A 57671-nucleotide genomic window follows, 5' to 3' on the forward strand; every position below is an offset into this window, starting at 1 on the left:
AATTGGGCTATTAATAAGGAAAAAACTGCCGAATTTAATCTCGGCAGTTTTTTTACTTGCTCATTCACTTATACTGTTTCAAACCCTTCTTTTTTCCATGCAGTTGTTCCGCCTTCGATAAAAGCAACATCAGTAAATCCCATTTGTTTTAATAAATATGCACCAAGTGATGCTTGTCCACCAAGACCGCATGTAACAAGAACTGGACGATTACGATCAGCTAATTCTGGATCTCTTAATTCTTCCGGCAATTCCAAATCAGCACGAATTGGAAGCATTCCTAAAGAGATATTAACAGAGCTTGGAATTAAGCCACATGCTCCTGCATCTGCTGCATCTTGCACATCAATTATGTAAGTGTTTGGGTTTTCCTCCATTTTCTTTTTTGCTTCTACAGATGAAATTCCAGGTACATTCTTTCTTGCTTCTTCGACTAGTTGACCAAAAGTTAATGGCATTTACATCACTCCTTATATTATCTAACATTTACATAGTAACAAAATTTCCCTCCATTTACTAATAAATCGCTTCCTTTGTTTACTCAGACAAGAACCGTGACATTATAATGGTAGAATAGTATTCTCCGTCTTCAAGTAGTTTATCCTTTTTTAATATTCCTTCTACTTCAAATCCAAATCGTTTATATAATTTTATTGCTTTCTCATTCGTTTCGATTACAGATAGTGTCATTTTCGCCAGTTTATTTTCCGTTGCCCATGTTAAGGATGCTTGTAATAATTTCGGTCCAACTTTATAGCCCCAATAGTCCTTTAATACTCCAATGCCAAATTCTACTTTATGCATAAGACGTTTCAAGCTAGAGCCTTCGCATCGTGAAAAAGCAATAATTTGACCTGTTTCTGTTTCAGCTAGTAAAAACAATCGATTGAATCCTTGTAAATCTGTATGAATCAATTGTTTAAAATCATTTGGAGTTAGCATCCCTTCACCAGGATTTCGATCAAAGAAAGATGTTTCTCCATCTATTTTTAGCCTTATTTGCGAAAGTTGATCTGCGTCTTTTTCTTCTGCACATCTTATCGTATAACGTAATCCATTTTGATGATAAGAAATGGGAATTATTTTCATGAAATAGTATTCTCCTTCATTTACGATTGTAAATATATACTAATATTATAAAAAATTACGCTAAGGTATGTAGAGGAACTATTAAGTCAATAGAATGAATCAATAAAAATCCTACTAAGATAATAATTCCTAATGAAAAAAACTCTCTCTAGAATGAGACATTTTGTCTAACTATTGAGCATTAACTTACCCAAAAAGCTAGAAAAAACTTGTCAACCTTCCATAGAGAGAGCTTCTCTTAATCTATTAGTTTTTTAATTTCTCACGTAATACCATTGGCAAAATACCACCATGGCGATAGTAATCAATTTCTACTTCAGAGTCAAAACGCACTAACGCTTCGAATGTAATCTTCTTTCCATCTTCTGTAGTAGCTGTTACTTCTAAGAAATCACGTGGTTTAACCGTTTCGTCTACATATACGTTAAATGTTTCTTTTCCCGTTAAACCTAAGCTTTCAGCATTCTCGCCCTCTTTAAATTGTAATGGAAGTACTCCCATTAACACTAAGTTAGAACGGTGAATTCTCTCAAAGCTTTCTGCGATAACTGTTTTAATACCTAATAGGTTTGTTCCTTTTGCAGCCCAGTCACGAGATGAACCCATTCCGTAATCTTTTCCTGCAATAACCATTAAGCCAGTTCCTTCTTCTTTGTACTTCATACATGCATCATAAATGGAGGTTACTTCACCTGTTGGCCAGTGCGTTGTGAATCCACCTTCTGTTCCTGGTGCAATTTGGTTACGAATACGTATATTCGCAAATGTTCCTCTCATCATAACTTCATGGTTACCACGACGAGAACCGTATGAGTTGAAATCACGTGGCGCTACACCATTATCTTTTAAGTATTTACCAGCTGGAGTATTTACTCCGATTGCACCTGCAGGAGAGATATGGTCAGTCGTTACCGAATCGCCGAACTTCCCTACAACTCGCAAGCTTTTTAATGGTAATACTTGTTCAGGATCAGGCTTTAATCCTTCAAAGAACGGTGGGTTTTGAATATAAGTAGAAGTATCATCAAAACTATATAACGAATCACTGCTTGTTTGAATTTCGTTCCAACGCTCATTATCATCAAATACTCTGTCATATTCTTTATTAAATAGATCAGGCGTAACTGTTCGATGAACTAGTTCGTTTACTTCTTCTGTAGATGGCCAAATATCCTTAAAGAATACATCGTTACCATCTTTATCTTTTCCAATAGGTTCTTTTTGTAGGTCAATATCCACTGTTCCAGCAAGTGCATAAGCAACAACCAATGGTGGTGAAGCTAAATAGTTTGCTTTTACTAGCGGATGAATGCGGCCTTCAAAGTTACGGTTACCAGATAATACACTTGTTACAAGTAAATCGGAATCTGAAATAGCTTTCTCAATTTCTTCTTTAAGCGGACCTGAGTTACCGATACATGTCGTACATCCATAACCTACAAGGTTGAATCCAATTTGCTCTAAATATGGTAGTAGTCCAGAATCTCTTAAATAACCAGTAACTACTTTAGAACCTGGTGCTAAAGATGTTTTCACAAACTTAGGTACTTCCATACCTTTTTCTACTGCTTTTTTCGCAACTAATCCTGCACCAACTAATACATATGGATTGGATGTATTTGTACAGCTTGTAATCGCCGCAATTGCAACAGAGCCAGTCTTCATTGTAGTGGAATCTCCATTTGCAAAATCAACTACTACTTCTTTATCAAATTCGTCTGCTTTTAAGCCAAAACCTTGGTTTCCTTCTGGTGCTGTTACAGACGCATTAAATACCTCTTTCAATTTAGAAAGTGGAATTAAATCTTGCGGTCTTTTTGGACCAGAAAGATTTGGCTCAATTTCTGCTAGGTTTATCTCTACAACATCTGTATATACCGGTTCTAAATTCGGATCGAAGAATAAACCGTTTTCTTTACAGTAAGCCTCAACAACATTGATTTGCTCTTCGGAACGCCCAGTTAAGCGCATGTAGGATAAAGATTCCTTATCGACTGGGAAGAATCCACAAGTTGCTCCATATTCTGGTGCCATATTCGCAATGGTTGCACGGTCTGCAAGTGGTAATTGCGGGACACCAGGTCCATAGAATTCAACAAACTTTCCGACTACACCTTTTGAACGAAGTACTTGTGTTACTTTTAAGGCTAGGTCTGTTGCAGTAGAACCGTTTGGCATTTCACCAACAAGTTTTACCCCTACTACTTCTGGTACTGGAAAATAAGAAGGTTGTCCCAACATACCTGCTTCTGCTTCAATTCCACCAACACCCCAGCCAAGCACACCGATACCGTTAATCATTGTTGTATGAGAATCAGTACCAACTAATGTATCTGGGAATGTTTCGTATTCGCCCTCTGGCGTTTCATTAACATGTACTACATTTGCTAAATATTCTAAATTTACTTGGTGAACGATACCGGTTGCTGGCGGTACGGCACGATAATTATCAAATGCCTTTTGCGCCCAGCTTAAGAATTGATATCTTTCTGCATTTCTTTCGAATTCTAATTCCATATTTGCTTTTAATGCATCTGGAGTTCCGTATTTATCTACCTGGACACTGTGGTCGATAACTAGGTCTACTGGTTTCTCAGGATTAATTTTACTAGGATCTCCGCCTAAGTCAGCCATTGCTTTTCGTAGAGAAGCAAGGTCAACAACTGCAGGAACGCCTGTAAAGTCTTGGAGGATTACCCTCGAAGGTTTAAATGGAACATCAATTTCCTTTACCTCATCCGTTCCCCATTTTGCAAGATTTTCTACATGCTCTTGTTTAATAACAAAATCGTCCATTTGTCGTAAAACTGATTCTAGTAACACCTTGATAGAATAAGGCAATTTCGATACTTTACCGATTCCCTTCTTTTCCAAAGCTGCTAATTGATAGTAATGATAGCGCTTCCCACCTACTTCAAATGATTGGCGGGCATTATAAAAATCCTTTGCCATATGTATTACCCCCTCATTGTAATCATATACCAAAAATAGAAAAATAGTCGAACAATTTGATCACTCTATTATCTATTTACCATCTATAATTTTAATACAAGGAGCATGATAAGTAAATAACAAGTAAGTTATCAAATACGATAAGTTTTTCTTATTGACTTTCATTTTCTTGCTGAAAAAATAGACCATCGAAAAAGACTGGCTTTTCAGATGGTCTCCTATTTTAGATTTCGTTTACTTCGTCAACAATACTTTTTAAATCTTTTTGAAAGCTTTCTAATTGCTCCTTTTGATGCTCAGAAGCTACTTCCAAAGCATTTTCAATTTGTTGATATGTTTCATTTATTTCTTGTTTTAAATGCTTAAGCTGATGTCCATAATTAGCTGAGTCTTTTACTATATCCTGATAAAGATTCTGCGTTTCATACAAATTTCGTTGGGCATCTTGAAAAGCTTCTTGTTTATTACTATGATAAGGCATGTTCATATCCTCCTGCTTTATATATTCATGTTGCTTACCAATAAGTTGTGCAGAGAATCATAAAAATATGCGGTATAAATGTCGGCTTGAAAAACCATTCTATAAAGGTAGTGAAGCAAAACCTCTTCATGAAAAAACGAAAGGAGAGAATACAAATGAACAAAAATGATAGCAAAGATATGAGAAGAAACGCGCCTAAAGGGAATCAATCAGGACAGCCCGAGCCACTTAGCGGTAGCAAAAAGGTTAAAAATCGTAACCATTCAAGACAAAAGCATAACAACCACCATGATATGTAAGCCACACTAATTTATTTTTAATATATTATACTTGTCACACATTTACATGATCATATATGTGGTAAAAAGAGCCTTCTCAAAGTTGAGTTGGGCTCTTTTTACATCTGATAAAAAGCAACAAAGAATTTTGTCAATCCATAAGCAAGCATTGAAATAATAACATCTATTAAAAAAATATGAAAATTATTTAGTCCTTTTACAAGGGCAATAAAACCAATTTGCTTTTCAATTGGAACAAATAGGAAGGCAATTACAGCTGCCAATACAATGGACCATAATAGAAAATTCTTATCCTGTTATATAAAATACTGATATAACAGCATAAAAGAAACGGGAAGAAAGGAAGATGTTATTCCAATGGCTTGTGGTAAGAACGGAAGAAGAAAATAATGATGATCCATAAGCCCCAATCTGATCAAAATTATTTCTGTATAAGTCCATAGCATATGTACAGTGTATCCAAAGAATAGAATTTGAAGTGCTTTCCCTTTATCCAGTTTTATTAAAAGAACAATAAGTGGGAGAATTAAACAGGTTAGAATAATCCAAAATTGCCAGCTAGTCCAATCAGAATGCTCATGCCAATAGGAACTAATTAAAGAGGATACTTTCGCGCTTGCGTGGTTAATTTTACTCCAATACTCTTCAACTGACATAGTATTTCCTCCCATTAAAATTATTTATCTATTCTTCTGTAATTTGTCCTAGATACGTCATTTTATACTTTGGTGAAATGACTCTTTTTTAGTTATAAACCTATCTATCATGCCGTTATTTTAAAGTTTTGCTATAAAATCTTAAGAAAAAATAAAGAAATCTTTCTTATAATTAATTATTATTAAATAGGAAGGGAAAGAGAAAGCATGATACAATCTATTTCAAATACCAGCACAGGAATTACTAGCACAAGCACCCGTTCCTCTGATGTGACCAATCAAATTAAAACATTAGAAGCCCAAAAGCAACAATTACAATCACAGCAAACTCAAATTGAGCAAAATGAAAGCATTCAAGAAGAAGAAAGAGAAAAACAGATTGAACAGCTTAAAAAGCAAATTTCTGAAATAGAAGAACAGATTCAAGCACTGCAGAATCAGAAATCAGAAGGAAGTAGTAGTTCCAATACAGCTTCAAAAATACAAGAAGATAATATACTTATCAGTAGGGAAGCATACACTTTGTACAAGGATTCAAAAAAAGAAACGGAGAATAATCCAAAATAGTCCATATATCAAAAGTGAATATCCTATTCTTCACTTGATAAATATTGTTCAAAGCTTTGCTAAGATAGTGAGACCGATTTCAAGAGGAAACCGGTCTCCGTTATCTTTTATACTGAATAAATCTTAGCCAATGCTTTCAATAGTATTTTTTCAAACTTGTATGGTAACACAAGCCAATTGTTTTTTTAGTTATGAAATGATTCATGCCTTCAGTAAGCTGTCATTGTGAATAATTCATGTAATCTCGTCTCCACGAACTTCTCCTATTTTTTCATTACAATATAGGCAAATTTAAGGCTGTATCAATATTTTGCAAATTAAGATTGATTTGTTCCTTTGGCTCAAAAGCGTGATACCAGCCTTTTTCAGCCATATAACTTGATAATCTTTCATGCATATCAAGTGCTTCATCTAAATGACGTCCGAGTATCTCTTTTATTTCAGGATGAACAGTTTCCGTTATTGCCATAGAATAATTTCTGATTCCGCTTTTTACTGAAATTAATAAATCAGTCGCAATAATTTGATCGGTTAAAGCATCCATGCCTGTCAAATATTCAATAATAGAATTCATTGCATTTTCACTCCTAAGCCTTCCATCTCTTTCGCTTTTGATAAGATAGAGGAAAATTCTTGTAGCTGTCTAGTTGAAAGGTCTACATCCTCCATCATCATATCTTTTAGCAGAGGGTCTGATACTAACGCACGCATTGTTTTGGATTTTGTCAAACAAATCGTTTTAAAAGTAGCTAATTCTTGAACCTCTAGCACCTCATGTAAACAATAGTTCATTTTATTCCCTTCTTTCCTTATGGTTTGAGAACAACTTTTATACAATTGTCTGTTTTCGTATCAAAAATTTCATAGCCGTGCTTTGCTTCACTAAGAGGTATAACGTGGCTAACTACATCACTTGGATCAATTTTGCCACTAGAGACTAATTCAAACATATATGGCATATAATGAATAACCGGTGCTTGTCCAGAACGAATATTAACATTGCGCTGCATAATATCCCCTAATGGAAAACCATTATATCTACCACCATAAACCCCTGTTAGTTGAATGGTTCCACATTTGCGAACTGCTTGGGCTGCCATGACTAGGGCACTCATTGTTCCGCCTTGTAGCTTCATGCCACTTGCTAGAAATTCTAGGTCATTCATCTTCCCATCCATTCCAACCGCATCTATTACAACATCTGCTCCACCTTTTGTGATTTCCTTTAAATAGTTTCCTACGTTTTCATGCTGTTCAAAATTAACTATTTCTACCTTATTCGTCCGTTTAGCATGTTGAAGCCGATAATCAATGTAATCTACAGCTATCACACGCTTTGCTCCTTTTAGCCAAGCAAACTTTTGTGAAAAAAGCCCAACAGGTCCACAACCAAATACAATGACCGTATCACCTTCCTTAACACCTGCATTATCAACACTCCAAAAACCTGTTGTCATTGCATCGGAAATTACACTTAGCTTTTCATCGGGCTCCTCACAAGTTTCTGGAATTTTAAAATGGGTAAAATTAGCAAAAGGCACCCGTAGATACTCTGCTTGGCCGCCTGGATAGCCACCTGTATTTCCTGAATAGCCAAAATAGGCACCCATATCTCCATGATCATTGGAATTATCACATTGACTCTCCAAATTATTTTTACAATACTGGCATTCTCCACAAGCAATATTAAAAGGAATAATGACTCGATCCCCTTTTTTTAGTTTCGTTACACCGGGTCCAATTTCTTCCACAATTCCCATCGGTTCATGGCCAATTATATAGTTTTCCTCTAAATTTGGAATCATTCCATGAATTAAATGCAAATCAGATCCACAAATAGCAGTGCTCGTTACCTTTATAATCATGTCATCTGCCTTTAAAATCTTCGGATCCTCTACTTCTTTCACTTCCACATTTTTAATTCCTTGATATGTTACTGCTTTCATTCCATATACCCTCCAAGTTTAATGCGCATCAGGTGTCCGATCAAACATTCCTTTGCGATTTGTTTCACCAGTAAATAAGTTCATATTTCCAATCATTATTGTATTCTTTGCAGAAAGCTGGTCCAATTGATATTGCTCACTTAAATCATGGGGATGAAACCACTTTTTTTCCAACATCAATTCGGTAATTTCTTGATGCATTTGAATTGCCTGCTTAAGCTGTTTGCGCAAGAGAATTCTTAAATCAGGTGATGCTGTTTCAGTTAGTGCTACTGCTAAATTTCTTACTCCTTCTTTAGCGCGAATAAGAAAATCGGTTGCTAAGGTTGTATCAGCAAGCTCTGGCATATTTAATGCATTAATGGGATCAAGATAGTCATTGTTCAACTTTTATACCTTCCTCTCCATCTAAAATTGGTGTTGGACGCATTTCTGGGATTACCGTTTCAAATGGGCCATTCTTATACATTTCTTGTAGTTCTGACAGTGCCAGAATAGACTGTTCAACATCTTTTTTCATTAAATTTTTTAAGTCTTGGTCAAAAACAAGACCTTGCATTAACTTTGATTTTGCTATGCATAGTGTTTTAAAATTGATAACTTCATGTAAATCCAATGATTCATGTGGAGTCAAGCTTTTGCTTTCCATGACCAATTACCTCCTGTCTTAATAAGAATTACTTAGCTATTTTCTCCTTCTTTCGTTGTCATCTCACTAACAATATTTAACAATTAATTCCCTTTATAATAAATCCTCTCTATTTCAGTAAAAGAGAAAATAAAATTATGTACATTTTCCCTTTAATGTTCTTGTTTCTTTTGCTCATACTAATAAAGCAAATGACTTCTTGAAAGGATTAGGTTCTTATGCTAAATAAACAACAAATGTCCCATTTTCAAAAAGTATTAGATGAACAGAAAAGAGATTTAGAAGTAAGATTTGATCAAAATGATAATTTAGGATTGAAAGATGGGCATTACCATGAATCTGTTGGAGAGTTATCAAGTTATGATAATCATCCAGGTGATGAAGGAACAGAGCTTTATGAGCGTGAGAAGGATATCGCCCTTGCTGAACATTATCATCATGAATATATGGGAGTTTTAAATGCTTTAAAAGCAATAGACGAAGGAACATACGGAAAATGCGCAACCTGTTCTCAAGATATACCGATTGAAAGATTGGAGGTTATTCCTACTACACTTTATTGTAGGGAACATTCTCCTGATCAGAAAATTTCTGAAAAGCGACCTGTGGAAGAAGAAATTTTAATGCCTCCTTTCGGCAAGTTTGATATGGATAATAAAGATGAATCTGTCGTATTTGATGCAGAGGATTCTTGGCAGGAGGTTTCTAGCTGGGGAACATCCGAGACGCCATCTGATTTTGCCCATCCAGACTTTGATCATTATAATGACGTATACACAGAGAGCAATGAGAATATTGGCTATGTGGAAGATTACGAAAATTTCATCGGTGTAGATATAGAAGGGAAAAATATAACTGTCTATCCGAATGAGCAGCATAAACGATATGAACAAAGCTTAGACGAAGAAGGCATTATGACAACATTTGGTGACTTGCCTGCATATGAGCATGAACCTTATGTTGAAAATGAGGATTAAAATTATTTGTCTTTCTTAGGGGAGAGTATTCTCCCCTATACTTTGTAGATTCTCCGTCACTCTTTCCCCCTCTTTAGAATATGCTACATATACTAAGGAGGACTTAATATGAATGATGATAACTGGATTCATTTAATGGATGAATGGTTTAAAAATCATTTTCTTGATCCACTTACTTCCGTATTAGATGAAGCAGAATTTCGCATTGATGTATATGAAACAGAGAAGGAGTATATTGTCGAAGCATTTTTACCAAATTGCCGGGCAGGCGATATTCATATTTCAGTTGAAAAAAATCTCCTAATTATTAAGGCATTCCTTCAAGATTCGATTTCTTCTGAGGAAAAGAGGAGAACAATTGATTTTCCGATTGCTATAACTCAAAATCCAATACATGCTGTATACACAAATCAAATTCTTGAAATTTTCATTCAGAAAGAAAAGCAACAGAACTATTTGCAATCATCTTCTGTCCCAATTCAAAATCTATAAAGATAATTCCCTTTCATATGTTTTTAACAATGTATAATATTGGATGCCTTTTGTATGCTTTAAAGCACTTTTAGCATGCCTTTTCGCAATGTCCTCTTCCCCATTTTTTAACGCAATTTCTGCTAATAGTGCTTCTTTCATCCATTTTTTCTTTATCGCTTTCATCGACTTATTAGCTTCTGCTAATTTATTTTCTTTAATAAAAATCAATGTTCGATAGTACAGCTTTTGTTCTGATTTCTTTATTTTCTCTACCTCTTCCCCAAGATATAACGTCTTATCAAAATAAAGAGAAAATATAATCGTGAAAAGAGCATACTGAGACTGATACTTTTTCTGTTTTATCAGTTTCCGATAGCTCGTAATCACCCTTTTATCGTCTTTATTGCTTATCGCATAAACAAAGCTGTAATAGGGATGCTTTCTATTTTTTTTAAATAGCTTTTCCAATTTATTTATATTTCTCGTTGCGTTAACACTAATCAATGTTGTTAAGTACATGATGATTAGGACTATAATATAACAAATTAATATATTCAGAGTGACAGGAAATGAAAAATAGTTGTCCAATAGAAAGAAAGTAAAAAAAGCAACTATTATCCCAATAATAAACGTTATTACGGAAACCAAAACTATTCCTCCCTTATGTAAATAAAGCACGTGCTAATCGTTGTATTCCTTCTTTTATTTCCTTTTCTTCCAATCCCCCAAAACCTAGTAAAAAAGGATATCTGTCTTTTTTCTCTGTATAATAAGATTCCGTTGTATAAATTTTAATCCCTATTCTTTCTGCTTCTTCAAGAAATCTATCTTCTTTATTTGGAATACGGATAAGTAAATGTAAACCAGCCTTCTCCCCAATTACTTGCACTTGCTCTCCCATATATTCCTTTATGCATTGGACTAAGAACACATATTTTCTTTCATATACCTTGCGCATTCGCTTAATATGGCGTTCAAAATCTCCGTTATGAATAAAGCTTGCCAATGCCTGCTGTAAAAGTGGAGAGCTTGCTTGTGAATCAGGCCTCCTTTTTTCTTTCCATTTTTCAAGCAACACGTCTGGTAAAATCATATAGCTTATTCGTAGAGATGGCAAAAAAGCCTTTGAAAATGTCCCTAAATAAATGACTCGATCCTGTTGATCAATGGCTTTCATGCTTGGAATTGGCGCTCCTTGAAAACGGAACTCACTGTCATAATCATCTTCTAAAATATAGCCATCTCTTCTTTCTGCCCATTTTAATAGCTCTATACGTTTTCCAATAGGCATAATCTTCCCTATCGGAAATTGATGAGAAGGGGTAACATATGTAAGGTTACATGCACTGTTTAGAAGTGCCGACAAGTCATGCCCGTCCTCTTCTAAAACAGGTATTGATTGAATCGGGATTCCCCTTTCCATAAATACATTTCGTACTCCATCATATCCTGGCTCTTCCATCCCAATAAATAAGGACTTATCTTCCATAAGAGATAGCACTAGATGAATTAAATGTTCTGTCCCTGCCGTAATGACAAGATTGTCAGCAGTAGTTTGAATGCCCCGAGATCTATATAAATACCCAACCAATTCTTCTCTTAATGCTAATTCTCCTTGTTTATTGCCATACTTCATCCAGTGGGTCTGATTGTCCTCCATGACGGCTTTAATCGTCTTCTTCCAACCGTTTAGAGGGAAATTAACCCCATCAATATCTCCATAATGAAAGTCTATACAAGCATTTGTACCCGTCTCTGGACTTTTTGCAACTACTTTTTTCTGTTGCTGTGCTGTATATTCATAGCTAGGTAATGCAACAACCGTATAGCCACTTTTCTCCTTGCTCTCCACATATCCTTCCATCCATAATTGTTGGTATGCATCAATCACTGTATTTTTGCTAATATGCAAGAAACTCGCTAAATAGCGAATCGACGGTAGCTTTGTCCCAGCTTCTATTTTCCCTGTCAAAATCTCCTGTTTAAAATAGTGATACAACTGTATGTATACAGGCTCCTTCTTATCTTTATGCAAATGAATCGCAATATTCACGTTCTTCCCCCTATTTTTCGATGCTATTTAAATTTGTACCTATAAAATTATCTTAAACTGTTCCTATTGAAATGACTATTTATATTTTAAAATATAGAAACAATACAAGGAAGGGATGGAATAAATAATGAATGCGATGCGACAATCAACGATGGAAGTGACAGACAAGGAAAAAATTAATGATTTTTTACATAAAACAAATATAGGGCATCTTGGATTAGTGGATGAAAATGTTCCATATGTTATTCCATTAAATTATGTTTGGTTCCATGAATGTTTATACTTTCACGGTGCCAGTGAAGGCAGAAAAACGCGGATTATCCTTAAAAATAACCATGCTTGCTTTACTGTCAGTGAAGCAAGAGGCGTGATGAGCAATCCCATACCAGCTAAAGTAGATACTGCCTATATGAGTGTTATAGTCTTCGGAGAAGTTACACTGCTTGAGAATATCAATGAAAGCCGTGATGTCATGCAGGCAATGCTAAATAAGTATGTACCTGGATATTATGAGAAACCGCTCGCTAAATCTCATTTAGAAAGATATGTCTCGGCATTGGGGAGTAAAACAGCTATTTATAAAATTACTCCAAGCCATATTTCAGCAAAAGAAAATAAGTTAGATGAAGTAGCAAAATTCACCCCTGGTAGAACGATTAAAATGGATTCGTAAAGATGATTGGAATGGATGGATAGCCTAATTATTATCGAGTTAAGTTTTTGTCTTTTATCCTCTAACTCTAACGCTCCCATTTTTGGATGTTTTAGGCTATCCTTCTGTTGCCTTTAGAATGCTGTGCTCTCGCTTTGGGCACTGACGACCGGACAATACATCTTCTATCATGCTTTGAAACATATATTACTTTTTCCAATCATACCCCCACTGCTCATCAGCCCTATCCTCCACTTCCTCCCAAAATAAATTTTCCTATTCACGTATTATTTTCATAAAATGACAAACACTACCAATAGAATTATGGAGGTGACTTGTCTTAATGAAAAAAATTCTTCCTTCTCTTATTCTTTTCTTAGGAGTATGCATGCAAGCAACACCTGCATTCGCTTCTCCAAGTGAAAAAGAAATAGAGACTTTAGCTAGTAAACTCGGTTGGACTACAGATGATTTAGAAGAATATTTAACATTTAAAGGATTAAACGTTAATGATTTTGATAATATACATTTATTAGAAAAACAGCTGGGCACCCCTATCACTCCTACAAATCTGGAAGAACTGCTTATTCAAAATTCGATGACAAAAGAAGAATTAGATATCTTATTGGCAGGCTATCATGAAACAGTAGAGAATTTTTGGTTTTTAGAAGATTTAGAGGTTGCCATTGATTTTTATAAAAATCATGAAGAGAAAATGCTGCAATTAGAAGAGTTTCTTGAGAATATCGGGTTTGACGACACAGAAAAACAGCAATTTTACGGGCACTTAAATAAACAAAGCCCTACCTTACTCGCAGCAAAAGTCGTGGAATGGAAAGAAAATTTAAATCGATTCCAAGAAATAGACCAAGAAAGCGAGATTAGTGATAAAGAAAATGCAGCGTTAACTCATTTTTGGCAAGATTTTTTTACCACAACAGCTATGAAGCCTGTACTAATAAGTATTGATGATAATGGGAAAAGAAAAGAGCTTGCACTAAGTGATCTTTTTAATAAACAAATGGATACAACCGTTGCAATTGAATTATATGATACCAACAATACGTTAATTGGAGATGCCATTGTGTCACCAGACATGGTTTCCTCTGTCGATGCAGTAGATAAAATGGTAGAATTGACCGAAGTAACAAAAGGTTTAGCTACTCTCTATGCAGCACAGCTTCCAAATACAGCATCACCGCTCCCTGTCATCCTATGTATTGGATACATGCTTGTACTAATAGGCGTGTTATTAACCTTTAGGAAACCATCTTATGAATAAGCCCAATAAAATTGGAGTTTTCTTCCTATCGATAGGATTGATAATGGTTTTCTATTCTCTTTCTAGCTATTGGAAGATTAATGCCATTATAGAGCAACCAGTTTTTCAGCCCAGCAGACAAATGGCCTTATCCAATTTAAGACAGGTACAACCAGGTGAAAAAATTGGAGCAATCATTGTCCCAAATACGAAGAAGTCTATTCCCATCTATGAAGGGACAAGTGCAAAAATTTTAGAAAAAGGTGCGGGTCACTATCGAAAAAGTGCTCTACCTGGCGAAAACAATAATATTGTACTGTCTGGACATCGTGATACTTTTTTCAGATTCCTTAAGGATTTAGAAAAGAATGATTCATTAATTCTCGAAACAAGAGAAAATGATTATGAATATAAAGTTACAAAATTCTCCATTGTAGATTCAAATGATTCAACCATTCTAACCCCTAAATCCAGACCAATTCTTACCTTAACCACATGTTATCCTTTTGCCTTTATTGGAAATGCACCGAAGAGATATATTGTTACCGCTGAATTAATAAATACAATTGCTCTAGTAAACAAATAGGCCTGAACTTTTAACCGTCCAGGCCATTATATTATTTCCATGTTTTTAAAAATAGCAGTAATCTATTTTTCCAATCAAGGAGCTTTGTAATAGCTAAAGGCTGCTTCCCTTGTTTTAGCATTTCGTAAATACTTGCAATCGCAATGAGAATGGACCCAGCAATTAATAAATACACCCACCATGGGAAATTCCCCCAATATGGTCTTGTTTGTAACAAAACATTGAGAACAAGTACACCAATACCAACAAAGAAATAGGATTTATACCGGAAGTAAAAACCAGAGAGAATGGACAAAATAGCAAGACCACCTAAGATTATCGCATCATAGATAGTATGGGAAATATATCCATCTATAGCTAATATAAGAGCTACAATAACGATCACTCCCCATTCAATATAGTGTAATGTCATTAGCTTACTTATTATTTTCTTTGTAGCAATTACCATGATTATCCAAGGCAATACAACTAACTCTGTCACAATATATTCTTTGATAGTAATAATCATTAGAAACGAATAATACGGAACGAGCAACAAATATATGCTTACAAGTTTAGGTATCCATTCGATTTCTTTTTTAACTCGTTTAATTTGCAAATAAGCTAGAAAAGAAAGGAACAATCCTGGTATTATAATATCCCAATTAAAGGTTGTTTCCACTCCAAATAACGATATTGTAGAAAGGATACTACCAATTAGATAAAAATCAATCCATTTTTCCCCATCTTCCTTCCACTTCAATATGGACGAGTAGACTGTCGTACTTATAAACAAAAACATTACTCCCCAAACACAAGTAAATACATAACGATCAAATGGGATAAACTCCTTTGCATACATCAATATTTCATTATTGATAAGCAGGAAGACAACTCCTCCAATGGAGAATAAATGCAGTTTCTCCAAATGAATTACAAGCAGCACAATCATAATATATAGTAGGATTACAAAATAACTGACCGTCGAAAATGGGTAAGCAAACAGCCAAGAAATAATCCCTAATACACTAAATGGTAGAAAAAAGTAAAGAAGCCCTACCTTATTCTGTGTTAGAAAGTACAAACCAAATAAAACAATTGACAGTACCATAAATGCAAGTTGATACGAATTTCCTCCTGCAAAATCAAATGAGATAATTGTCGCTAGAAAGAGATAACTAGATAGATAGCTACCATATCGAAAAGCCATTTTCACATATTTATTCGCAACTAAATAGATACTTATGCTATAAACAATGAACAAATAGATAAACGGAAGGAAGGAATCACTTCCTATAAATAAACGATCAATGACCATACTTCCAATAATATACACATGGGAAATCGTTAGGAATGGAAGCTTAAATGATGTATGTTTTAGCCCTAACGCAATAATAAACAGGCCAATCCATCCATACTTCATAAGCGTTTCAAAAAGAAATGTATCACTGTTCCAAATAGAACCAACAAGGGTTAAATAGCTAATCAAACTAACAATACCAATTAGCCATGCGATAAGATTGTTTTTTATTTTTCGATATAAATCGTAAAAAACAAGGATTGCTACTAAATACATTCCAGTTGTGACCCATTTGTTTAATGTGAAATATTCAAGAATTAGAAGCAATCCAAAGCCGTACAAGATTTGACCAATATAATAACCAATCCTTCCCATGTTCTTATCCAGTCTTTCATACAAACTTCCAGTTATGACGGTGAATATACTTCCTATCGCAATCGATAACGATAGTCCTTGTTCTTGTATAAAGCTGAATGTCTCTGCAGTCGTAAAATAAACACCAAAAACAGTAATCGGAATGAGATAGGAAAGGAGTTGGTTATGCGTTTTATTTCTTATCAAGCGCCTTCCTAAATATAGACTTAATGCTATTCCTCCTATCATGACAGGAATATACCACTTTCCAATAAAAATTGCTGTTGATAAAAAGGCTATTAACACCATCCAGGATACATTATAGATGGTAGATTCCTTTCTAATATCTTGTAAATAATGCCACTTATTAAATATGCCTAACAGAAATAATAGCACTATATTTATTCCATAGATTACAAGGAATAAGCTATCAACATCGTTTATTAACGAAAACAATACAGCTATATTCCATAAAGCTAGGTTCAAAAAAAGAACTGGCAAATAACGAATAAACGAATATGTTAGTTTTTTCGTTAAAAGAAGAAATTCAACGGCCAGTAAGAGATAAGCAAACACTAAATACATACTGCCTTCGAGAAAAAGTTCCCCATAAAATACAATAGTTACGAAAAAAGTGGCAAGTGCAATGACAAAGCTTGTAAACTCCCAAACTTTTCCCCATTCCAGCTTCTCTTTTAAGATAAACACAAAAAAGAGAAGGAGAATACTAAAGCAAGCAAAAGCTACTGGTAATAAGTCTTGAAGAATTGGATTGGTGAAAATTCGATAAAGACCAAACGCAATTGCAATGGTAATAAAAAAATGATCATGCTTTCGTTTCGTTAACGCAACGGTCATCATGAAAAGACTGCTGATTACTAAATAATAAAAACCATTTATCATACTGCTATCAAATAGAAATGTCATAAATAATGCAGTTAAAATTAACTGTAGTTGAACAATTGGTGTCAGTTCCTTCTGAAAGTATTGTATCCATTTTAAATGCTGACACTTCAATAAAACATATATCAATATAAATTGATAGATTATCATAAAAAAGAAGAATCCATCTTGAGCTAACGGGAGGAAAGCAAAGAGAAAAGCAAGCGTTCCAGTTATTGTCCCAATGGTCAGGATTTTATATAGACCAGACTTTAAATAAACAGCTAGAGCAGTATAGATTGGGAATAATACCAATCCAGCTATTACCCCTAATAAAAATCGACCTTCACCATGCATAGAAAGATAGTCCCCTGCTAGCTGAAAAAAGCTGACGGAAACAAATCCTATTGGCAAAAAAAGACTCCCAAGGAGAAAGAAAGCAAATGCAGTATGATCAATTTTGATAATTTTTTTCGATAATAAACCAACCCCAAAAAATAAAATCGAAACAAAAAAGATCGATACTGCTTTCATCCATCCTGGCATAGAGTCCCAATTACTAGTCGCAACGACTAACCCGCCTATTAGCAGTAGTGCTACTCCTAAATAAAGCATCACCCCTATATTTCGTTCACGGAGCTGTTCAGCAGTATACTTTTTCTTTTCCTTTACAGGCTGCTTTTTCACAATTACTTTTTTTACAGGTTTTTTTTCTAATCCTTCCTTTTCTAGCTCCTTCTTTTTCTCTTCATCTGTTATATACCGTTCAAAGCCAGCAGTTATGTCCATATAACTTTCGTTTGATATGTATTGCTTTGTATATAAAATTTCCAAAATGCGATTAAAAATGGCAATCGTATTCTTCTGCATTCCATGCATCCTTTCTTCTTAACAAGCCTTAATTCTTACAATTTCATCTAATGGTGTAATTTTACATCATCATTTATGATTTTTCAATATATTTTATTTTCTAAAAAAGAGGATATTCTTTTTATATAACGAATTTATTTTTCATATCGAAATAATTGGAGGAATACAGAAATGAAAATGATTGAAGATTATTTAAAAGAGAAGCGAAATGTCCACTTGGAAGAATTATTTTCTTTCTTATCATTGGAAAGTATCAGTGCCCTCCCCGAGCATAAAGAAGATATACAGAAAACAGCTGAATGGTTAGTACAGGCACTTACGAATGCAGGCTTAGAAAATGCTTCCATCTATCAAACAAAAGGCAATCCAGTTGTTTATGCAGATTGGCTTCATGCAGAAGGAAAACCTACTGTATTAGTATATGGGCACTATGATGTACAGCCAGTCGACCCACTAGAACTATGGGATACTCCCCCTTTCTCACCTGAAATACGAGATGAGAAACTCTATGCAAGAGGTGCAAGTGATGATAAGGGACAGGTTTTTATGCATATTAAAGCTATTGAAGGGATTCTTCAAACAAATGGTTCTCTTCCAGTAAATATAAAATTTTGCATAGAAGGAGAAGAGGAAGTTGGCAGTCCTACCCTTCCTCTCTTTGTAGAAGAAAACAAGGAGTTATTAGGTGCTGATGTGATTGTTATTTCCGATACGGGGATGATAGAACAAGGGAAACCAACCATTTGCTATGGTCTTCGTGGTTTATGTGGCATGGAAATTCATGTTAAAGGTCCAAGAAGTGATCTTCATTCTGGATTATTTGGAGGAGCGATTCAAAATCCAATTGCTGCCATAAGCGGGCTATTAGCAAGCTTTCACGATCAAAATGGAGTAATTGCTGTAGAAGGATTTTATGATCGTGTAACACCTTTAACACCAGATGAAAAGGAAGCCTTTAAAGCATTGCAAATTTCAGATGACACTTTCATCGAGCAAACTGGCTCCCCTACTCTATTCGGTGAAGAAGGATTTTCTACTTTAGAAAGGCTTTGGGTGCGTCCTACTCTTGAAATCAATGGAATAAAAGGTGGCTTTCAAGGAACTGGCGTAAAAACCGTTATCCCTTCAGAAGCTAGTGCAAAAATTACCTGTAGACTTGTGCCTGCTCAGGATCCTGAAGAAATAGTTGCATTATTAGAGAAACATATTGAGGCTCATAAACCAAAGGGTGTAGATGTAACAGTTCAATTATTTGATAAAGGTACTCCTTTTGTTACGCCATTTGATCATAAAGCGATACAAGCAGCTGGCAAAGCTTATGAAACAGTGTATAAGGTGCCAACTTCCTATACGCGTGGTGGTGGATCTATTCCAATTGTTGCAGCATTTGACCAAATTTTAAATCTGCCTGTTGTGTTAATGGGATTTGGATTACCAGATGAAAATTTCCACGCCCCAAATGAACATTTCCATTTAGAAAATTATGATAAAGGCTTACAAACTATTTGCAATTATTGGTTTGAACTTGCAGAAGTCTGGTAAGAAAACCAAAAAAATTACTTACTAATAAAGCAGCAGCCAAAATACACTTTGTCACAGGGGCTCTCCCCTGTTTCGCGAAACATCGAGTTCGTGTATTTCGGCTGCTCCGTTTTACTTATTACTTCCAACCACTTTTAAATTCATCTATCTTTTTTTAGAAAAATATTATCTTCCATCAATTAACTCATAAGTATCTTCCTTTATCCACTCAAAATATGGATTCAGAATTCCATCTTCTATATACATAGCTAATCCATGCATGGCTCTTGTGCAGGCTGTGTAAAACAATTCCTTTTCTAAATCGCCCTTATAGCTTGATGCATTATAAAGAATCACTCCATCAAACTCGATTCCTTTAGCTAAATAAGCAGGGATAACGGAAATGCCTTTTTCATAGGATGTGGTGCCCTTTTGAATAAATCTTGCTTCTACTTTCTCTTTAAGCATTTCGTATACTTTACTGCTTTCTTTAATCGTTTTACAAATAACTGCAATTGTTTTATAGCCATTACCCTTCCAGTCTTCGATTCGCTTTAATAAATCATCTATTTGCTTAGCCGAATCTCCTACACTTACTACATGTGGTTTTTCACCATGACGATTAAAAGGTTCGATTTTGTCTCCATTTACAGCAAGGCCTCTTGTAAACTCCACAATTTCCTTGGTCGAACGATAGCTTTTCATTAAAACGATGCTTTCGACATCTTCCTTTTTTCCATTAGCAACAATCTCATTATGCTGGTGGGCATATATTGCTTGATTAATGTCGCCAAGTAGCGTCATTTTGCTATAAGGAAATAGCTCTTTTAAGTAATTAATTTGAAAATCAGAATAATCTTGTGCTTCATCAATAAATACTTGACGAATTCCCGAAGTGGATTTTTTTCCTTCCAATTTATCCTTTAAATACGCAAAAGGTGTAGCATCTTCGTACGACAGTGTTCTATTTTGCAGGTTTAAGATGGTTTGCTCGCCAATCCTTCTCCATTCGTCCATTGTTAATTGTGCAGGACAGCTTAAATCGAAAATCCCTTTATACATAGCAGAAACATCAATAAATCGCAATTTTTTAATAGCCGCATAGATAGACTTAAAGTGCTTATTAACAATAATTTTCCGCAAGAATTTTTCCTCTTGATCGAAATAGTCGAAGTCTTCTTCTTTTTGAGCTGCATGAAATGCTTCCAAATACTCCTCTTTATCCAACAGCTCCATTTCGTTATCAACCCAACCTTGTTTTCTTTCGGTTCTTGCATGCTTTTTCATTTCTTTTTGGGCCCATTCAATTAATAATTGCATTCGGTTTGGTATGGATATATGGCTCTCCATTTCATAAAATTTTCTCATCAATTCTTCACTTGATATAAATACTTTGTTTTGAAATACGATATCCTTAAATACGACACCATCTTTATGTAAATTATCTAAATACTCATCGATAAGCTTTTTAAACGCTTTACTACTTTTAAACTGAATACTTTTTAATCTATTTTCTTTTTTTAGTGAGTCCGTTTCCGTTAACAAATATTCTAATTGGGAAAAGGAATCCTCTACTTGAAAAGATTTTCCAATTCGTGATTGTAAATACTCATAAAAAGTAGACTGGCGCATATTTTCTTCCCCAAGCTCCGGCAAGACTGTAGACACGTAGCTATTAAATAATGGGTTAGGTGAAAACAGCATAATATTATCTGATTTCAATGTATCACGATGCTTGTATAACAAATAAGCTACACGTTGCAATGCAGCAGATGTTTTTCCGCTTCCTGCCACGCCCTGCACAAGTAAGTATTTGCTTTTTTCATTGCGTATAATTTGATTCTGTTCCTTTTGAATCGTCGCAACGATTGATTTCATCATGGAATTAGCATTATTGCCAAGTACTTCAAGCAATAGCTCATCTCCAATCGTTACTCCTGTATCAAATAAACTGATAAGCTTCCCGTCTCGGATGATAAATTGTCTTTTTAATAGTAAATCACCCTCAATTTTCCCACCAGGCGTTTCATAAGATGCTGGTCCTGGCGAATAATCATAATAAACACTTGAAATAGGAGCTCGCCAATCATAGATATAAAATGTCTCATTTTTTTTATCCATAAAAGAAGCAATGCCAATATATATTTCTTCTGTGCCTTCCCCTTCCTCATCGAAATCAATTCTGCCAAAGTAAGGAGTATCCTTCAATTTTTGAAGAACCTTTTGTTGCTGATGAATTTGCCCATAAGTTCGTTCCCGTTCTCCAAGGAGCTCTGCTTGTTGTTTTATACTCGTAAAGGTTTCAATAACATCATCTGGTTCATCAAGGTTTACCGTAACATCCTCCCAAAAGGTTGAACGTAATTGACCAACATCACCGCCAATATTGTGAATGTCTTTTTCTATCACATTCAACTTATCGTCGATTTCCTTGCGAACAAAATCTATCCTCTTTTGTTCCTGGACCTTTTCTTTCGCTTCTTTATTACTCATATTGCATACACCCCTAATCAATTATCTTGACAAGCAGAACAATTATGTGATATCATTATAATAGATAAATTATATGAATTTTACTGAAGATAAATTGATATCACTAAAAGATTCATTTATTTTAACATATTCCGAATTAATTTTCCACTTTAATAAGCATAGACATCCCATAGCCTTTACGGATATGGGATTTATTATGTGTATTTATATTTTTGCCATCTTGCGTTTGAATGAAACTCCTTCTCTCCTCTTTAAATATATATAGAGGAAAAAGAAAAATATCCCACTAAAAGCTCGTAAAAATCCAGAAATATTCATCGCTGTATAAATATTCGTTGTTTCCAAAATAAATACACCAAATTGTGGGGCAATAAAAGCAACAAACGCAAGTAAAATATTATAATTAGAAATACATAAACTGCGATTATCCTCATTTGTCACATCCAATAATTGATTAAATAGCATTAAGACAGTACCTGACACAAATAATCCAGCAAATATATTCGTTATCACAAGAAAAACAAGATTGGTTGAAAAGATCGTGATGAATGGGGCGATTGCCATTCCAAGCGATACTAAGATAAGCATCTTTGCATTGGAATGTTTATCTGCCATTCTTGCCCACCATTTAAAACTAATAATTTGACCAATTGAATTAGCAACGGCAAATAAACTGATCCATAATCCTGTAGCTCCAGCGTATTTTATTTGATAGATACTAAACAAGGTCCAACACATTTGCCATGCAAAATTAAAAAACAAGGCGCTAATGATAAAATATAAAAAAGCTTTATTTCTAAACACAGAAATCCCAAAATGCGTAGTCCTTTTTTTAGGCAATTCTTTCTTTTTCGGCTCCACATGCTTCTTCAAATAATTTATTTCAAGCAAACCTAATACAAAAGCTAATAAATATAATCCAACAAAAGGAATTGGATCTGTTTTATCAAAAAATTGAAGAAATATGCCAATAAAAAAAGTAGAGATCATCCCGATTAAAGTCATCATTTTATTTCTTGTGCTAAAAAAATCACTTCGTCTATCTTCTTGAATAATGTCCCCTATAAATGCCTGCCAGCTTAAATTCGCAAAGGAAAAAGGAAAATTCATGATCCCAACCAAAACAATAAAGACGATTACTTGATATTTATCAGGTATAAAAACGACTAATGCAATACCAACTAAAAAAAGCCTTGCAGCTAAAAAAGAATACACGGTAAACATCTTCTTCTCCTGAAGCCTATTAATGATCAATGAACCAATGATCATCGCAAACATTCCAATAAATGGAGGAAGCGAGCTAATTAAACCAACTTGATAATTGGTTGCTCCTAAAACACTTATTGCAAAGAGTGGAAAATAGTTATTAGAGATGTTCAAAATTATCGTTGTGTAAACTCCATTCTTGATGCTTAGCCTTTCATTTTCTGAATTCGTCTGTTCTGATTCCATCATTCCTATATCATCCTTTTTCTTATCAAAATTATTTCAATTTCTGAAATATTCATTGTTATCATACTCTCATCCTTCTTAACCTGCAAGCCTTTTTTAAAAGAATTTGATGAAATATTTTTGAACATTTAGAGCCTTTTTATAAGCCAAAAAAACAGCTTCAAACATCCGTATTTCAGCCAAAGAATTATAGATTCTTTGGCTTTATAGATTATCTATTATAGTATTTTTCTGCCTTTCTTTTTAAAGACAAAAAGAGGCTGGGACAAAACTAAATAACTAGTCTTTAAAGACGAACAATCTTTAATTTAGCTCTTAAATAAAGCTACTTTCTCATGATGGTTATCTATGTTTTTTAATATAGTTAAGTGTAAAAACTCAGTCGTTCCATTGCGCTACAGACGCACGATGCGCCGGGGAGGAAGCTGAGCCTCGCATGCGAGGGCACTGAAAAAGTCTAGTTCTCCAAATAAAATGAGGTTTTATTTATTTGAAAGCGAATAATAAGTTGGTTTGGAGAGGCGTCCGCTCGACTCCTACGGGAGATGCGAGAAAGTCCGAGACCCTGCAGGAGCGTAGCGACGAAGCGGCTCGGCGCTCGCCCCGTGGAAAGCGAGCGGTAAGCCTCGGAAAACAAAAATCTACACTAAGTTAGAATGGTTTGGTAACTACCGATTCACCAGGTAATTCACTTTTTCAGTGGCCTCCTCTCATGCGCTGCGGGGTCTTAGCCTTTCCTCTATTTCCCGCAGGAGTCGAGCGTCCTCCGCTTCATTTCACTTCGTTTTTAAACCTTTTTCTAAAAAAACAAACACGAACTTTTATGTAATATAATTACATTTTAGTCCGTGTTTGTTGTTGGTTGAAATACTTATGTCCCAGCCTTTTTTATTTCACATTATTCTTCTACTGATTCCTCAGTTTCAGTTGTTGTTGTAGAACCTTTTATATAATTATAATCATCACGATTAATTGGCGTGAATCCATCCGGCTGATGGAATCTTAATAAATCTTTCATGACAATGTTGTCTGATGCTTGTAATTCTGCAGCAGCTGCTTCTGCTTGTTCAGCACCTTGTTCTGCATCAACTAACTCGCCATCAGCATTATAATAGTTATCACCAATTTTTGTTAGGGTTGGAGACACATAGTCACCATTTCTAAATGGAACTGTTTCACGATGCTGTTCAGATAGTAAATCAGAACCTACTTGTAAATAATCCTTTGTATCAATACCTAGAAGATGCATTAATGTTGGCATAACATCTACTTCGCCACCAAATTCACTTACTACATTTCCTTCTACACCTGGTACATGGATAAATAACGGTACTCGCTGTAGCTGTGCGTTCATAAATGGTGTTACTTCATCGACGCCAAGCACTTGAGCCATTGCTTTATTATGATTTTCAGAAATACCATAATGGTCACCGTACATAACAATAACTGTATTATCATATAAGCCAGATTCTTTTAATTCTTCAAAGAATAAGCGAATCGATTCATCTAAATAATGAGCTGATTGGAAATAATGGTTTACGGCATTATCACCAAAGTCCCCTGCTGGGAAGTCCGTATCGCCTTCATCCATTTCGAATGGATGGTGGTTGGATAACGTAATAAACTTCGTATAAAAAGGCTGCTTTAATCCTTTAAGTAAAGGCATACTTTGTTCGAAGAACGGGATATCCTTCATTCCATAATTTTTCGTATTTTCCTCTGACATATCATAATACTCAGCATCAAAGAAATAATCGTACCCTATCGTTTTATACATTTCATTACGATTCCAGAAAGTTTTATAGTTACCATGGAACGCAGCAGAAGTATATCCTTCCCCTTTAAGAATGGCGGGTGCTGATTGTAAGGTATTTTGTGCTTTATTTACAAAAACAGCTCCTTGAGACATTCCATATAAGGAATTCTCCATCATGAATTCAGCATCAGAGGTTTTTCCCTGCCCTGTTTGATGGAAAAAGTTATCAAAATAGAAAGTATTATCATCTTTAATTAAAGAGTTTAAAAACGGCGTTACTTCTTCTCCGTTTAATTCATAATTAATAATAAAGCTTTGCAGTGATTCCAATGAAACGTAAATAACGTTTTTACCTTCAGCCGCACCAAAATATTTATCATTTGGCTCAGCATAATTAGCACTTATAAAGTTTTGCACTTCAGTAATATCACTGCTATCGGCTAAAGCTCTTTGACTTTCAGATCTAGCGTTTTGCACGATATCATAAATGGTAAAGTTGTATGCGCCTAAATATTTTACTAAATAATTTCTATCAAATGAACGACTTAATAATTGCGGGCGATCTGCCTCTGCTAATCCTAAATTGATAACAAATGTCAAAATAGCTAGTGCAAAAACAGATTTTGCTGCTCTTCTATTTTTTTGTATCGTAGGTTTATACGCTTTTGTTGCTAGTAAGACGATTAAAATAATAACATCTAGGAAATAAAGAATATCATAGGGTTTAAGTAATGATAAAATACTGTCACTTAACTGTCCACCATTAACTTTTACCTGCATTACAACTGGAACTGTTATAAAGTCTGTAAAGAATCGATAATACACAATGTTTGCATACAATAAAGCAGACATTAACGCTGTATTAATCGTAATATAAACAGGCTGTGCTTTCCCTTTAACAAATAAAGCAAGTCCAATAAAGAGAAGTGCAGAGCTTAATGGATTAATAAATAATAGAAATTCCTGCATAGGTCCTTGTACACCAATGCTGAACTCTACCTTATATCCAATATACGTTTTCATCCAAAATAAAAATATGGCGATTAAAAAGAAAGAAGAATGTTTAGATAACATTTTACGAAATAATTCTGCTGTACCTTTCAATCCCGTTCACCTCAATTCAAAATTTACAATTTCTAAAGTAATTTGTTTATTTTCCCTTAATTAGTGCTACCTTATCTACATATGTTACTGCCCTTCCTTTTGTTCATCCTAGTTAAGAAGTAGCAGCTAATGAAAATGCCGTTATCCATTATAACATATCATTTTCAAAATGGTTATTCCTTTTACTTCCTATTAATAGAAATTTACTTAAAGTAGATTTCAAATTAATCACATCTTACATTAAATTAATGAATATTTCCAGCAATATCTATATTTATACGAAAAATAGGGCTAAAAGAACAGAATTTGTGTTTTTTCGACAAGAATGAATAATAGCAGATATTTTCTAAAATGAAAATGGTAAATACTCACAGCCCTCTCTTTCTTCCCCAATCATAAGTATGATAAACAGCGAACAAGCATATTTAATATTCATTTTTTTAATAGTATAATGGTGTAGATAGTAAAAGGAGGAATTTCATTTGATACATATTGATCAAAAAGAATATTTAGCTCTATTAGAGCAATTGCTTAATGTCACTAGTCCATCAGGGAATACAGAAACAATTATTCAATTTATAGAGAAATATTTAAAAGAGGCCAATATTTCTACTTATCAAAATAATAAAGGAGGATTGATTGCGACACTTCCTGGAAAAATTACAGACAAACAGCGCATGCTTACTGCACATGTTGATACACTTGGGGCGATGGTAAAGGAAATCAAACCGAATGGCAGACTGCGCTTAGATTTAATTGGCGGTTTCACATACAATAGCATTGAAGGAGAAAATTGTATAATCGAAACTTCTTCTGGTATGACATATACAGGAACAATCCTTCTTCATCAAGCATCTGTCCATGTATATAAAGAAGCCAGAACGCTTGAGCGTAATCAAGCCAATATGGAAGTTCGCATTGACGAAATGGTTAAGAATCAAGAAGAAGTGAATAACCTTGGCATTGCTGTGGGTGACTTTGTATCTTTTTACCCACGTGTAGAGGTTACTCCTTCTGGCTTTATTAAATCAAGACATTTAGATGATAAAGCGAGTGCAGCGATTCTTTTACTATTAATAAAAAAATTGAAAGAAAATAACATTGAATTACCGTATACAACAAACTTTCTTCTTTCGAATAACGAGGAAATTGGCTATGGCGGAAATTCCAATATTCCTGTAGAAACTGTTGAATATATGGCTGTTGACATGGGAGCAATGGGAGATGGTCAATCAACAGACGAGTACACTGTATCCATTTGTGTGAAGGATTCAAGCGGACCTTATCATTATGCTTTAAGAAAGCATCTTATTCAATTAGCAGACAAGCATGAAGTACCATACCAACTAGATATTTATCCATATTATGGATCTGATGCTTCTGCTGCCATTCGATCTGGTCACGATATCAAACATGCGTTGATTGGGCCAGGAATTGATTCCTCACATGCCTATGAACGTACACATTTTTCTTCTGTTGAAGCAACAGGAAAATTAATTTATCATTATTTACTTAGTGAATTAGTCTAAATTGTTAACAAAAAGAGGATGACATTATCATGTCATCCTCTTTTTGTTATTCTGGTCTTTTGCCCTTTTGCAAATCTTTCATTGTTAATCCAAAATCCATTTGAAAATGGGGATAATCCTTAAAATTAGCCCAGTCTCCTCCCCACTGAAAACCTAATTCTTTTGCTATTTCCACCACTTCCATCCAATCACTTTTGCCATTTCCATTCCCATCATAGTCCATATCCCAGATGACTACACCGTTAATATCTAAAAGAGCGAAGTCTATTGCTAGTCCATAATTATGATAAGACTCCCCGCCCTTTGCATTGGTTACAATTGAGCCATCTGTCGTTCTTCCTTGCTCATATAAACGATCTTGCTCTTCTATACTTCTAAAGTCCTCTGTAATGACAGTCCGAATTCCAATATCACCTGCCTTTTGAACAAGGATATCTTTCTTTTCCTTTACAATAGGATTCAATTCAGTAGGCATTGGCACATCACTATAGTCTCTTTCAGGCACATTTAATTTCCAATATATTAGAAGAATAAAGATAAAAATTAATAATATAAAAATGCTTCTGCCATGCTTCTTTCTTTTTTTTCGCAAAATTACGCTCCCATACTTCTGATGTTGTTTTCATTCATTAAGCCGATGATTTTGGACGGATAGTTAATTTTTTGGGGACATGAAATAGATGCCAGATCATGGACAGAAGGATTCCCCTTTTCTAGATTTGACATGCCAATACAGCCACTGACTTATCCATCCCGTCTCTACCATATTTTAATGTAAATATTCAAAGCGAGTAGTGCTTCCAGTCTGTCCAGCAATAACCTCTAATCTAACTTCCATTCGATCCTTTAATTCAGGAACGTGGGAAATGACCCCGACTAATCGTCCTGCGTTTTGGATATCCATCAGTGTTTCAATTGCTTGATCTAGCGACTCTGGATCTAGCGTTCCAAAGCCCTCATCAATGAACATCGTTTCCAGTGAGATTCCACCAGCAAAATTTTGTACGACATCACTTAAACCTAATGCTAAGGATAATGCTGCCTTAAAACTTTCTCCTCCTGATAATGTTTTAACATGCCTTTCTTGTCCAGTATATTGATCAAATACGAGTAATTCTAATCCACTTTGCACATTTCCCTTTGATCGATCACTCTTTCGGACAAGCTTATATCGCCCACTAGTCATTTTTTTAAGTCTACTGTTCGCTTGAAGTAATATTTCATCTAAAAAGGATGCAAGAACATAGCGCTCAAATGTAATTCTTTGTGCATTTTGACCTCTTGAAATATCATATAAATGCCCAACAAGATTAAATTGATTTTCTAATTCTTTTACTTTCCGGTTTATTTCAAGTACTTGTGCTTGGATTTCTTTATTATCTTTTTGTTTTATTATCATATTTGTATGCTCTTGCTGGAATCTATTTGCTTCTTCCACTATTCTTGTTAGCTTCGTTTCGAGCTCTTCTATATTTGGAACCGCAATATCTTTAAGTGCAACTTCTAAATCCTTTAAGCGATCAGAAGCAGAACGACACTCTTCTCGATATGCTTGAACCGCTGCTTTTAGCTTTTCTACTTCTTGTTCCTGCAATTTACTTTCTGCATAGGATCGATAGGTTGGAAACCCTTGCTTTGCCATTTTTTCTAAGAATATATCCCTTTCTGTCTGTAAGCTTTCGGATAGCTGCCTAATTTGTTTTTCTAGGCTTTCTAAACGAACTAACTCCTTTTGTGATTTTTCTTTCGTATTCTGCAACTTTTCTTGAGCTAAAGCAAATTGAGCTTCCAATTTTTCTAACCGCAGCATACTTTCTTGCGATACTTTTTTATATTTGGGTAATTCTCTCAAGTCGGCCGGAATCGTATCCTGCATTTTTTTTAAGGTTGTATTTTGTTCCGTATATTCAATAGTTGTTTCTCTTATTACTTCTGTTGTTTGTTCAAGTAGTGCTTGCACTTCTTGAAATTGCACTTCAACATCAGATAGAGACAACTTCATTTTTTCCATCTCTATTGTTTGCGCCTCTAATTTCTTTTGCTCAAGACTCAATTCCTGCAATTGATTTTTAATTGTATTTGCTGTTATCGCGCTATCCCCATCACTAAATAAAGGATAGATATCGACAACCTTTTTTAGCTTATTCTTTGCATCTTCTGTATACCATTTCCATTGTGTATTGGCCTCAAGCCAAGCAGTTTCTGCTTTTGTTTTTTCTTTTTCTATGCTTTCAAGATCCTTTTTTGCACTTTTTCGATCCTCCTCAGAGAAATCTTCGGTATGAAGATGATTTGTTGCTGGACTTGGATGATGTACACTTCCACAAACCGGACATGCTTCATCCACTTTTAAACTTGCTGCTAAAATAAGCGATTGGTTGGCAATCCACTTATTTTCAAGTTCTTCTACTAATGCTTTTGCATCATCATATCTATTTAATACTTGATCTAGCAATTGTTTTTTTGAATTGGCATCAGACTTTCGTTTCATGCTAGTATGTTCTACTTCCATATATTCATTTATTCTTTCTAATATAGTTTGCAGATTCCGAATTTTATCTTTATTATCTAGAAGTAATTCCTTCATACCGTCTAGCTGTTTTATCCGCTCTTTATACTTTTGAATAGTAATCTCTTTTTCTTTTCGTTGTTTTTGAAGGATTTCTTGTTTAGAAGCATGGCTTTTCATCGCTTTTGTTAATTGATGGAGCTTTCCTTCTACTTCCGCATACTGCAGAACATCCTTTTCCATATTTTTCAATTCAACAAGGTAATTAGCTAATTGTTTACGCTCTTCTTCTTTCGTTATCTCTTCCTTATATAGTTGATCTGCTTCCATTAGTTGTGCTTTAAGCGCTTCTATAGATGTTCGAATTGCCTTTTCTTCTTCTTTTCTATCATCAATTTGTCTTTTTAAGTGATGACAAATTTCCTCTTGCTGTGCAAGGACGGCAGCTTTTTGGGCTAAATCGATTTTCTTTTCTATTTCTGTATATTCCGTTTTCTGACTTTCCAATTCCTTTAAACGTGTGGAAAGATCTTCTTTTAACTTCATTTGCTTAATTATCGATTCTGCTTCAAATAAATGCTGTTTAATGACATCTCGTTCTTTATTTTTCTCGTCGACCTTCGTTTGTAATCTTCCTACCTCTTTTTCCATCGACTCTATTTCTCGCTCTAATAGCGGGAGAATGGCGACATCGTTCTCACTATCTTGTGCCATTTGTGCAATTAAATCTTTATTAAATACTGCAGCTATTTTAGATAGTGAATTTGTACGTAATATTACCTTTTGCTCAACTTCCTTTTTTAGTCCTTGTGCCTGCTCCTTTAGTTTATCTTCAATACGCTTATACATTTCTGTATGGAATAAACGTTGCAAGATATTCTCTTTTTCTTTACTGTCTGATGTAAGTAATTTGCGAAATTCCCCTTGTGGAATCATCAGTATTTGGCGAAATTGATTGCTATCAATTTGCATAATTTCCTTCACTTTTTCATCTACATCACGAACAGAGGAAGCAACAAGCAATTCCTTTCCTTCTTCATCGAATGTAAAGAGTTCAGCTTTCGCACCAATTGTCGTAAATCCATCTCCTCTTTCTTTTTTCTTCTCTTGCTGAGGAGATCGAGTGATGAGATAACGTTTTTCCTTTAATTTAAATTCAAAACTGACTTCTGTTAATAAGGAATCATCGGCAAATTGACTTCTTAATTCTTGCCCATTGCGATCTTCCCCGCTGGCTTTGCCGTAAATAGCATAGCTAATCCCATCAAAAATAGTAGTTTTACCTGATCCTGTTTTTCCAGAGATGACAAACATTGTACGATTGCCTAAAACAGTAAAATCAATAACCTCTTTGTGAGCATATGGACCAAATGCCTGCATGGTTAGTTTTAATGGTCTCATTTTCGTCCCTCCTCTCTTAGAACTTGATTAATAACACTCGCCATCCAATCCTTTTTCTCTTCTGAAAAGGTTACAGTAGTCATTTCTTCGTAAAAAGATGCAAATAATTCCAGTTCATTTTGCTGTATTTCCTTTTGCACTTGCAAAACAGACTTATCTTTTCGATCTTTGTTTTCTATTTTTCTTTCTAAGTGCAGAACATTTGGGTAGACTTGTCTTAGCTTTTGGATTGGATCAAGTATCGCTCCTTCATCAAGCAAAGTTATTTTCAAATAATCATCTACTTTTTGTTGCTGATAAAAATTTATATCTAGCAGTTCTTCTATATGACCTTCTAGCTCTCTCATATCTTTCTCCGGTGTTAGCGCATGATATTTTTGCGTAAAATTCCCTTTTTCATCCATTTCAATAATGGACACAGATTTCTTTTGCTTCGCTTCGGAAAATGAATATTTCATTAAGGAGCCTGAATATTTAACCGTTTGATGATTAATAGCCTCCGGGCTATGCAAATGACCTAAAGCACTATAAGCAAAGGGGGCAAACAATTCAACTCCGACACAGCCTGATCCACCGACAGATAAAATCCGCTCCGAATCAGATGTTTTCCCCCCCAGTACAAAGCTATGTCCAATCAACACATTTGGTTCATTAATCTGCAAATTATTTTCCATTTTACCAATAATGGCTTTCATTGCGTCATGATGATTTAGAATCGAATCATCCTCTAGCATTTTTCTGACTACTACTGGCTCGCAATATGGTACTAAGTAGAAATTAACCCCAGCTAAAGACACCGGTGAAAAGCTATTTTCGATTTTTCCATTTAAATAAAATTGATTTTTCTGGTACCAAGAACTTCCGAAAGATAATCTTTCTGCACTATCATGGTTTCCAGATATAGCAAGTATTGGTGTATTTAGCTCAACATTAATAAAATATAAAACCTCATCCAGTAAATTAACGGCATCTGTAGGCGGAATGGAGCGATCATATAAGTCGCCTGCAATAATGACAGCATCTGGCTTTTCTTTCTCTACCAGCTCCATAAATTGTTTCAGCATAAAGCGTTGATCTTCTGTCATGTATAATCCATGAACTAATTTCCCCAAATGCCAATCGGCAGTATGAATAAATTTCACTATTTTCACCTCTAAAATTTTTTATGAAAAAGCATTTTTGGCTGTTTTCGTAAAGTTTGTTGCTATATCTGCACCCTGTATACACTTCGTTTACAATCGGGCGCTACATTCTAATCTCATCAGATTGTACGTATATGCAGAGTGCTTCTTATTACTAATAATTTTTGTAACCCTTTGAAAATGCAACTATTTATAAGCTGCATTTACGCTTATTATTTACTTCAATTTATTCCATGCAGTAAAGTCATAATGCATTTACATGGAGATAAAAGCATATATTCTATCATTATAGCAAACATTTTGTAAGAGAAGGAATGAGAGAAAAAGTAAACCAATTATTTCTATTTACATAAATCTAATAGAGCTGGTTATATATAATGAGGGATATGGTATAGAAAAAGGTCAGACCTTTTAAGAGATCTGACCTTTTTTATATGAGGAATGCTATTATTATATTTTAGTAACGTTAGCAGCTTGAGGTCCACGAGCACCTTCTACTACTTCAAATGAAACGTCTTGGCCTTCTTCTAAAGATTTAAAACCTTCCACTTGAATCGCTGAATAGTGAACGAATACATCATTTCCGTCTTCTGCTTCAATAAAACCAAATCCTTTTTCTGCATTAAACCATTTAACTTTACCGTTTTTCATGTGAAAAAATCCTCCTAAAAAGCTTTGCTAGCTTCATCTTTTAATTACCATTTTCATCGCATAAGCATTAAACTATTAATCTCTTAAAATATAAGTTCGATCAATAAATAACATACTAAATACGTTAATAACGGTTAATGTAAATTTAACATTTTTAACTATTATTGTCAATAGAAAACCCTTTCATTTTTCAAACAATTATAATTAATAGAGAAGCTCTTTCATTCTATCCTTTTATTAATTCGGGTAAACTTTGAATTGATTTGATCATAATATCCAGTTTCGTTTCAATTCTATTCAGCAAATAGAAACTGATTACAATTGGAAATCCAACTTGGCTTATAAATGAAATCAAGTCTTCCATTATAAGTTCCTCCTCATAGTATCTCTTTATTACCTTAGGGCTACTGGCATGGAAACCATTAGCCCTTAAGCAATTTGTTCAAAAACCGTTACTAATCGTTAAATCTCATAATCAGTTACATTTCTTTCAACAAGGCGTATTCCTTTCACTGCAATTAATTCTCCGTTCGCACTGCTTAATGCATTAGCTGAAATAATACTTTGCATGACTGTTGATACTTGTTCCGCATCTACTGGTTCAACAGGACTTTCAAGGGAAATTTTTGTTGACTTCCCATTACTCGTTTCAAAAGTTAACTCTAATGATTTCGCCATTTAAGATTCTCCTTTCATTCCTATTTAGGTGTTACTACGGCTGAATAATTTCTGAGACATCATTTCTTTCAATAGAAAATAAAGTATAAGTAACTAGCGATGATAAACTTGCTGCGATCTCAGCTAGCTGTTCAGGGGATGCCGTTTGCTTAACATTCCTAAACGTCTTTGTTACATAATTAGGATCCCCGTTTTCCTTCATACCATTTTGAAACGTTAGCTTAATACTTGATTCATTCCAAATTGCTTCTGCCATCTCCATCACCTCCTTTCACTCCCTAAATAGAGGAAAGGAAAGAAAAAGGACAGTGTATGAATAAATAAGATGATTTTTTCTTAGAGTGTTTTCTGTCATAGGTTATGTAACAATCATTTTTCTTCCTTAGTACATATGCTAGTAATATAGAATAAAAGGAGGGAAAATACTGTGGAATGGTTACAATCTTTTTTACTTGACCATTATTATATATTAGTACCGGTTCTATGGATCATCGGCTATGCTCTTAAGCAAACGCCAATAATACCTGATTGGTCTATCATTTGGATTCTTCTCCTAGCATCTATTGTATTAGCCACTTTTGCATATGGATTTAGCTTTGAAGCAGTTACTAACGGCATTATAGCTGCAGGAGTATCTGTATTCGGACACCAGCTTGTCAAACAGACAGTTAAGGATAGAACGAAATAGTTCTATTCTATAGATACATGGTAAAGGGATGATTACATGTTTTTGCTAAAAAAGAGCCGATCTTCCTTTTGTTTATACAAAAAGATCGACTCTTTCTATTTATAGCTAATTATAATGTAAAATGGGACACAGTTTTTTGAAGCCTTGATGCAATTTCCGATAACCTTTTAGCTGAATCTGTCATCTCGGTCATAGATGCTAACTGCTCCTCTGTTGCTGCAGACGTTTCTTGTGTAAAGGAAATACTTTCTGCCGAAATTTTATAAACACTTTCCATAATCCGCTTCATTTCATTGCTATTTTTTGATAGCTCTTCTATTTCATTCGTTACTTCTTGTACATTTTCTGATACATCGGAAACAGATTGAAAAATTTCTTTAAAGGCGATACTTGTTTTTTCCGTTTCTAAGAGACCTTTACTTACAATCGAGTTAGTATTATTCATGCCATCAACTGCCAGGCTTATTTCCTTTTGAATCGTATCCGTTACATGTTGAATTAAATGGGCAGAATTACTGCTCTCTTCAGCAAGTTTTCTAACCTCGTCTGCCACAACAGAAAATCCTTTACCATGTTCTCCTGCTCTTGCAGCTTCGATGGCTGCATTTAATGCCAATAGATTTGTTTGCTCTGCGACATTCGTTATTAATTCAGCAATTTTTTTAATTTCTACAGACTTTTCTTCCAGCATTTTGATGGTCAGGGAGGAATCTTCAACAGAATAACTTATGTCCTTCATTTTATGAACCACATCATCAATGGAGCGATTACCGTCTTTTGCCTTCTGCATGGAGCCAGTCATTTTTTCTTTCATACTGAAACTACGTACGGTTATTTCTTCCATGCTTTTATTCATAAGACTGTAATTCTCAACTGCAATTTGAAATTGGTTTAATTGGCTCTCCACTTGTTCTACCGTTTTTTCTGAAATACTAGAAACCTGTTCCGCCACAATCGCCGTTTCTTTTGCACTATTTTCCATTTCCGTACTACTGGCAGTAACGATATTAGCTGTCTCTCTTACCTCCTGGATAATTAAGCCTAATTCATCGTTCATTATACTTAATGATTGGACCATTTCTCCAAATTCATCATTTCGCTTTCCTTTCACTTCTTGCTTTGTAAGATTCCCTTCACTAACCTTTTTGATAATACGAGAAGAATCTCTCATGCCTCTTGCTATCGTTCTACTAATCCACACAGCAAGTATGACTGCTGAAATCATCGCAAAGGCACTTATTGCAAGGACTATATAAATATAAATCTTTGTTTCACTTTCTACTTTGCCTCTTATTTCACTCATTCTTGTTTCTTCATATTTAATTAACTGATCTGTTTGATTACTAAATTCAGTACGAATGTCATTAGACTGATTAATAAGGGAAAGATAATTTTCTTCATTTTCTAAAATTTTTTCCTGGACTGCCTTGTCACCTAGAACTAAAAAATCAGCTTGAAGCTTTTGGATGCTTTCAAATAAGTCTTTACTAGTAGCATCGTTTTCCATACTATTTAATGTATCAAAATCATTCACCAGTCTTTTCGAACTACTATCATAATTTGTCAGATAGGAGGTTTCTCCTGTAAGTAAATATCCATTTATACCATCTGATTGGAGCAACATGTCTATTTTCATGTTTTTTAAGATGATTACCTTATTTACTTGCTGATCAATCACATTTGTGTAGTTTTTATCAACCTTTGCAATTTGTGTTATAGAGAGAGTCGCAATTAATAAAATACATATAATAACTAAGAGAAAACCTAGCCCCAACTTTTTTGTAATTGTAAATCTCATAACCTTCTCCCTTCTATATTAACCAATTAAGACTTTTAAGAAATTAATGACTTTTTCTATTATTCTATGATGATTATTCTATTATACTAGCAATTAAGACTTTTTTACTAGATAGTTTTTTAGTAAAAAAATTTTTTCCATCGTTACAGATTTACTCCAACATAAAAAACTAGCAGGAATTCACACATGAATTCCTGCTAGTTTAGCGATATTTACCTTAATGGACAGTGCTTAATTTTTTTGCCAGCTTCTTGTAATTGAAATACATAGAAATTCGCCAAGGTACTATCATACAGAAAGCTAGCATCCAGAACATGCCTCCTAATGGTCCCACATCAATTGAACTGCTTAAAATAAATTTAGCAACAATTCTAATGGCTAATAGTCCAAATAAAATATAGACAAATGCTTTCGAATTAATTAAATATATATCCTGATCCTTAATTTCAAACTTTGTTGTTTTAATTAAAAGAAATGAGAATAATATTCCCGCAATGGCTGCTTCCAAAATTTCCTGTCCAGTAATCCGAAAATAAGGAAAAACAAACATAAGTGCACCTGTACTCATAAAAAATGGAGGAAGAATAATCTTTTTTGGTGAAACTGGCTTCGTAGCCGCTTTCATTCTTAACACCATAAAAAAGACACCCATAAACACTGCGATACATGTTGAAATTATGACAGAAGCCATAGAAAAAACCCCTTTACTTACCTTTTATCTCATAATAATATTTTTAATCTTACCATCAAGATTAGTCCTCTGTCCATTTTTTATAGAACAACAGTGTCTAATTAACGGCAAAAAAAAACGGATACGATAAACATATCCTTTAATACTACACAATCGTTATTTTAAAACTCTATTTATTGCATCTAGTACACGTGTATCATCAAAAGGCTTTACAATAAAATCCTTTGCACCTGCTTCAATTGCTTCAACGACCATTTTTTGTTGCCCCATTGCAGAACACATAATTATTTTTGCCTGCGGAAATTCTTGTTTTATTTCTTTAACAGCGTCCAATCCGCTCATCTCTGGCATTGTAATATCCATTGTGACCAAATCCGGATCTAATTCACGATACAATCTTACTGCTTCTTTCCCGTTTTCTCCTTCACCAACTACTTCATGATTTGATTTAGTTAAAATATTTGAGAGAGTAATTCTCATAAACTTTGCATCATCCACAATCAATATTCTAGCCATCTTGCTTCCTCCTCAACACCCAAAAACAAAAAATCTATTAATATAAATTTATTTACTATCCCTTATTTCAATATAGCGAATCTTTATGATAATTTCAATCTATTTTGTCATAATATATGACAAACCATGGCATGTATGTGTCTAACTTTTTGAGATTTTAAACGAATTTTCTATCCTACTTTTTAACTATCATTATACAGGAACATAAGACTATTAAAAGCCTTGAAAATCGCCAAATATTGGTGAAATGACGCGTGTTAACCATTTCATTCCATCCATATATAACAATATACCCATTAAAATCATACAATAACCACCAATTTTCATCCAATAATGACTATACTTTTTTAGCTTGTTCAAATGTGAGACAAAATAAGACAATAAGATAAACGGAAAAGCAAATCCAAGAATGTAGGCTGTTAAATATAGTAAGCTCGTTTCTGGATGAAGGCTTGCTAATGATAAAACTGTTGCTAGAATTGGACCATTGCATGGAGTCCAGCCTGCTGCAAAACTTAAACCGATTAAAAAGGAGCCAAGATACCCTGTTGGTCTTGTTTTAAAGGAAAAACGATATTCTTTCATCAACCACTTAGGCTGCCATAACCCAATTATCATGAGACCAAACAAGATAATAAGAATGGATCCTATCTTTCTAACTTCTTCTTGATATGTCTTAAAGTATGTCCCTATGAAGGACGAACCGAAACCGAGCGTTATAAAAATAAGTGAAAACCCTAAAAGGAATAATAGTGTATGCCAAAAGCTAGCATTTTTAATGATACTTCCCTTTTCAAGCTGCCCAATTGACATTCCAGTAATATAGGATAAATATGCTGGATATAATGGTAAACAGCATGGAGAAATAAAACTTAAAAAACCTGCACCCAAAGCTATAAATAAATTTATATCAACCATTATTTATTTCTCACCTTCTCCCATATATTAACTATATGCTTGTTCAATCTGTTTATGTACTTTTCAATATTTTTGCATTTACTTCCAAAAATAGATATAATTAAATAAATCATTTTCAAAAAAATAGAAACTTGCATTAGTGGGGATACTTCCTACTATCTTGTATGAGTAAATTAATATCAAACTATGTTTCCTAACGATTTCACAACTATTAGAGTTATCAGGATTAATATACGGAAAGGACCATATACCATGCTAAAAAAGCAATTACTAACTCAAATTGAATTAAAACGGTCAGAGCTAATTGAAATTGCTATGAAACATGGTTTTTCATCGTCCTCAGCCATTATATGCAGTCAAGAATTAGATGTATTACTAAATAAATATAATGAAATGAATCTAAAAAAAGAATTTCCTAACTTTCGAAAATCAAAAGAGCAATGGAATGTTTAAGCAAAAAAACCGAAGTTAACCGCAAATACTGCGGAAATCTTCGGTTTTTTATTCGCTTAAAAGGCTTTTTGCTATTTTAAGTAAGTTCTACTTGATGCTCTACCGTTTCTTCAATAGAATCTGCCGCTCCATTTTGAAGAAGATACATTTTATAATACAATCCCTTTTGCTGAAGCAATTGCTGATGATTACCTCTTTCAACAATATTTCCTTTATGAAGGACAAGAATTAAGTCCGCATCTTGAATAGTAGAAAGACGATGAGCAATTGCAATTGTTGTTCTACCTTTACGCATTTTTGATAAGGCAAACTGAATTGCCTCTTCTGTTTCTGTATCAATATTTGCGGTTGCTTCATCCAAAATCAAGACTTTCGGATTGGTCAAGATTGTGCGCGCAAACGCAATAAGTTGGCGCTGTCCGCTAGAAAATGCAGAACCTCTTTCCACCACTTTATGATTATATTGATCCTCTAGCTTTTCTATAAACTGGTTCGCTTGCACAAATTTTGCCGCTTCGATTACTTCTTCGTCCCGAACTTCCCTATTATATAGACGGATATTATCCTTTACTGTCCCATAAAAGAGGAACGGATCTTGTAGTACCAAGCCCATTTTCTCGCGGAGTTCATGCTTGCTGAAGGTCTTTAACGATTTGCCGTCAATAAGAATATCCCCTTTTCCAAAATCATAAAACCGCATAAGTAGATTAACAATCGAGCTTTTTCCACTTCCGGTATGCCCTACTAATGCAACAGTTTCTCCTTCGCGAGCAGTAAAGGAAATATTTTTCAATACATCTTGTTTGCCATCATAGGAAAATGTAACATTTTTGAATTCAATAACTCCATTTTCAATTTTATTCTTGCTATCGGGCACAAGAGTTGGCTCTAAATCTTCCTCATCCAAAATAGTAAATACGCGAAACGCAGATACAATTGCTTGTTGGTATAGCGATAAACGCATCATCATATTATTTACAGGTTCGAAAAAACGGTCTAAATAGCTAACAAACGCGTATAATACACCGATTTCAATTGGATTCGTAAAAGAAGATATTCCAAAATAACTTAACACAAGAATTAGACCTAAGACATAGACTAGATCTATTGCTGGTCTAAGCAATAAACCTTCAAGCTTTATATTCTTCATTCCTGCTTTATAGTGCTTTGTATTAATATCATCAAACTCCGCATTTAATCTTTTTTCTTGTCTGAATACTTGAATAATATTCATTCCCTGTAAAGATTCGCTAAGTTTCGCATTTAACTGGCTTAATCGTTCTCTAATATCCTGATAAAAGCTAGCACTATACTTTCGATACGTATAAATAATAAATCCAAGAATCGGCAGTAAAATTAAACAAATGGCACCGAGCTTTACATTTAACACAAACATCGCGATTACGATGCCAAATATCATAAATCCACTTTGAATAAAAGTCGCAAGAACGCTAACAAACATATCTTTAATTGCCTCTGTATCATTCGTAACTCGCGAAACAATACTTCCAGCGGGAATTTTGTCAAAAAAGCGTAGTCCTAGTGTATGAATTTTTGAAAATACATCAACTCGAAGCTGCTGGATAATGTATAACGCTATTTCTTGAAACTTAAACAATTGAAAATACATAATTACGACATTCATTATTTGAATAAGAATATAGGTTATGCCCAATACCGCTAATGGCTGTAATTCTAAATTTCGTGGTGTTAAATAATCATCAATAAATACTTTAATTAAGTACGGTCCTGCAAGTTCTCCCAATGTTGATAAAATTAGAAGAGCGAAAGCAATCATTACCGCTTTCTTGTGTGGTTTAATATAACGCAATAAACGAAACAATACTTTTCGCTGTTGTTCACTCGTCAATTTAATTGTCTTATCCATTTGTATCCCCCATGCTGACCATTACTTCTAAAGCTTGGCGATGGTACATCTCTTTATACCAACCATTTTCTTTCACAAGCTTTTGATGGTCCCCACTTTGAATAATTTGCCCCTCATCTAATACAATGATAAGGTCTGCATGCTCAATTGCACTTAATCGATGTGAAGTAATGATCGTTGTTTTCCCTTCCCTATTTTCCTTCAGGGCTGTTAAAATGGTTTCCTCGGTTTTTGCATCCACCGCTGAAAGGGAATCATCTAAAATAAGAATTTCTGGATTCATCAGAAGTGCTCTTGCAATAGAAATCCGTTGTTTTTGACCACCAGATAAGGAAACTCCTCTTTCTCCGACAACTGTGTCGTAGCCATCTGTAAACATAAGGATATCCTCATGAATATTTGCCAACCTTGCAGCCTCATGGATTTCTTTCTCAGAAGCATTCGGATTTGTAAAAGCAATATTTTCTCTTACACTAGCGGAAAAGAGAAAATGCTCCTGTGGTACATACCCAATCGAAACTCTTAATGCATCTATATCTATTTGTTTTATTTCTGTCCCGTTAATCATTATCTTTCCATCGTAATGATCATATTCTCTAAATAACAATTTTAAGAGTGTTGTTTTCCCAGCCCCAGTTTTCCCTACTATTCCAAGTGTCTGCCCTCGTTTTAAATGATATTGGATGTTTTGTAGAACGTCTACTTTCTTGTTATAGGAAAATTTTTTCAAATCGTACATAATGTCTCCTGCTGGAGGAGTCTTGATAGCTGCTGGATTATTGATAATATCAACTCTGGTTTCAAGCAACGCAGTAACTCGGTCGTAAGACGCTCTCCCTCTTTCCATAATATTAAAGAGCCATCCAAATGCAAGCATTGGCCAAATCAGTAGTCCCAGATAGGTAGTAAAGGAAACAAGCTGTCCTAAACTGAGTTCACCATTAATAACATAACGAGAGCCAAAAACAATCGCTAAAAAGAAAGAGATACTTACAATAATAGAGATGGTCGGATCATATAACGCATCCACACGAGCCACCTTAATATTCTTATCTACAACATCAAGAGAGGACTTACGAAAATCTTCTATATCTTCTTTTTCTTGCCCAAATGTTTTTAATACCTTTATTCCCGAAATACTTTCTTGTGTCTTATCATTTAAAGAAGAAAAAGCAGCCTGTGCTTGATGAAAATATTTATGTATTAATGAGCCATAATAGCTAGTCAATATTGCCATTAAAGGCATGGGTAATAAACAAATAAGCGTAAGTTTCCAGCTTATGGTTGTAGCCATTGCTATAATAACAAATCCGCCTGTTGCTAATGAATCAACTAGTGTAAGCACTCCCTGCCCAGCTGTTTGCTGGATAGCTTGAACATCATTTGTTGCATGTGCCATTAAATCCCCCGTGCGATTTCGCTGATAAAAGGACTGGGACATCTTTGTAAAATGACTATATAATTGATTCCTCAATAATTTTCCAAGCTTGACAGCTGATCCAAATATCATCACTCGCCAATAATAACGTAGCACATACATGGCTATAGCTGATGCAACTAGAATTCCTAACCACTGTAATAAAATGGACCAATTCAACGTCCTTCCTTGAATATGGTCAACTACAATACCAACTACTCTTGGAGGAATAAGCTGCAGAACTGCAACTAAAATCAACAGGAAAACTCCTCCAACATATGCCTTCTTCTCCTGCATAAAATACCATTTTAAATCGAAAAAAACTTTCAAACTTATACACCTCTTGTCTGTTGGAAACTAATTATGTAAAAATACCCTTCATTAGTTTAGCAAAATATTTAGGAACTGGAAAGAAATTTTATTATATTTTCAAAATATTTAATGGAGTAAAAATATTAGTTCTTTTAGGATGATATTACTTTATTAATCGTCTTTTTATCTAGTGTGTATGTTGCTTTATATTTCTCGATAATGTTTTGTCTATTTCCCGTCTCTCCTCCTAATCGAATATGTGTTCGTATATAAATTTAGTTTAATATCGCCATTGTTAGCTGTCAATACAAAAAGGAATAAATGTTCGAATAACTCATCTTTTGTAATATGGTTTAAAAAAATTTAATTAAATTAATTTTCTGTATATATGTTATAATAAAAAGGTTGTTTATTTAGAAATCAAATTTGTTAAAGGAGGCGTTCATTATGACAAGCAATTTAATCATATCGATTCCAAGGGGAATATGCCTAATTAACAAAACTATTTAGGATTCCCCAAATTTGAAAAGGGGAAAAAATGATGAATACTGCCAAAGTAAAAATTGTAGAACTGAATGCTGATAATTGGTATACATGCTGTGGATTAAACTTATCAGAGGAACAAGCAAAATTTATGGAACCAAATGCTATATCTATCGCTCAATCTAAATTTGCACCAACTTTGAATCCGTTTGCTATCTATTATGAAGAGAATGTAGTAGGTTTTTTAATGTTCAATTCTTCAATCGAAGAACTTGGTGGACATTGGATATATAGAATCATGATTGATAAAGATTTCCAAGGACAAGGGATAGGAAAAGCAGCCACTTTATTAATGGTAGCGGAAATGAGAAAAATACCTGATCTCAAAAAAATTGTGGTTGGCTATCATCCCGAAAATAAAGCAGCCCATTCTTTGTATTCCAGTTTGGGGTTTATTGATAATGGAGATAGATTTGGGAAAGAAATGGCTGTTGTTAAAAATATAAAATAAAGCTTCTATCAGAATGGACATCTATCCTTACTGCAACTAAGGTTGGGACATAAACATTGCAGCTAACAATAAATACGAACGATTATGCGGTTAGTTTACATAATCGTTCGTATTTATATTTTAGAAAAAGGTTTAAAAATGAAGTGAAATGGAGCGGAGAACGGTCGACTCCTGCTGGAAGTAGAGCAAGCTTTAGACCCCACAAAACTTAAGCCGAGGAGCCTTTTTTTAATTTATTTACATTCTTTTTAAATAATCCAAAAAGGAATCCTTCATTTCATCTTTTAAATAGTTGCATCTATATTTTTCATATTTTTGGTCTGAATTAAGAGAAAAAAGATAGGTGGAATGTGGCATATTCACCTTTTCTCCTATCTAAAATAAACAGACCTTCACCAATTGTACTAACCTCAAAAAGTTAAATTCTTTATTATAACTTTTAGCAATCAGTATAAATTTAGGAGAGGGTTTCTCATATTTCATTAATTAATTCGATAAAATCTTCAGCAGAAAGAACATTGAATGAATATTGTGATACATCGAACATGCCGCTTTTATAGTCATTTGAAATAATAAAGTCTGCGTTATAACCTATGGCACATTGCACAAACATTAAATCTGTTTTATCTTTAATCTCAGAAACATCATCCATATCTGCTATATTTACTGAACTACCATAATAAAATAATTTTGAAATGTAATTTAAAGTTTTCAATCTATCATTTTTATCATCGATAAATTTTCTAGCGAAATTTTTAGTAACATATAATAATTCGCCTATACTATCTTGTGAAAAACCTAAATATATTTTATTATCTCTTATTAGTTTAAGAATAGTTTGGCAATTTGAATTACCATAAAACTATCCTTGAATGAAAATGTTTGTATCAATAACTACTTTATACTTTTTCGTCATCTTCTTTTATAATCTAATGCTTTTTTAATTTCATCAGGAGTTAGATTTTTTTCACTAATTGTTTTTTGAATAATGTCTTGAAGATCATCCATGAAGTCTAATACTTGGTCTTCTTTTTTTACGACTGTTGCCATGTCTTTTTCCTCCCTATTATCCATATTGTAACACCACCTTAAAAGAAGTTATTACTATACTTTATTGCCTATATTGTACCATATATTCCTCTTCGGAAGAAGAAATTCATTGGGATATTTTCTCATTGACAAAACAAAATAATTTGAAATAAAGAATATTTTGTCAATTATCGAGGTTTTTGGAAAAATAAATAAGCCAGGAGTTAAAACCCGTCCTAAGCATTTTCAACAATGTTTTTAATTGTATCTACTAACTCTTCAATACATTCTTTGTGCGAAATTATATATACTCTAGCTGTTGAATAAAGATTCCCTTACAACATACACGTAAATCAATAACTTCAGTCACGTTTGGAAAATTCTCAGTAGCTTGTAATCCTATAACTTCTGCATCTGAAAAAATGGTTAAACCACTTCCTTCACCAAAAATCGATATACCAAAATCATTAATATATTTGAATTATTAGTTCGAGAAAGGTAACTAAGGCGATTCAACTTTTCTAGCAATCTTCTCTTCATATTTTTTAGATTCAAACCCTAAGAGGAATGCTCTGTGATCTTAAACATTGAAACAATAATTTGAGCTTGTAAACCCTCTAATTGTATACTTCTAATATAAGCTTTTACATCATGTACTGTTATAAAATCTTACACAGTAATTCCTTTTTTCTCTTGTAGATAATGTTTCATCGCTCGATACTCTTGATTTTTGTTAATAATTTTTTTGTGAATCTAATACAAAAAACCACCTTCCTATTGGTTTAGTTTCCAACAGAATAGGCGGTTTTAACTAGTTTGATGACAGATTAACCAATTTCACTTAAAACTTCTATGTTTGTTTCATCTATCACTAATAATCACGTTATAAAAACGAATGATTGCTATCTAATCAACCAAGAGAATAGGATGTCACCCCTTGTTACCAAGGGAGCTCGTCTATTATTTTCCTTGTTGCTTGTTCATCGCTGTCATCATTTGATTGATTTTCTTTTGAGAAGGTTTCATTAAAAATCAGTTATAATCGATAAAAATGTTGATTTATCAAGGTTTATTATCTATTCAATTCTACTAATCTATTATGAAAAATATATCATGATTAATACGGCTTGTCCATAGATACTTGAAAAATCCAACTAAATTTTATTTATTTTTCTTTTTATAAGGAATAGACGGAATGTTGATTAACAACACACCGTCATAACATTATTCTCATGTATTCAAAAAGCACTCCCTATATCCTTCAACAGATTCAGTATTAACGGACTAATCTGAATCAATACATAACCTAATCCAGCATTCATTATTGAACTCCATCCCTTCTCACTCTTTCCAAGCATAAAGAAGAAACATCCACCTACAATTATTACACTTGCAACTGGAAAAGACAGCGCAACAAGAACATCAACTAATGGATCTAAAGCATGTGCTAATGTCTCCATTGCAGTATGACCAGCAAATTCAGTCGCGGCATTAACCGGAACAGCTACAGGACTAGCAGCAAAGGCAGGTTTAGCTAATAATAATGGAATAGTTATAGATGTTCCTACTCTCCTAATTACCTTACCTACATTACTTTTGGACTTTTTTGTCTGTAAGTTTTCATCCCCCAAAGTTGGGGAGTGAAATTCCTCCTTTAAAGACGTAAACTTGACTTTTTTATTACTCTTTTTGGATGCGTAATATTTTTCTTTCTTATACTTTCCACTCATAAAATCATTAAAAGCGATAGTCTCCATTATAATCTCTCCCTTTAAGTTAACTCCGACATTATGTCTGTGTTACTGAGTAACTTCATGTCACTGAGTAATTTTTTATGTCACGCTGTACTAATTACAATTTTAGAATCTCAGAATTCAAAAAATGGATATTCAAATATTCTTATCTATATCTGAAGATATTTGAATATCGCGATTACCCATAATTGCTCATACAAGATTAGATAAGTGCATTATAGACTGTTTGTACAATATTTCTTGTCCACTCAAATATTTTTTAAAGGGGTGATATAAATTATGTAGAATCTAATAATGTGAGGTGTTTTAAAAGTTGATTAAGAATTATTTTAGCTGAGGGGTATTTTGATTAAGGGGGAACTATGTTAATACATATTGCTATTTATTATGATACACATTATCCAGGCTTAGGCAGTAATGGAACACTATCTCGTGGTAACTACGAAGTCGATTCACTTGAATATACAATTGATCCCAATCGAGAAGCATCAAGAGTCGCAAAAATAGCATGTGACAAATTGATTAGGGAAAACGTAAATAAGGTCACTCTAAATAAAATAATTTACAATGAGACGAATGATATTACAGATAAGGTTAGAGAGCTATACATCAGCAGGAAATGAGTCTAAGAAGGTGGGAGAAAGAAATGACAACGCGCAAAAAAGAATTATTAACGGTTAAAGAAATGATGGATATTACTGGATTAGGAAAAAATAAAATATATGAATTATTACATAGTGGGGAATTTACAGTCTATAAATTCGGATCAAAATTTATGGCTTTAGAGAAGGATTTCTACGAGTGGTTATATTGTAATAATAAAAAGAAAAATTCATATGTGTTTAAAGTAAAGGGACTCAAATAAACGAGTCCTTTTACTCTATTCATCACCGCATGTTTTATGAGGTATTTCCGTACCTCGGTATTTCGACGCAATGATATTATAATACTATTAGATTATTTATTCAACTGTTTCAACATTGCAGCTCTTGTATTCTTTCCATATATACCATCAACAGGGTTACAATATACACTTTGGAAACGTCTTAACGCATCATCTGTTTTAGCTCCCCATATACCGTCTACAGTTCCACATTTAAAGTAAAGTTTATTCAATGCTGTTTGAATCTGCTTTACTGCAGCCCCTTTACTTCCCTTCTTGTATGTACCAGTAGGTAATGAGTATGTTTCTTTCTTGGTTGTAGTTGACTTAACTTCCTCTTCAACTGTAACCTTACCAGTGTATTCTAAATGAGGATAATCAACAAACCCTTTCCAATCTCCACCCCATTCAAAGCCCATAGTTTTAGCAATGGTAGCTACTCTTTTCCAATCAGCATTCACAGTCCAGTACGCAGCTGTTCCTTCTTTATTGGTTAAACAATAATCAACCGCAATTCCTTTGTTATGGTTAGATTGACCACCTTTAGCATTAGTAACAATATTACCTGGCTTAGTACGACCTTGTGCATAGAGTTCATCTTGTTCTGCATTAGATCTGTAACCATCTGTGATTAGAACATAGATTTCTTCATCATAACATTGTTTGATTAAATCCAATACTTTCTCCTTTACTACTTCTTTAACTGCACCCATGCGCTTAACTGCTTTCTCTTGTAATGTTTTTACTGACATGCATAACATCTCCTTAATATTTTTTTAAATAAAAAAAGCAATAGCGATTAGTTATCACTCTTTACTTGGTTAAGTTATTTGCTTGTAATACTTCTTTTTGTTTCTGTCCTTTTTTACTTAAGTAATTATTTTTCCAGCCGGCATACAGTATGTATAAACCAGAACCTACAGCGATAACATCATTCACTAAGTCTTCTGAAATAGTTTGATAACCTAACATATTTAATACCGAATTAATAACTGCAACAATCAATAATGCGAATCGTGTTACGCTTGCTTTATCCATTCTAAATTCCTCCTTGTAATATTAGTCCCAAAACAGCAGCAATTATTGCTCCTACAACAATCCTTAGTAACCAAGTTGTATTACTTTTAATCGATGATAGATCTTCCTTAATGTCCTTGATGTTTGTTTCCGCAACGGCTAATCTGGTCTTAACATCTTTCATTTCATCTTCTAATTTGGAAACACGATGCTCCATTGCATCACCTCCTTAAAACATAAAAAGGACTCCTCCTTTATGGAAGAATCCTTAAATTAATATTTAATTTAATTACCGCACAATAGTATCCTTACTCTAATATCTCAATCACAAATTCATTTTCTCTTTCTTCAATAACTCGCCAATTAAATTCTTTAGTATCAGGTTTTATAAAAACCTCACCGTTAGTATCAACCACTTCAACTTTAGAAATAGTAATGATCATTTACAACTCCTCAACAATTATGTCATCATAAATCATTCCTGATGTATTCCAACTGCCAACGCCTATCTTTGTTTGTTTAGGGTAAGCCCCATCTTCAACTGACATGACTTCAATACCATTAACAAAGCATTTAATCAAATTATCTTTTACTATAACTTTAATTTTATCATTTGGACTTGGAACTGCTAAATTGGTTTGCGCGATTTGCGTAGAGTCTCTGTACAATTTGTAAATTCCTGAAGCATTAGACATAAAATAAGCTTTCCCACCATCTAAAGCTCTGAAGAATACTCTTGAACCAGATAAATTATTAACAAAAGTCACATTTACAACAAAATCAGATAAACCGGTTTCTGCGCTAATGAAATCTCTTTGACCACTTGTTTGAACTAGCATTAATTGTTTGTTTCTAATTTCGAATGTACCTGCTTCTATTGACCACGGTTGCCCTGTTTCAGCATTTCCAACAGTTCCATCAGGTCTATTAAACCGGTCAAGCAAAAACATCTTTTTCGACTTACTTATAACTCCTATAGATAACGCATTAGCAATAATCATCTTAATATACCGCCAATATATTCGTTGCTGTTGTACCTGTTGCCTTTATTTTCGTCACACAAAGTGGATGGATAACGCCTGCTGCTAACGATTTAAAAGTTACATCGGAACCATCTTTCATTGTTACAGCTACATCTCCGCTTGTACCTAGATATAATCCCGATGTTACTGATATTACTGTTGTATCATTAGGTGTTACTACAACTGCACCAGTCGCTTTACTATCTTCCATCATGTCCGCCACATTTGCGGTTGTCCCATCTTCTTTTATAAATCGACCATTTTGACTAGCTCTATATTTCAAAGGATTTTCTGACATTCCATTTCCTCCATTTCATAAAAAATAGCACCCTCGTTTTAGAGAGTGCTTACCGCACAATAGTATCCAACTGTTGATTAAATTAATCACGCATTTAGAACATTATTCCATGCTACGAGTTTATTGTTCACACCGATTCTTGATTGTGGTAAAGTTCCAACTAAACAATTAGTAACATATACTGCATTCATGTAATCGGTAGAACTTCCAACTGAAGCACCTGTTACAGTTTTGTTCATAACACAATCTTTAAAAAATGCTTTGCATCCGTTAGTCTGTACTTCAGCGAAAGATGAATGATAGTCTGAATTTATGTCACTTTGGGATTCCATAATACAATTTTCAATCCAAATTTCACCTTGATCACCGAAACCACCACCAATATTGTTAGGGTTAATCAGTACGCTACTAGGGGCAGAGTTGTGTATTAATGTTAAATCTTTGAAAACATTTTTGTAATACCCTCCTCTTGTCATAGCACCCATATCATCATGTATGTTATATCGACAGTTAGAACAGATGACAGTCAAACCATAAACCTCTGCACCTTTAGTTGTATAACCGACATTTAAAGGTGATAAACTCCAATTTTCTGTAGGAAGATTGCAAAGTAAGGTTACACCATAACCATAAACTTTTTTAGGTAATATATAACCGATGCCACTTATACCCTCTTCCACAAGGTTATAAGTACCTGGATTAATAATTACTGATTTATCATTTGCACGAGCATATTCAAAACCTTCTTTAATAGTAGGATATTTTGTTCCAATACCAATTGTTATTGTGTCTTCATTGTTTGAATATACAAATTTATTATAATACGGATATGATTTAGCTGATGATATTGTGAGATTACCCTCTACTAAAACATCAGTAAACCCTACATGGGATGACTCATTTAGAATTGCATAAACGCAATTGGAAGGTGTCGTGAATTTATCTGTTGTAACTCCATCTATATAGTTTTTGTTTTCATCAAAGAAAACTGTTCCAAATTGTCCTTTGTTAGAGAGTCTTGAATATGCAGTGGATGGCTTGACCTTTATATAGTCACTACATTTGTATGTAGTAACGTATTGTGTGCTTTCAAGTCTACCGTTAGTATAATTACACCAAGTTCCAAGTTGACCTAATGTGTCTACATTAAAAATGTTTTCTCCAGTGGTAATAAGATTACTGAAAGTAGCGTTGATATTATTAATTTTCGTATCAGTATAGACTTTTAACTGACTAGGGTACTCAAATGAGAAATCCACATAATCAGGCATATCTAAAGTTGCAGCCTTTGATTCTACATAGGAAATAAGGAAACGATAATAAGGATATATTGATACATCTAAACTAAAGTCGGTAGTGTACCAACCGTATGTCTTTACTCTGTTACCTTCTAGGGTGTTGTAAGCTGCAACGTATACTTTATATCCGTTCGTTATGGACACATCAATTTTTTTAACATCTCCAGTAAATGAATGCAGTTGTGTAGCCAATTCATACCCTAAGTGGTAAGGTGTTACTCCACCTGTCGCACCATCGTAAACTCCACGAAACCAGTCATTAAACTTAACAGTTGCCTTTCCTTCTTTTATAACCCTTTCGATACTATCTAAGTGTCCTTTAATCGTCGGGTAAGATAATCCATTTGAATCGCTTCTAGCTTGAATAACTTCTGCGTTGTTTCCGTCACCAACTGCTCCTAATACTAAATTATCAACTTGGGTTTGAATGTTATTTGCCTCTGTTTTAGACGCTTTTTGGGCCAACTGTGCGGTAACACGTTCGTTCTCATCATCTAATCTATTACCAATAGTTTGCCAGTTTTCACCTGTAATTCTGTTGGTTTGGGCTGCAACCATTTCTGCAGATGACGGATCTTGTAAAGTCATATTAGAAATCTGATCATCGAATTGTTGTTCTAATATGGTTTGTCTCCCTTTAGTTTCTTCGCTTATTTCTTTAGCTTCAGTAGACACTACGCTGGATATTTCCTCAGCTCTTGCCATTGCTTCTCTTGTGTCTATCCCATGCATTTTTTCTCTAACTTGTCTTGTGTAATTAGCTACACGAGGATCTACTTTGTTTTCATCGTAGTCAATTTCATTAGGTGAAATAGGGGTTGAATCTCTATACTCCATTATTGACCTCCTTCTAATCTTGTAATTTTAAACTCATGCTCGTCTATTTTTCTAGCAATTTCTTCTAATAAATCTCTAATCCTGTAATATCCGTTACCAACTCCTGAACCTTCCGATAACGTGTTATCAATAACTTCAAATGCATATCTAATGTTTACTCCAAAATCATAGTATTTAAAATCATTCGTATTCGAGCTTTGAGATATAAAATACAATTTATTATAGTCGCTGCTCGACATAAGACCATTACTATCAAATGAAGCTAACTGGGCGCTTGGTATGTTATTAACTGTTTGCTCTAATTCATCTACAATGTCGATTAAATCCGTTACGGACTGACTAATTACAGCAAGATCTCCATCCGTTACACTTTCAAAGTTTTGTAGTTGTTCTTGAGTTTGTTGAAGGGTTTGTTTTGTAGTTGTTAACTCAGTAGAGATAGTTCCAATTTTATTAGAATATGACGTTACTTGACGTTCCAACTTCTCCACATTTCGAACTTGCTTTCTTGAGTCAACTTGATATTGAGTAAGTGTTTGATATTTTTCTCCAATGGTTAAGGAAATTTTAACAGGATTAAGTAAATCAATATTCTTCTCAATTATCTGTAGTTGCTCATTTATTCCAAAAACTTCATTTATGACCTTATGACGATTCCCTACTTTCAACTCGTCAAAGGATTGATCTATTAAACTTACATCAACTGGTGTAAGTGAATATGTAATTTTAGTAGCTTTCTGGTTTACTAGAAACTGTTGTCCTCTTGTCTTTATAACACTCTTATCAGTAACATCATCCAATTCGAGTGTTCCTTCAATGACACCAAACTCTTTTATTAGTTCTATATCATCTAAATAATCAAGACCACCATTAACTTCTTTAATATCTATTCTAGCTTGACTTGCATCAGTCGCTTGTTCATCGTCACTTTCAATTCTTGATCCAAGTGGTATTAACCTTGTAATAATCCCGTTTGGATCAATTTCACGTTGCATATCCTTTAAGTTTCTCCGTAATCTAATTTCAGTTGAGGAATTTTCTCCTACTTCGGCTAGGTAATCGATGTAATTACCATCAAATTCTTCCCTAATAACTAAGTATCCTCCCAGCCTGTCTATTAACTTATCTTTAATTGTTGCAAAAGTTTTTTCGTACCCTAAATAGCGATATAAGGAATCATTTGAATCCATTACGGTTACATTCCCTACTTTAAACTGTTTATGGGGCTCAACTTGTCTATTATGATTATCTATAATTACTGTAAAAAAATCTCTAACACTTATATTATGATACTCTCCAAACCGTTGATTTGAGTCATTTAGATAAGCTAATTCATTCTCAATAGCATACTCGATACTAAACATTCCATTATTCGTCATTATGTATGTCGGCTTAAGAATACGTCCTTTAAAAACTATTTTATTTCGTTTAATATCCTTAACTTTGATGAGTGTTTTCATCGATTTAATCTTTCCCCATCCGGGATTATTCGGATTAATTGTGATAGAGCCATTTGAAATACCTTTTATTATCTGTTTGATGTTACCCGCTGACAGCTTCACTTTATTCGGAAAGGGAGAATGAATTAAAGTTCCAAGATTATCATTTATATCATCATAAATTTTAACTTCGTACATTATAATAACTCCTTGAAAAAGATAAACTTAATATTTCCGTATCCTGATATTGTCATTTCATTTTCTCCAATCTCTAACCTAAAAGACTCGCTTCTACTTTCACCAGCAGGGACGGTATAAGTTGTATTATTCTTCATTATTTCCATTTGACTATCACTAATAATAGTTGGTACAACACCAACTGACCCACAATTCATTAAATTAATATTCAAATTTCCATCTATGTTAAACTCATTAGGTTGAGCGTAGTCTAATTCAAAATTAAACTCATCCCAAATATCATTTCCTTCTTCGAGTTTACTTTTCATAAATGGGTATCCTTCAAAGGTAATATCAATTATTAATCTTCCAGGATTGGTTTCATCTGTCACAGATACACTTGTACATTTAGCCCACCAATAATAACCTTTATCATGATCATCGTACAATTCTCCCCAACCATGTTTCATTAGCCAATTCTTGATTGTTATTTCATTGACTTTGCGATATTGATAGTTTTTTTGATAAACTTCAAATTTATAGGAGAGAGTCCTATTTTTAAAAATTCTCTCTCCTAGAATCATTGAGAAATCATACGAACCTTGCATAAACGGTACTTCTTCAGTAATTGTATTCTCTTCAGGCGTGGGAGCCTGACGATTTTTTAAACTCATACCGTATTCCTTTGTATGTATATTAGCAAACTCAAAACCTTCTTTTATTTCCAAATCAGTACCCCCACCTTTCTGTAAAGACTGTTTTATTACCACCTACACGATCATATTCGTTGTAAGTAGCCCCAACAATAGCCCCTGTATCTAACATTATCACTTGCGAACTATTAGCCATTTTTTCCAGCAATGCTTCCATTCGACTCATATCATTTCCAACCGTCTGGTAACCCCCTTCAAAATGATCACTTGTATTCCTACCTGCTTCTCTTGCATATCGCATTGAAACATCATGAGGGATGACTTGTGAACCGTTTGGAAGATTTACAAGCTCTCCACGACCTCCCTCATTGATTCGAGCAAAGCCACCTTGCCAATCGTCGGTACCTCGGGCAAGCATTGGAATTTTACTAATGCTAACACCTGGAATCTTATTGATAAGCGAGACTGCTGCGTTAATGCCTCCTATTACTCCATTTACAAAACTCTTAACTTGGCTTACTAAAGTTTCAACAGATCCAGATATTCCACTAAAGATTCCACTTACAAATGAAGTTAGTCCTGACCAAGCACCTTGAATTGCACTAAATACGCCTGAAACCTTGCTAGATACCTTATCCATGATTCGTGATATAGTGCTGAATACAGAACTGAAAACATTAGATACCGTTGAACTAATCCCATTAATGATAGAGCTTATTTTGTTAATCGCTGAACCAATAAAAGTCATGATATTGCGCCAAACACCACTGATTACAGAAAAAACTATATTAAAAATACCAGTCACCGTAACGATGATTGGTCGAATGACTGCTATTATACTAGTGATAACTCCTGCTATAAAAACAATAATTGGAGTTATCACGGACATGACTGCAGATATAATCCCCGCAATGAAAGCAACAATAGGACTTACTGTTGAAATAATAGCCGCAAAGACATGAACTACAACTGTAATAATACTCATGATGATAGGTAATAGTGCTTGGATTATACCGATAATTAACTTAATAATAGCAATAAATGCTGGTGCTACTGCTTGCACAATATTCATGAAAGATAAAATCAAACTTTGAATAACCGGAAGCAACGAACTAAGAATAACAGCTACTAATGGCATAAATTGAGCTACTAAATCAATAACAATCATGACTACTTGCATGATAATTGGGAACAGCTGATTAAATAAACCAATCAGGATTGGAAGTACTGCGCTAATAATCGTCATCAGTGTCATTCCCATCTGAATAATAACTGGGATTAACGTCGAAATAGCTTGCATGATCAACGGTATGACTGCACTTGCCAATTGACCTAATGCTGTTCCTATAGTGGCTAATACTGGTAATACCATTGAAACAATCTGCTGAAACGCTGCAGTTATTTGAGGTCCGAAGTTCTGGAATAATAGAATAACTGCTTTTATTACAGGGTTAAGACCCAAAAGGATAGAAACTAGTTGAATACCGAAACCACTTCCAACTCCACCGGCTGACTGAAAACCGCCAATAATGCTAGAAAAGAAGGTTGTAAAAATAGGAATTACGGCTTGAATAACGCCCCATATGGTTGTGAATACCGATCCTATTTGCTTTCCCATTGTTCCTAATGCGCCGATAATAGCTGGACCAGCATTGCTAAAGGCTCCACTTAATGAACTGGCTACACTAGATAAAATAGGTTGTATCGTTGTCCACATGCCCTGTAAAATTGGTATGACTGTTTGAACAACTCCCATAATTTTATCTCTGACGAAATCAAAGACCATCATTACGTTATTTCTAAAAGTTTCACTCGTCTTCATTTGGTAAGCAAACGCCGCACCTAATCCAACAATAGCCGCGATAACTAAACCGATTGGACTGATCAAAAATCCAAGTACAGTTCCAAGACCGCCTATTCCTATTGCCATGACTCCTAAAACTGTTAGTATAGGACCAACCAATGCCATAACACCTGCAGCAATCGCAATAATCTTCTTTGTCCCGTCATCAAGACCGTTAAACTTTTCAGTAATTGCAATAACCCAGTTTGCTATTTTAGTGAGTAACGGAGTTAGTTGACTCATAACAGATATGGTCGCGGATTCGATGGCACCACTTAAATTTTCTAACGTCCCGCCTATTCCAGCTTTCATTTGTTCAGCCGTTTCTGCGCTTGCACCGGCAGAATTCTCTAATTCTTTCGTTAGTCCTTTTAACCCTTCTTGTCCCTCATTCAGCAAGATAAGCATTCCACTAGCTGCTTCTGTTCCGAATATAGTTGATAATGCTGCTAGCTTCTGTGCTTCAGTCATGCCGTCCATTGACCCACTTAACTCTCCAACAATCTGATTAAGTGGTTTAAAATTACCTTGTGCATCAATTGCACTAAACCCTAAATCTGACATAGTTGCAGTAGCTTCTTTTGTAGGTGCTGCCAATCTGTTAAATGCCATACGTAGAGTTGTTCCAGCGTTAGATCCATCTAATCCAGCATTCGTCATGATACCTGTTGCAGCTGCTAACTCTTCCATACTGATACCAAGAGAACTTGCTCCTGGTGCAGCGTATTTAAAAGCATAACTCATATCTCCAATGCCAGCCGCTGTCTTATTAGCAGTCATAGCTAAGATATCTGCAACCTTACCCGACTTATCTGCTTCTAAACCGAAACCATTTAATGCACTAGCGACTGTATTAGCAGTTAAAGCTAAGTCTTCTCCTGATGCTTCAGCTGCAGAAATAACACCAGGTATAGCTGCTATTACTTGGTTAGCATCAAACCCTTTAGCTGCCATTTCAGACATGGCTACTGCAACTTCACTACTGGACAGAGATGTACTTGCGCCTAGGTCAAGTGCTGCTTTTGTCATTGCATCTAATTCTGATGCACTCGCACCCGCAATAGCTCCAGCTTTTCTCATCGCCGAGTCAAAGTCTGCAGTCGTTTTAATTGCACCAACAATTGGCGCGGTGAAACCAGTTGTAATCATCATCCCTGACATAGACATGTTCATGCCAAAGTGACTCAGTCTTTCGGTGATTGACTTCGTCATGTGTTCCATTTTTTCAAGACTTTGATGTGCACCGTGCATATGTTTTGTAAAATTGTTTGAATCTGCAGTAATCTTGGCGCTTAAAGTATAATCTGCCATCTATTTACCTCCCTTCTGAGGATTTTTCACACCATTAGCTTTAAAAATCTTCTCAACCCACGACTTGCCTTTTTTCTTCTCAATTTCAAGAACATTTTTAACTGCATCATGGTTGTAGTCTTTATCAACCTTGTGCGCCTTCTTAGCAAATAGATCGATAAACTTCTTACCT

Annotated in this window: 58 protein-coding genes and 1 pseudogene (2 of these 59 cut by a window edge); 15 read left to right on the forward strand and 44 right to left on the reverse strand. The window is 34.4% G+C overall.

Annotated features, from left to right (window positions below):
* Positions 1 to 14 carry the 3' portion of a D-2-hydroxyacid dehydrogenase gene (locus ACTQ5K_RS02445; RefSeq protein ID WP_441993523.1) on the forward strand. The gene continues 970 nt to the left of window position 1, outside the view, so only the last 14 of its 984 coding nucleotides appear in the window; its start codon lies beyond the left edge, outside the window; it ends in the stop codon at positions 12 to 14.
* 54 nt (positions 15 to 68) lie between these two features.
* Here the strand turns inward: ACTQ5K_RS02445 and ACTQ5K_RS02450 are convergent, their stop codons facing one another.
* From ACTQ5K_RS02450 to ACTQ5K_RS02465, 4 genes are all read right to left on the reverse strand, one after another.
* Positions 69 to 458 carry a rhodanese-like domain-containing protein gene (locus ACTQ5K_RS02450; protein ID WP_031537644.1) on the reverse strand — a complete coding sequence of 130 codons (390 nt, stop codon included), beginning with the start codon at positions 456 to 458 and terminating at the stop codon, positions 69 to 71.
* A gap of 79 nt (positions 459 to 537) precedes the next feature.
* On the reverse strand, positions 538 to 1089 hold the full coding sequence (locus ACTQ5K_RS02455) for a GNAT family N-acetyltransferase (RefSeq protein WP_441993525.1): 552 nt from the start codon (positions 1087 to 1089) through the stop codon (positions 538 to 540).
* A 246-nt stretch (positions 1090 to 1335) separates the two neighbouring features.
* The gene (gene acnA / locus ACTQ5K_RS02460; RefSeq protein ID WP_031537643.1) at positions 1336 to 4041 is read right to left on the reverse strand and encodes an aconitate hydratase AcnA; all 2706 of its coding nucleotides are present in this window, start codon (positions 4039 to 4041) and stop codon (positions 1336 to 1338) included.
* Positions 4042 to 4264: 223 nt separating this feature from the next.
* On the reverse strand, positions 4265 to 4522 hold the full coding sequence (locus tag ACTQ5K_RS02465; protein ID WP_031537642.1) for a hypothetical protein: 258 nt from the start codon (positions 4520 to 4522) through the stop codon (positions 4265 to 4267).
* A 155-nt stretch (positions 4523 to 4677) separates the two neighbouring features.
* Here ACTQ5K_RS02465 and ACTQ5K_RS02470 point away from each other — a divergent pair, with 155 nt between their 5' ends.
* Positions 4678 to 4821, forward strand: coding sequence for a small acid-soluble spore protein P (locus ACTQ5K_RS02470; RefSeq protein ID WP_031537641.1), 144 nt, complete (start codon positions 4678 to 4680; stop codon positions 4819 to 4821).
* Between the two features lie 98 nt (positions 4822 to 4919).
* Here ACTQ5K_RS02470 and ACTQ5K_RS02475 read toward each other — a convergent pair whose 3' ends face one another.
* Together ACTQ5K_RS02475 and ACTQ5K_RS02480 are read right to left on the reverse strand one after the other, a co-directional pair.
* Positions 4920 to 5084 carry a hypothetical protein gene (locus ACTQ5K_RS02475; protein WP_441993528.1) on the reverse strand — a complete coding sequence of 55 codons (165 nt, stop codon included), beginning with the start codon at positions 5082 to 5084 and terminating at the stop codon, positions 4920 to 4922.
* A gap of 33 nt (positions 5085 to 5117) precedes the next feature.
* Positions 5118 to 5477: a hypothetical protein gene (locus tag ACTQ5K_RS02480; RefSeq protein WP_441993530.1), complete on the reverse strand. Its 360-nt coding sequence runs from the start codon at positions 5475 to 5477 to the stop codon at positions 5118 to 5120.
* Positions 5478 to 5684: 207 nt separating this feature from the next.
* Between ACTQ5K_RS02480 and ACTQ5K_RS02485 the strand changes: the two genes are divergently transcribed.
* On the forward strand, positions 5685 to 6044 hold the full coding sequence (locus tag ACTQ5K_RS02485) for a FlxA-like family protein (protein ID WP_031537638.1): 360 nt from the start codon (positions 5685 to 5687) through the stop codon (positions 6042 to 6044).
* A 274-nt stretch (positions 6045 to 6318) separates the two neighbouring features.
* Here the strand turns inward: ACTQ5K_RS02485 and ACTQ5K_RS02490 are convergent, their stop codons facing one another.
* The 5 genes from ACTQ5K_RS02490 to ACTQ5K_RS02510 are packed head-to-tail and all read right to left on the reverse strand — an operon-like array spanning position 6319 to position 8639.
* Positions 6319 to 6618: a spore coat protein gene (locus tag ACTQ5K_RS02490; protein ID WP_031537637.1), complete on the reverse strand. Its 300-nt coding sequence runs from the start codon at positions 6616 to 6618 to the stop codon at positions 6319 to 6321.
* Positions 6615 to 6836: a hypothetical protein gene (locus tag ACTQ5K_RS02495; RefSeq protein WP_031537636.1), complete on the reverse strand. Its 222-nt coding sequence runs from the start codon at positions 6834 to 6836 to the stop codon at positions 6615 to 6617. The genes ACTQ5K_RS02490 and ACTQ5K_RS02495 overlap by 4 nt, the downstream gene beginning before the upstream one ends.
* Before the next feature lie 17 nt (positions 6837 to 6853).
* Positions 6854 to 7990 carry a zinc-dependent alcohol dehydrogenase gene (locus ACTQ5K_RS02500; RefSeq protein WP_031537634.1) on the reverse strand — a complete coding sequence of 379 codons (1137 nt, stop codon included), beginning with the start codon at positions 7988 to 7990 and terminating at the stop codon, positions 6854 to 6856.
* Positions 7991 to 8008: 18 nt separating this feature from the next.
* Positions 8009 to 8377 (reverse strand): spore coat protein, encoded by a 369-nt coding sequence (locus ACTQ5K_RS02505; protein ID WP_031537631.1) that lies wholly within the window; start codon positions 8375 to 8377, stop codon positions 8009 to 8011.
* A complete protein-coding gene (locus tag ACTQ5K_RS02510) occupies positions 8367 to 8639 on the reverse strand; it encodes a hypothetical protein (protein WP_031537628.1) in 273 nt (90 codons plus the stop codon). The genes ACTQ5K_RS02505 and ACTQ5K_RS02510 overlap by 11 nt, the downstream gene beginning before the upstream one ends.
* A 218-nt stretch (positions 8640 to 8857) precedes the next feature.
* Here ACTQ5K_RS02510 and ACTQ5K_RS02515 point away from each other — a divergent pair, with 218 nt between their 5' ends.
* Positions 8858 to 9616, forward strand: coding sequence for a TraR/DksA C4-type zinc finger protein (locus tag ACTQ5K_RS02515; RefSeq protein WP_031537626.1), 759 nt, complete (start codon positions 8858 to 8860; stop codon positions 9614 to 9616).
* 108 nt (positions 9617 to 9724) lie between these two features.
* Positions 9725 to 10108, forward strand: coding sequence for an Hsp20/alpha crystallin family protein (locus tag ACTQ5K_RS02520; protein WP_048717490.1), 384 nt, complete (start codon positions 9725 to 9727; stop codon positions 10106 to 10108).
* On the opposite strand, the gene ACTQ5K_RS02525 is transcribed toward ACTQ5K_RS02520, so the two are convergent.
* Both ACTQ5K_RS02525 and pdxR read right to left on the reverse strand, forming a co-directional pair.
* The gene (locus tag ACTQ5K_RS02525) at positions 10103 to 10738 is read right to left on the reverse strand and encodes a hypothetical protein (protein WP_031537623.1); all 636 of its coding nucleotides are present in this window, start codon (positions 10736 to 10738) and stop codon (positions 10103 to 10105) included. The genes ACTQ5K_RS02520 and ACTQ5K_RS02525 overlap by 6 nt on opposite strands.
* Positions 10739 to 10751: 13 nt before the next feature.
* Positions 10752 to 12143, reverse strand: a complete 1392-nt coding sequence (gene pdxR / locus ACTQ5K_RS02530) for a MocR-like pyridoxine biosynthesis transcription factor PdxR (protein ID WP_235249393.1) — start codon at positions 12141 to 12143, stop codon at positions 10752 to 10754.
* A gap of 127 nt (positions 12144 to 12270) precedes the next feature.
* On the opposite strand from pdxR, the gene ACTQ5K_RS02535 reads away from it, so the two are divergent.
* From ACTQ5K_RS02535 to ACTQ5K_RS02545, 3 genes are all read left to right on the forward strand, one after another.
* Positions 12271 to 12816 carry a pyridoxamine 5'-phosphate oxidase family protein gene (locus tag ACTQ5K_RS02535; RefSeq protein ID WP_031537619.1) on the forward strand — a complete coding sequence of 182 codons (546 nt, stop codon included), beginning with the start codon at positions 12271 to 12273 and terminating at the stop codon, positions 12814 to 12816.
* Between the two features lie 322 nt (positions 12817 to 13138).
* Entirely contained in the window at positions 13139 to 14077 is a 939-nt protein-coding gene (locus ACTQ5K_RS02540) for a processed acidic surface protein (protein ID WP_441993535.1), read from the forward strand.
* Positions 14070 to 14642: a class D sortase gene (locus ACTQ5K_RS02545; protein ID WP_031537617.1), complete on the forward strand. Its 573-nt coding sequence runs from the start codon at positions 14070 to 14072 to the stop codon at positions 14640 to 14642. Before ACTQ5K_RS02540 ends, ACTQ5K_RS02545 begins: the two co-directional genes overlap by 8 nt.
* A 31-nt stretch (positions 14643 to 14673) precedes the next feature.
* Here the strand turns inward: ACTQ5K_RS02545 and ACTQ5K_RS02550 are convergent, their stop codons facing one another.
* Entirely contained in the window at positions 14674 to 18027 is a 3354-nt protein-coding gene (locus ACTQ5K_RS02550) for a hypothetical protein (protein WP_441993538.1), read from the reverse strand.
* Between the two features lie 171 nt (positions 18028 to 18198).
* Between ACTQ5K_RS02550 and ACTQ5K_RS02555 the strand changes: the two genes are divergently transcribed.
* On the forward strand, positions 18199 to 19569 hold the full coding sequence (locus ACTQ5K_RS02555; protein ID WP_441993540.1) for a dipeptidase: 1371 nt from the start codon (positions 18199 to 18201) through the stop codon (positions 19567 to 19569).
* Between the two features lie 165 nt (positions 19570 to 19734).
* Here the strand turns inward: ACTQ5K_RS02555 and helD are convergent, their stop codons facing one another.
* The 3 genes from helD to ACTQ5K_RS02570 form a co-directional block, all read right to left on the reverse strand.
* Positions 19735 to 22041, reverse strand: a complete 2307-nt coding sequence (gene helD / locus ACTQ5K_RS02560; protein ID WP_441993542.1) for an RNA polymerase recycling motor HelD — start codon at positions 22039 to 22041, stop codon at positions 19735 to 19737.
* Between the two features lie 204 nt (positions 22042 to 22245).
* Positions 22246 to 23496: an MFS transporter gene (locus ACTQ5K_RS02565; protein WP_235249448.1), complete on the reverse strand. Its 1251-nt coding sequence runs from the start codon at positions 23494 to 23496 to the stop codon at positions 22246 to 22248.
* Between the two features lie 895 nt (positions 23497 to 24391).
* Complete coding sequence (locus ACTQ5K_RS02570; protein WP_441993693.1) at positions 24392 to 26323, reverse strand: LTA synthase family protein; 1932 nt, start codon at positions 26321 to 26323, stop codon at positions 24392 to 24394.
* Between the two features lie 512 nt (positions 26324 to 26835).
* Here ACTQ5K_RS02570 and ACTQ5K_RS02575 point away from each other — a divergent pair.
* Complete coding sequence (locus tag ACTQ5K_RS02575; protein WP_031537609.1) at positions 26836 to 27882, forward strand: M42 family metallopeptidase; 1047 nt, start codon at positions 26836 to 26838, stop codon at positions 27880 to 27882.
* A 46-nt stretch (positions 27883 to 27928) separates the two neighbouring features.
* Here ACTQ5K_RS02575 and ACTQ5K_RS02580 read toward each other — a convergent pair whose 3' ends face one another.
* From ACTQ5K_RS02580 to ACTQ5K_RS02610, 7 genes are all read right to left on the reverse strand, one after another.
* The gene (locus tag ACTQ5K_RS02580; RefSeq protein ID WP_031537607.1) at positions 27929 to 28474 is read right to left on the reverse strand and encodes a M15 family metallopeptidase; all 546 of its coding nucleotides are present in this window, start codon (positions 28472 to 28474) and stop codon (positions 27929 to 27931) included.
* Between the two features lie 177 nt (positions 28475 to 28651).
* Positions 28652 to 31792 carry an AAA family ATPase gene (locus tag ACTQ5K_RS02585; protein ID WP_441993545.1) on the reverse strand — a complete coding sequence of 1047 codons (3141 nt, stop codon included), beginning with the start codon at positions 31790 to 31792 and terminating at the stop codon, positions 28652 to 28654.
* Positions 31789 to 32934, reverse strand: coding sequence for an exonuclease SbcCD subunit D (locus ACTQ5K_RS02590; protein WP_441993547.1), 1146 nt, complete (start codon positions 32932 to 32934; stop codon positions 31789 to 31791). Before ACTQ5K_RS02590 ends, ACTQ5K_RS02585 begins: the two co-directional genes overlap by 4 nt.
* A gap of 450 nt (positions 32935 to 33384) precedes the next feature.
* Complete coding sequence (locus tag ACTQ5K_RS02595) at positions 33385 to 33585, reverse strand: cold-shock protein (RefSeq protein WP_031537602.1); 201 nt, start codon at positions 33583 to 33585, stop codon at positions 33385 to 33387.
* A gap of 226 nt (positions 33586 to 33811) precedes the next feature.
* A complete protein-coding gene (locus ACTQ5K_RS02600; RefSeq protein ID WP_031537601.1) occupies positions 33812 to 33949 on the reverse strand; it encodes a YvrJ family protein in 138 nt (45 codons plus the stop codon).
* A 98-nt stretch (positions 33950 to 34047) separates the two neighbouring features.
* Entirely contained in the window at positions 34048 to 34263 is a 216-nt protein-coding gene (locus ACTQ5K_RS02605; protein ID WP_031537600.1) for a DUF2922 domain-containing protein, read from the reverse strand.
* 34 nt (positions 34264 to 34297) lie between these two features.
* Entirely contained in the window at positions 34298 to 34519 is a 222-nt protein-coding gene (locus ACTQ5K_RS02610) for a DUF1659 domain-containing protein (protein ID WP_031537599.1), read from the reverse strand.
* 171 nt (positions 34520 to 34690) lie between these two features.
* On the opposite strand from ACTQ5K_RS02610, the gene ACTQ5K_RS02615 reads away from it, so the two are divergent.
* On the forward strand, positions 34691 to 34951 hold the full coding sequence (locus tag ACTQ5K_RS02615) for a phage holin family protein (protein WP_031537598.1): 261 nt from the start codon (positions 34691 to 34693) through the stop codon (positions 34949 to 34951).
* 109 nt (positions 34952 to 35060) lie between these two features.
* On the opposite strand, the gene ACTQ5K_RS02620 is transcribed toward ACTQ5K_RS02615, so the two are convergent.
* The 4 genes from ACTQ5K_RS02620 to ACTQ5K_RS02635 form a co-directional block, all read right to left on the reverse strand.
* A complete protein-coding gene (locus tag ACTQ5K_RS02620) occupies positions 35061 to 36749 on the reverse strand; it encodes a methyl-accepting chemotaxis protein (protein WP_031537597.1) in 1689 nt (562 codons plus the stop codon).
* Between the two features lie 217 nt (positions 36750 to 36966).
* Positions 36967 to 37440: a CcdC family protein gene (locus tag ACTQ5K_RS02625; RefSeq protein WP_031537596.1), complete on the reverse strand. Its 474-nt coding sequence runs from the start codon at positions 37438 to 37440 to the stop codon at positions 36967 to 36969.
* Positions 37441 to 37596: 156 nt separating this feature from the next.
* Positions 37597 to 37956: a response regulator gene (locus ACTQ5K_RS02630; RefSeq protein ID WP_031537595.1), complete on the reverse strand. Its 360-nt coding sequence runs from the start codon at positions 37954 to 37956 to the stop codon at positions 37597 to 37599.
* A gap of 213 nt (positions 37957 to 38169) precedes the next feature.
* Positions 38170 to 38874 carry a cytochrome c biogenesis CcdA family protein gene (locus ACTQ5K_RS02635; protein WP_031537594.1) on the reverse strand — a complete coding sequence of 235 codons (705 nt, stop codon included), beginning with the start codon at positions 38872 to 38874 and terminating at the stop codon, positions 38170 to 38172.
* Positions 38875 to 39126: 252 nt separating this feature from the next.
* On the opposite strand from ACTQ5K_RS02635, the gene ACTQ5K_RS02640 reads away from it, so the two are divergent.
* Positions 39127 to 39327: an aspartyl-phosphate phosphatase Spo0E family protein gene (locus ACTQ5K_RS02640; protein ID WP_031537593.1), complete on the forward strand. Its 201-nt coding sequence runs from the start codon at positions 39127 to 39129 to the stop codon at positions 39325 to 39327.
* A gap of 76 nt (positions 39328 to 39403) precedes the next feature.
* On the opposite strand, the gene ACTQ5K_RS02645 is transcribed toward ACTQ5K_RS02640, so the two are convergent.
* On the reverse strand, positions 39404 to 41215 hold the full coding sequence (locus ACTQ5K_RS02645; protein ID WP_031537592.1) for an ABC transporter ATP-binding protein: 1812 nt from the start codon (positions 41213 to 41215) through the stop codon (positions 39404 to 39406).
* Positions 41208 to 42962 (reverse strand): ABC transporter transmembrane domain-containing protein, encoded by a 1755-nt coding sequence (locus ACTQ5K_RS02650; protein ID WP_031537591.1) that lies wholly within the window; start codon positions 42960 to 42962, stop codon positions 41208 to 41210. Before ACTQ5K_RS02650 ends, ACTQ5K_RS02645 begins: the two co-directional genes overlap by 8 nt.
* A 523-nt stretch (positions 42963 to 43485) precedes the next feature.
* On the opposite strand from ACTQ5K_RS02650, the gene ACTQ5K_RS02655 reads away from it, so the two are divergent.
* A complete protein-coding gene (locus ACTQ5K_RS02655; protein WP_251630086.1) occupies positions 43486 to 43938 on the forward strand; it encodes a GNAT family N-acetyltransferase in 453 nt (150 codons plus the stop codon).
* Between the two features lie 472 nt (positions 43939 to 44410).
* Here ACTQ5K_RS02655 and ACTQ5K_RS02660 read toward each other — a convergent pair.
* The 3 genes and pseudogenes from ACTQ5K_RS02660 to ACTQ5K_RS02670 form a co-directional block, all read right to left on the reverse strand.
* A pseudogene (locus ACTQ5K_RS02660) lies at positions 44411 to 44776 on the reverse strand (PIN domain-containing protein); the annotation flags it as partial.
* A gap of 74 nt (positions 44777 to 44850) precedes the next feature.
* Positions 44851 to 44988, reverse strand: coding sequence for a hypothetical protein (locus tag ACTQ5K_RS02665; RefSeq protein ID WP_155986794.1), 138 nt, complete (start codon positions 44986 to 44988; stop codon positions 44851 to 44853).
* Positions 44989 to 46205: 1217 nt separating this feature from the next.
* Positions 46206 to 46724 (reverse strand): hypothetical protein, encoded by a 519-nt coding sequence (locus ACTQ5K_RS02670; RefSeq protein WP_441993554.1) that lies wholly within the window; start codon positions 46722 to 46724, stop codon positions 46206 to 46208.
* Positions 46725 to 47083: 359 nt separating this feature from the next.
* Here ACTQ5K_RS02670 and ACTQ5K_RS02675 point away from each other — a divergent pair, with 359 nt between their 5' ends.
* On the forward strand, positions 47084 to 47344 hold the full coding sequence (locus ACTQ5K_RS02675; protein WP_441993556.1) for a hypothetical protein: 261 nt from the start codon (positions 47084 to 47086) through the stop codon (positions 47342 to 47344).
* A 23-nt stretch (positions 47345 to 47367) separates the two neighbouring features.
* The gene (locus tag ACTQ5K_RS02680; protein ID WP_441993558.1) at positions 47368 to 47586 is read left to right on the forward strand and encodes a helix-turn-helix transcriptional regulator; all 219 of its coding nucleotides are present in this window, start codon (positions 47368 to 47370) and stop codon (positions 47584 to 47586) included.
* 92 nt (positions 47587 to 47678) lie between these two features.
* On the opposite strand, the gene ACTQ5K_RS02685 is transcribed toward ACTQ5K_RS02680, so the two are convergent.
* The 11 genes from ACTQ5K_RS02685 to ACTQ5K_RS02735 form a co-directional block, all read right to left on the reverse strand.
* Positions 47679 to 48356: a peptidoglycan-binding protein gene (locus tag ACTQ5K_RS02685; protein WP_441993560.1), complete on the reverse strand. Its 678-nt coding sequence runs from the start codon at positions 48354 to 48356 to the stop codon at positions 47679 to 47681.
* Positions 48357 to 48417: 61 nt separating this feature from the next.
* Positions 48418 to 48642, reverse strand: a complete 225-nt coding sequence (locus tag ACTQ5K_RS02690) for a phage holin (protein WP_441993562.1) — start codon at positions 48640 to 48642, stop codon at positions 48418 to 48420.
* A 1-nt stretch (position 48643) separates the two neighbouring features.
* Positions 48644 to 48838 (reverse strand): hemolysin XhlA family protein, encoded by a 195-nt coding sequence (locus ACTQ5K_RS02695; protein WP_101731236.1) that lies wholly within the window; start codon positions 48836 to 48838, stop codon positions 48644 to 48646.
* A gap of 91 nt (positions 48839 to 48929) precedes the next feature.
* The gene (locus tag ACTQ5K_RS02700; protein ID WP_441993564.1) at positions 48930 to 49064 is read right to left on the reverse strand and encodes a hypothetical protein; all 135 of its coding nucleotides are present in this window, start codon (positions 49062 to 49064) and stop codon (positions 48930 to 48932) included.
* Entirely contained in the window at positions 49065 to 49622 is a 558-nt protein-coding gene (locus ACTQ5K_RS02705) for a hypothetical protein (RefSeq protein ID WP_441993566.1), read from the reverse strand. It abuts the gene before it with no gap.
* A gap of 1 nt (position 49623) precedes the next feature.
* The gene (locus tag ACTQ5K_RS02710) at positions 49624 to 49941 is read right to left on the reverse strand and encodes a spike base protein, RCAP_Rcc01079 family (RefSeq protein ID WP_441993568.1); all 318 of its coding nucleotides are present in this window, start codon (positions 49939 to 49941) and stop codon (positions 49624 to 49626) included.
* Positions 49942 to 50027: 86 nt separating this feature from the next.
* A complete protein-coding gene (locus ACTQ5K_RS02715; protein WP_441993570.1) occupies positions 50028 to 52076 on the reverse strand; it encodes a hypothetical protein in 2049 nt (682 codons plus the stop codon).
* A complete protein-coding gene (locus tag ACTQ5K_RS02720; RefSeq protein WP_441993572.1) occupies positions 52076 to 53713 on the reverse strand; it encodes a phage tail spike protein in 1638 nt (545 codons plus the stop codon). Before ACTQ5K_RS02720 ends, ACTQ5K_RS02715 begins: the two co-directional genes overlap by 1 nt.
* The gene (locus ACTQ5K_RS02725) at positions 53713 to 54420 is read right to left on the reverse strand and encodes a phage tail protein (RefSeq protein ID WP_101731240.1); all 708 of its coding nucleotides are present in this window, start codon (positions 54418 to 54420) and stop codon (positions 53713 to 53715) included. The genes ACTQ5K_RS02720 and ACTQ5K_RS02725 overlap by 1 nt, the downstream gene beginning before the upstream one ends.
* Before the next feature lies 1 nt (position 54421).
* Positions 54422 to 57499, reverse strand: a complete 3078-nt coding sequence (locus ACTQ5K_RS02730) for a phage tail tape measure protein (RefSeq protein WP_441993575.1) — start codon at positions 57497 to 57499, stop codon at positions 54422 to 54424.
* Positions 57500 to 57671 carry the final stretch of a phenylalanine racemase gene (locus tag ACTQ5K_RS02735; RefSeq protein WP_441993577.1) on the reverse strand. The gene runs 203 nt beyond the window's last position, so only the last 172 of its 375 coding nucleotides appear in the window; its start codon lies off the right edge, out of view — the gene reads right to left on this strand; the stop codon is at positions 57500 to 57502. It lies immediately after the preceding gene.

The organism is Niallia sp. Sow4_A1 (genome assembly GCF_052116745.1).
Lineage (GTDB): Bacteria > Bacillota > Bacilli > Bacillales > Cytobacillaceae > Niallia > Niallia hominis.

Coding starts and splice junctions, on each gene's coding strand:
- ACTQ5K_RS02485 (WP_031537638.1), top strand. CDS start 5,685: ATGATACAATCTATTTCAAATACCAGCACAGGAATTACTAGCACAAGC.
- ACTQ5K_RS02550 (WP_441993538.1), bottom strand. CDS start 18,027: ATGCAGAAGAATACGATTGCCATTTTTAATCGCATTTTGGAAATTTTA.
- ACTQ5K_RS02500 (WP_031537634.1), bottom strand. CDS start 7,990: ATGAAAGCAGTAACATATCAAGGAATTAAAAATGTGGAAGTGAAAGAA.
- ACTQ5K_RS02545 (WP_031537617.1), top strand. CDS start 14,070: ATGAATAAGCCCAATAAAATTGGAGTTTTCTTCCTATCGATAGGATTG.
- ACTQ5K_RS02635 (WP_031537594.1), bottom strand. CDS start 38,874: ATGGTTGATATAAATTTATTTATAGCTTTGGGTGCAGGTTTTTTAAGT.
- ACTQ5K_RS02695 (WP_101731236.1), bottom strand. CDS start 48,838: ATGGAGCATCGTGTTTCCAAATTAGAAGATGAAATGAAAGATGTTAAG.
- ACTQ5K_RS02535 (WP_031537619.1), top strand. CDS start 12,271: ATGAATGCGATGCGACAATCAACGATGGAAGTGACAGACAAGGAAAAA.
- ACTQ5K_RS02555 (WP_441993540.1), top strand. CDS start 18,199: ATGAAAATGATTGAAGATTATTTAAAAGAGAAGCGAAATGTCCACTTG.
- ACTQ5K_RS02700 (WP_441993564.1), bottom strand. CDS start 49,064: ATGATCATTACTATTTCTAAAGTTGAAGTGGTTGATACTAACGGTGAG.
- ACTQ5K_RS02720 (WP_441993572.1), bottom strand. CDS start 53,713: ATGTACGAAGTTAAAATTTATGATGATATAAATGATAATCTTGGAACT.
- ACTQ5K_RS02630 (WP_031537595.1), bottom strand. CDS start 37,956: ATGGCTAGAATATTGATTGTGGATGATGCAAAGTTTATGAGAATTACT.
- ACTQ5K_RS02690 (WP_441993562.1), bottom strand. CDS start 48,642: ATGGATAAAGCAAGCGTAACACGATTCGCATTATTGATTGTTGCAGTT.
- acnA (WP_031537643.1), bottom strand. CDS start 4,041: ATGGCAAAGGATTTTTATAATGCCCGCCAATCATTTGAAGTAGGTGGG.
- ACTQ5K_RS02540 (WP_441993535.1), top strand. CDS start 13,139: ATGAAAAAAATTCTTCCTTCTCTTATTCTTTTCTTAGGAGTATGCATG.
- ACTQ5K_RS02570 (WP_441993693.1), bottom strand. CDS start 26,323: ATGTTATCTAAACATTCTTCTTTCTTTTTAATCGCCATATTTTTATTT.
- ACTQ5K_RS02705 (WP_441993566.1), bottom strand. CDS start 49,622: ATGATTATTGCTAATGCGTTATCTATAGGAGTTATAAGTAAGTCGAAA.
- ACTQ5K_RS02565 (WP_235249448.1), bottom strand. CDS start 23,496: ATGATGGAATCAGAACAGACGAATTCAGAAAATGAAAGGCTAAGCATC.
- ACTQ5K_RS02495 (WP_031537636.1), bottom strand. CDS start 6,836: ATGAACTATTGTTTACATGAGGTGCTAGAGGTTCAAGAATTAGCTACT.
- ACTQ5K_RS02710 (WP_441993568.1), bottom strand. CDS start 49,941: ATGTCAGAAAATCCTTTGAAATATAGAGCTAGTCAAAATGGTCGATTT.
- ACTQ5K_RS02465 (WP_031537642.1), bottom strand. CDS start 4,522: ATGCCTTATCATAGTAATAAACAAGAAGCTTTTCAAGATGCCCAACGA.
- ACTQ5K_RS02730 (WP_441993575.1), bottom strand. CDS start 57,499: ATGGCAGATTATACTTTAAGCGCCAAGATTACTGCAGATTCAAACAAT.
- ACTQ5K_RS02520 (WP_048717490.1), top strand. CDS start 9,725: ATGAATGATGATAACTGGATTCATTTAATGGATGAATGGTTTAAAAAT.
- ACTQ5K_RS02675 (WP_441993556.1), top strand. CDS start 47,084: ATGTTAATACATATTGCTATTTATTATGATACACATTATCCAGGCTTA.
- ACTQ5K_RS02605 (WP_031537600.1), bottom strand. CDS start 34,263: ATGGCGAAATCATTAGAGTTAACTTTTGAAACGAGTAATGGGAAGTCA.
- ACTQ5K_RS02680 (WP_441993558.1), top strand. CDS start 47,368: ATGACAACGCGCAAAAAAGAATTATTAACGGTTAAAGAAATGATGGAT.
- ACTQ5K_RS02655 (WP_251630086.1), top strand. CDS start 43,486: ATGAATACTGCCAAAGTAAAAATTGTAGAACTGAATGCTGATAATTGG.
- ACTQ5K_RS02470 (WP_031537641.1), top strand. CDS start 4,678: ATGAACAAAAATGATAGCAAAGATATGAGAAGAAACGCGCCTAAAGGG.
- ACTQ5K_RS02595 (WP_031537602.1), bottom strand. CDS start 33,585: ATGAAAAACGGTAAAGTTAAATGGTTTAATGCAGAAAAAGGATTTGGT.
- ACTQ5K_RS02450 (WP_031537644.1), bottom strand. CDS start 458: ATGCCATTAACTTTTGGTCAACTAGTCGAAGAAGCAAGAAAGAATGTA.
- ACTQ5K_RS02455 (WP_441993525.1), bottom strand. CDS start 1,089: ATGAAAATAATTCCCATTTCTTATCATCAAAATGGATTACGTTATACG.
- ACTQ5K_RS02670 (WP_441993554.1), bottom strand. CDS start 46,724: ATGGAGACTATCGCTTTTAATGATTTTATGAGTGGAAAGTATAAGAAA.
- ACTQ5K_RS02490 (WP_031537637.1), bottom strand. CDS start 6,618: ATGAATTCTATTATTGAATATTTGACAGGCATGGATGCTTTAACCGAT.
- ACTQ5K_RS02585 (WP_441993545.1), bottom strand. CDS start 31,792: ATGAGACCATTAAAACTAACCATGCAGGCATTTGGTCCATATGCTCAC.
- ACTQ5K_RS02600 (WP_031537601.1), bottom strand. CDS start 33,949: ATGGAAGACTTGATTTCATTTATAAGCCAAGTTGGATTTCCAATTGTA.
- ACTQ5K_RS02715 (WP_441993570.1), bottom strand. CDS start 52,076: ATGGAGTATAGAGATTCAACCCCTATTTCACCTAATGAAATTGACTAC.
- ACTQ5K_RS02625 (WP_031537596.1), bottom strand. CDS start 37,440: ATGGCTTCTGTCATAATTTCAACATGTATCGCAGTGTTTATGGGTGTC.
- ACTQ5K_RS02665 (WP_155986794.1), bottom strand. CDS start 44,988: ATGGCAACAGTCGTAAAAAAAGAAGACCAAGTATTAGACTTCATGGAT.
- ACTQ5K_RS02640 (WP_031537593.1), top strand. CDS start 39,127: ATGCTAAAAAAGCAATTACTAACTCAAATTGAATTAAAACGGTCAGAG.
- ACTQ5K_RS02645 (WP_031537592.1), bottom strand. CDS start 41,215: ATGGATAAGACAATTAAATTGACGAGTGAACAACAGCGAAAAGTATTG.
- ACTQ5K_RS02685 (WP_441993560.1), bottom strand. CDS start 48,356: ATGTCAGTAAAAACATTACAAGAGAAAGCAGTTAAGCGCATGGGTGCA.
- ACTQ5K_RS02610 (WP_031537599.1), bottom strand. CDS start 34,519: ATGGCAGAAGCAATTTGGAATGAATCAAGTATTAAGCTAACGTTTCAA.
- ACTQ5K_RS02510 (WP_031537628.1), bottom strand. CDS start 8,639: ATGGAAAGCAAAAGCTTGACTCCACATGAATCATTGGATTTACATGAA.
- helD (WP_441993542.1), bottom strand. CDS start 22,041: ATGAGTAATAAAGAAGCGAAAGAAAAGGTCCAGGAACAAAAGAGGATA.
- ACTQ5K_RS02480 (WP_441993530.1), bottom strand. CDS start 5,477: ATGTCAGTTGAAGAGTATTGGAGTAAAATTAACCACGCAAGCGCGAAA.
- ACTQ5K_RS02515 (WP_031537626.1), top strand. CDS start 8,858: ATGCTAAATAAACAACAAATGTCCCATTTTCAAAAAGTATTAGATGAA.
- ACTQ5K_RS02620 (WP_031537597.1), bottom strand. CDS start 36,749: ATGAGATTTACAATTACAAAAAAGTTGGGGCTAGGTTTTCTCTTAGTT.